The organism is Chryseobacterium luteum, assembly GCF_000737785.1.
GTDB lineage: Bacteria > Bacteroidota > Bacteroidia > Flavobacteriales > Weeksellaceae > Chryseobacterium > Chryseobacterium luteum.
The window spans coordinates 1-50,368 of sequence record NZ_JPRO01000021.1 but is presented as its reverse complement, the minus strand read 5'-3'; the positions used below and the strand labels follow the sequence as shown (position 1 = coordinate 50,368).

Annotated in this window: 45 protein-coding genes; 23 read left to right on the top strand and 22 right to left on the bottom strand. The window is 38.2% G+C overall.

The annotated features are described in order from the left end of the window. The 3 genes from IX38_RS23260 to IX38_RS18255 all read left to right on the top strand — a co-directional run. Window positions 1–186 (top strand): hypothetical protein (locus IX38_RS23260; RefSeq protein ID WP_228377995.1); only part of this gene is annotated, 186 nt, incomplete at its 5' end. A 167-nt stretch (window positions 187–353) separates the two neighbouring features. Beyond that, the gene (locus tag IX38_RS18260) at window positions 354–653 is read left to right on the top strand and encodes a hypothetical protein (RefSeq protein ID WP_034707356.1); all 300 of its coding nucleotides are present in this window, start codon (window positions 354–356) and stop codon (window positions 651–653) included. A 120-nt stretch (window positions 654–773) separates the two neighbouring features. After that, window positions 774–1,583: an enoyl-ACP reductase FabI gene (locus IX38_RS18255; RefSeq protein WP_034707350.1), complete on the top strand. Its 810-nt coding sequence runs from the start codon at window positions 774–776 to the stop codon at window positions 1,581–1,583. Window positions 1,584–1,664: 81 nt separating this feature from the next. On the opposite strand, the gene IX38_RS18250 is transcribed toward IX38_RS18255, so the two are convergent. The 6 genes from IX38_RS18250 to IX38_RS18225 all read right to left on the bottom strand — a co-directional run bounded on the left by IX38_RS18250 (window position 1,665) and on the right by IX38_RS18225 (window position 12,175). Beyond that, window positions 1,665–3,104, bottom strand: a complete 1,440-nt coding sequence (locus IX38_RS18250) for a glycoside hydrolase family 30 protein (RefSeq protein ID WP_034707348.1) — start codon at window positions 3,102–3,104, stop codon at window positions 1,665–1,667. A gap of 43 nt (window positions 3,105–3,147) precedes the next feature. Continuing rightward, on the bottom strand, window positions 3,148–3,957 hold the full coding sequence (locus IX38_RS18245; RefSeq protein WP_034707347.1) for a glycoside hydrolase family 16 protein: 810 nt from the start codon (window positions 3,955–3,957) through the stop codon (window positions 3,148–3,150). Between the two features lie 87 nt (window positions 3,958–4,044). Continuing rightward, complete coding sequence (locus tag IX38_RS18240; RefSeq protein WP_034707346.1) at window positions 4,045–6,267, bottom strand: glycoside hydrolase family 3 N-terminal domain-containing protein; 2,223 nt, start codon at window positions 6,265–6,267, stop codon at window positions 4,045–4,047. A 9-nt stretch (window positions 6,268–6,276) separates the two neighbouring features. Further along, window positions 6,277–7,695 (bottom strand): glycoside hydrolase family 30 protein, encoded by a 1,419-nt coding sequence (locus tag IX38_RS18235; protein ID WP_034707345.1) that lies wholly within the window; start codon window positions 7,693–7,695, stop codon window positions 6,277–6,279. 2 nt (window positions 7,696–7,697) lie between these two features. Continuing rightward, window positions 7,698–9,242, bottom strand: a complete 1,545-nt coding sequence (locus tag IX38_RS18230; protein WP_034707343.1) for a RagB/SusD family nutrient uptake outer membrane protein — start codon at window positions 9,240–9,242, stop codon at window positions 7,698–7,700. A gap of 11 nt (window positions 9,243–9,253) precedes the next feature. Then, window positions 9,254–12,175 carry a SusC/RagA family TonB-linked outer membrane protein gene (locus IX38_RS18225; RefSeq protein ID WP_034707342.1) on the bottom strand — a complete coding sequence of 974 codons (2,922 nt, stop codon included), beginning with the start codon at window positions 12,173–12,175 and terminating at the stop codon, window positions 9,254–9,256. A gap of 177 nt (window positions 12,176–12,352) precedes the next feature. Between IX38_RS18225 and IX38_RS18220 the strand changes: the two genes are divergently transcribed. The 4 genes from IX38_RS18220 (at window position 12,353) to IX38_RS18205 (ending at window position 17,769) form a co-directional block, all read left to right on the top strand. Further along, window positions 12,353–13,540 carry an MFS transporter gene (locus IX38_RS18220; RefSeq protein ID WP_034707341.1) on the top strand — a complete coding sequence of 396 codons (1,188 nt, stop codon included), beginning with the start codon at window positions 12,353–12,355 and terminating at the stop codon, window positions 13,538–13,540. A 24-nt stretch (window positions 13,541–13,564) separates the two neighbouring features. Next, window positions 13,565–14,356, top strand: coding sequence for an NUDIX hydrolase (locus IX38_RS18215; RefSeq protein ID WP_051884868.1), 792 nt, complete (start codon window positions 13,565–13,567; stop codon window positions 14,354–14,356). A 126-nt stretch (window positions 14,357–14,482) separates the two neighbouring features. After that, complete coding sequence (locus IX38_RS18210; protein WP_034707339.1) at window positions 14,483–15,661, top strand: acyl-CoA dehydrogenase family protein; 1,179 nt, start codon at window positions 14,483–14,485, stop codon at window positions 15,659–15,661. Window positions 15,662–15,822: 161 nt separating this feature from the next. Continuing rightward, complete coding sequence (locus IX38_RS18205; protein WP_034707338.1) at window positions 15,823–17,769, top strand: T9SS type A sorting domain-containing protein; 1,947 nt, start codon at window positions 15,823–15,825, stop codon at window positions 17,767–17,769. 200 nt (window positions 17,770–17,969) lie between these two features. On the opposite strand, the gene IX38_RS18200 is transcribed toward IX38_RS18205, so the two are convergent. From IX38_RS18200 to rsmG, 4 genes are all read right to left on the bottom strand, one after another. Next, window positions 17,970–20,663 carry a PD-(D/E)XK nuclease family protein gene (locus IX38_RS18200; RefSeq protein ID WP_034707336.1) on the bottom strand — a complete coding sequence of 898 codons (2,694 nt, stop codon included), beginning with the start codon at window positions 20,661–20,663 and terminating at the stop codon, window positions 17,970–17,972. Continuing rightward, on the bottom strand, window positions 20,660–21,196 hold the full coding sequence (locus IX38_RS18195; RefSeq protein WP_034707335.1) for a DUF922 domain-containing protein: 537 nt from the start codon (window positions 21,194–21,196) through the stop codon (window positions 20,660–20,662). Before IX38_RS18195 ends, IX38_RS18200 begins: the two co-directional genes overlap by 4 nt. A 2-nt stretch (window positions 21,197–21,198) precedes the next feature. After that, on the bottom strand, window positions 21,199–21,603 hold the full coding sequence (locus IX38_RS18190; protein WP_034707332.1) for a hypothetical protein: 405 nt from the start codon (window positions 21,601–21,603) through the stop codon (window positions 21,199–21,201). Between the two features lie 62 nt (window positions 21,604–21,665). Continuing rightward, entirely contained in the window at window positions 21,666–22,301 is a 636-nt protein-coding gene (rsmG, locus tag IX38_RS18185) for a 16S rRNA (guanine(527)-N(7))-methyltransferase RsmG (RefSeq protein WP_034707331.1), read from the bottom strand. A 256-nt stretch (window positions 22,302–22,557) separates the two neighbouring features. On the opposite strand from rsmG, the gene IX38_RS18180 reads away from it, so the two are divergent. The 4 genes from IX38_RS18180 to IX38_RS18165 all read left to right on the top strand — a co-directional run bounded on the left by IX38_RS18180 (window position 22,558) and on the right by IX38_RS18165 (window position 25,259). Beyond that, window positions 22,558–23,754 (top strand): pyridoxal phosphate-dependent aminotransferase, encoded by a 1,197-nt coding sequence (locus IX38_RS18180; protein WP_034707354.1) that lies wholly within the window; start codon window positions 22,558–22,560, stop codon window positions 23,752–23,754. A gap of 167 nt (window positions 23,755–23,921) precedes the next feature. Then, entirely contained in the window at window positions 23,922–24,554 is a 633-nt protein-coding gene (locus tag IX38_RS18175) for a peroxiredoxin (protein WP_034707329.1), read from the top strand. A gap of 148 nt (window positions 24,555–24,702) precedes the next feature. Further along, window positions 24,703–25,011: a thioredoxin family protein gene (locus tag IX38_RS18170; RefSeq protein WP_034707328.1), complete on the top strand. Its 309-nt coding sequence runs from the start codon at window positions 24,703–24,705 to the stop codon at window positions 25,009–25,011. Beyond that, window positions 25,011–25,259 carry a DUF6952 family protein gene (locus IX38_RS18165; RefSeq protein ID WP_034707327.1) on the top strand — a complete coding sequence of 83 codons (249 nt, stop codon included), beginning with the start codon at window positions 25,011–25,013 and terminating at the stop codon, window positions 25,257–25,259. Before IX38_RS18170 ends, IX38_RS18165 begins: the two co-directional genes overlap by 1 nt. Before the next feature lie 831 nt (window positions 25,260–26,090). On the opposite strand, the gene IX38_RS18160 is transcribed toward IX38_RS18165, so the two are convergent. The 3 genes from IX38_RS18160 to IX38_RS18150 are packed head-to-tail and all read right to left on the bottom strand — an operon-like array spanning window position 26,091 to window position 28,337. After that, window positions 26,091–26,780 carry a Bax inhibitor-1/YccA family protein gene (locus IX38_RS18160; protein ID WP_034707325.1) on the bottom strand — a complete coding sequence of 230 codons (690 nt, stop codon included), beginning with the start codon at window positions 26,778–26,780 and terminating at the stop codon, window positions 26,091–26,093. 33 nt (window positions 26,781–26,813) lie between these two features. Next, window positions 26,814–27,257: a hypothetical protein gene (locus tag IX38_RS18155; RefSeq protein WP_034707324.1), complete on the bottom strand. Its 444-nt coding sequence runs from the start codon at window positions 27,255–27,257 to the stop codon at window positions 26,814–26,816. A gap of 45 nt (window positions 27,258–27,302) precedes the next feature. Further along, the gene (locus tag IX38_RS18150) at window positions 27,303–28,337 is read right to left on the bottom strand and encodes an acyl-CoA reductase (RefSeq protein WP_034707323.1); all 1,035 of its coding nucleotides are present in this window, start codon (window positions 28,335–28,337) and stop codon (window positions 27,303–27,305) included. Window positions 28,338–28,396: 59 nt separating this feature from the next. Here IX38_RS18150 and IX38_RS18145 point away from each other — a divergent pair, with 59 nt between their 5' ends. The 8 genes from IX38_RS18145 (at window position 28,397) to IX38_RS18110 (ending at window position 37,468) form a co-directional block, all read left to right on the top strand. Next, on the top strand, window positions 28,397–28,747 hold the full coding sequence (locus tag IX38_RS18145; RefSeq protein ID WP_034707321.1) for a 4Fe-4S binding protein: 351 nt from the start codon (window positions 28,397–28,399) through the stop codon (window positions 28,745–28,747). A 118-nt stretch (window positions 28,748–28,865) separates the two neighbouring features. Further along, window positions 28,866–29,930 (top strand): 3-phosphoserine/phosphohydroxythreonine transaminase, encoded by a 1,065-nt coding sequence (gene serC / locus IX38_RS18140; RefSeq protein WP_034707320.1) that lies wholly within the window; start codon window positions 28,866–28,868, stop codon window positions 29,928–29,930. A 119-nt stretch (window positions 29,931–30,049) separates the two neighbouring features. Then, the gene (locus IX38_RS18135; RefSeq protein WP_034707318.1) at window positions 30,050–31,015 is read left to right on the top strand and encodes a D-2-hydroxyacid dehydrogenase; all 966 of its coding nucleotides are present in this window, start codon (window positions 30,050–30,052) and stop codon (window positions 31,013–31,015) included. A 3-nt stretch (window positions 31,016–31,018) separates the two neighbouring features. Continuing rightward, a complete protein-coding gene (locus IX38_RS18130; RefSeq protein ID WP_034707317.1) occupies window positions 31,019–32,263 on the top strand; it encodes a DUF1015 domain-containing protein in 1,245 nt (414 codons plus the stop codon). A 55-nt stretch (window positions 32,264–32,318) separates the two neighbouring features. Continuing rightward, complete coding sequence (locus tag IX38_RS18125) at window positions 32,319–33,722, top strand: M28 family peptidase (RefSeq protein ID WP_034707316.1); 1,404 nt, start codon at window positions 32,319–32,321, stop codon at window positions 33,720–33,722. Between the two features lies 1 nt (window position 33,723). Beyond that, on the top strand, window positions 33,724–35,082 hold the full coding sequence (locus IX38_RS18120) for a M28 family peptidase (RefSeq protein ID WP_034707315.1): 1,359 nt from the start codon (window positions 33,724–33,726) through the stop codon (window positions 35,080–35,082). 2 nt (window positions 35,083–35,084) lie between these two features. Then, on the top strand, window positions 35,085–36,443 hold the full coding sequence (locus IX38_RS18115; RefSeq protein WP_051884866.1) for a M20/M25/M40 family metallo-hydrolase: 1,359 nt from the start codon (window positions 35,085–35,087) through the stop codon (window positions 36,441–36,443). A 761-nt stretch (window positions 36,444–37,204) separates the two neighbouring features. Next, on the top strand, window positions 37,205–37,468 hold the full coding sequence (locus tag IX38_RS18110) for a hypothetical protein (protein WP_131368712.1): 264 nt from the start codon (window positions 37,205–37,207) through the stop codon (window positions 37,466–37,468). Between the two features lie 185 nt (window positions 37,469–37,653). Here the strand turns inward: IX38_RS18110 and IX38_RS18105 are convergent, their stop codons facing one another. The 5 genes from IX38_RS18105 to IX38_RS18085 form a co-directional block, all read right to left on the bottom strand. Then, window positions 37,654–38,835 (bottom strand): retropepsin-like aspartic protease, encoded by a 1,182-nt coding sequence (locus IX38_RS18105; protein WP_034707312.1) that lies wholly within the window; start codon window positions 38,833–38,835, stop codon window positions 37,654–37,656. 161 nt (window positions 38,836–38,996) lie between these two features. After that, on the bottom strand, window positions 38,997–40,064 hold the full coding sequence (locus IX38_RS18100; RefSeq protein ID WP_117585915.1) for a peptidylprolyl isomerase: 1,068 nt from the start codon (window positions 40,062–40,064) through the stop codon (window positions 38,997–38,999). A 54-nt stretch (window positions 40,065–40,118) separates the two neighbouring features. Further along, window positions 40,119–40,631 carry an FKBP-type peptidyl-prolyl cis-trans isomerase gene (locus IX38_RS18095; protein ID WP_034707309.1) on the bottom strand — a complete coding sequence of 171 codons (513 nt, stop codon included), beginning with the start codon at window positions 40,629–40,631 and terminating at the stop codon, window positions 40,119–40,121. 426 nt (window positions 40,632–41,057) lie between these two features. Next, on the bottom strand, window positions 41,058–42,338 hold the full coding sequence (locus tag IX38_RS18090; protein ID WP_034707308.1) for a spondin domain-containing protein: 1,281 nt from the start codon (window positions 42,336–42,338) through the stop codon (window positions 41,058–41,060). 104 nt (window positions 42,339–42,442) lie between these two features. Beyond that, window positions 42,443–43,516: a branched-chain amino acid aminotransferase gene (locus IX38_RS18085; RefSeq protein ID WP_034707307.1), complete on the bottom strand. Its 1,074-nt coding sequence runs from the start codon at window positions 43,514–43,516 to the stop codon at window positions 42,443–42,445. 85 nt (window positions 43,517–43,601) lie between these two features. Between IX38_RS18085 and mnmD the strand changes: the two genes are divergently transcribed. Together mnmD and IX38_RS18075 are read left to right on the top strand one after the other, a co-directional pair. Beyond that, on the top strand, window positions 43,602–44,300 hold the full coding sequence (gene mnmD, locus IX38_RS18080) for a tRNA (5-methylaminomethyl-2-thiouridine)(34)-methyltransferase MnmD (RefSeq protein WP_034707306.1): 699 nt from the start codon (window positions 43,602–43,604) through the stop codon (window positions 44,298–44,300). A 97-nt stretch (window positions 44,301–44,397) separates the two neighbouring features. Further along, window positions 44,398–44,814 carry an NUDIX domain-containing protein gene (locus IX38_RS18075; RefSeq protein ID WP_034707304.1) on the top strand — a complete coding sequence of 139 codons (417 nt, stop codon included), beginning with the start codon at window positions 44,398–44,400 and terminating at the stop codon, window positions 44,812–44,814. Between the two features lie 22 nt (window positions 44,815–44,836). On the opposite strand, the gene IX38_RS18070 is transcribed toward IX38_RS18075, so the two are convergent. Beyond that, a complete protein-coding gene (locus IX38_RS18070; RefSeq protein ID WP_034707303.1) occupies window positions 44,837–45,541 on the bottom strand; it encodes a DUF4294 domain-containing protein in 705 nt (234 codons plus the stop codon). A 51-nt stretch (window positions 45,542–45,592) separates the two neighbouring features. Between IX38_RS18070 and chrP the strand changes: the two genes are divergently transcribed. Beyond that, window positions 45,593–46,666, top strand: a complete 1,074-nt coding sequence (gene chrP / locus IX38_RS18065; protein WP_034707301.1) for a chryseobasin maturation metalloprotease ChrP — start codon at window positions 45,593–45,595, stop codon at window positions 46,664–46,666. A gap of 124 nt (window positions 46,667–46,790) precedes the next feature. Next, window positions 46,791–47,441 carry a ribulose-phosphate 3-epimerase gene (gene rpe / locus IX38_RS18060; RefSeq protein WP_034707300.1) on the top strand — a complete coding sequence of 217 codons (651 nt, stop codon included), beginning with the start codon at window positions 46,791–46,793 and terminating at the stop codon, window positions 47,439–47,441. Between the two features lie 259 nt (window positions 47,442–47,700). Here rpe and chrH read toward each other — a convergent pair whose 3' ends face one another. From chrH to IX38_RS18045, 3 genes are all read right to left on the bottom strand, one after another. Continuing rightward, on the bottom strand, window positions 47,701–48,795 hold the full coding sequence (gene chrH, locus IX38_RS18055; RefSeq protein ID WP_051884865.1) for an MNIO family chryseobactin maturase: 1,095 nt from the start codon (window positions 48,793–48,795) through the stop codon (window positions 47,701–47,703). Window positions 48,796–48,797: 2 nt separating this feature from the next. Beyond that, a complete protein-coding gene (chrA, locus tag IX38_RS18050) occupies window positions 48,798–49,010 on the bottom strand; it encodes an MNIO class RiPP chryseobasin precursor ChrA (protein WP_034707298.1) in 213 nt (70 codons plus the stop codon). A 329-nt stretch (window positions 49,011–49,339) separates the two neighbouring features. After that, on the bottom strand, window positions 49,340–49,756 hold the full coding sequence (locus tag IX38_RS18045; protein ID WP_034707297.1) for a nucleoside-diphosphate kinase: 417 nt from the start codon (window positions 49,754–49,756) through the stop codon (window positions 49,340–49,342). Between the last annotated feature and the right edge of the window lie 612 nt (window positions 49,757–50,368).

The window sequence follows — 50,368 nt, the reverse complement described above, 5'->3', positions numbered from 1 at the left end:
GTTGCTGTAACATATAAATTATATTGGCCTGACAGTGAATCAGCAATTCTTGATCCCAGCCAGCCAAAGCCTATAATCCCTATTTTCTTCATAATTCCTGATATCTGGTTTAAACTTTCTTTTTCCGCTTTATTAATAGAAAGCTATAATTGTCAAGCAAAATTAACCATTTATTTCTGTACTTAAATGGAACGATCGTTTTCGTACAAAACACAACATTTTATGAAATACTCCAAGATCATACTGATTTAGAAAAGTATAACAAAAGATTAAGAAAATTTTAACATTAGTCCCGGATTTTAGGAATGGTTATTGTTTATTTACTGGTACACAACAATAAAATATTATATATTATGGACAATTCAGAATACAACAAAGCCGAAAATGCAGTAAATAACACAGAAAATTCTTTAAAGAATACAGCAGACAATGCAAAATGGAAAATTGAAGATCTGGCAGACAGAGCAAAAGATTACATCAATGAAAAAAGAAACAATGATGAGGAAGCGAAGCAGGAAGACTGGTTTGAAAAAGTGAAGAATAATGCAGCAGATACATGGGATGATATTAAAGATAAGGCAAACGAAGCCTGGGAAAAAACTAAAGATGCAGCAGAAGATGTAAAAGCGGAATGGAATAAGAAAACCAATTAAAATTTCAGTCATATAAATATTTTCAAGAAAATGGAGTCTTAAATCAATAAGGCTCCATTTTTATGATGTCGCAAACGCAAATTATTGCTACATTTGTATTTAAATAAACATTAAAAAATTATGTCATACGGTTTACTTAAAGGCAAAAAGGGAATTATTTTTGGAGCCCTTAATGAGCAATCAATCGCATGGAAAGTTGCAGAAAGATGTCATGAAGAAGGTGCTGAATTTATCTTGTCAAACGCCCCTATTGCTTTGAGAATGGGAGAGCTTAATGGTTTAGCGGAAAAAACAGGTTCTGAGGTGATTGCTGCAGATGCTACCTCTATTGAAGATCTTGAAAAACTTTTCGATGCCGCTGTTGCAAAATTTGGAAAAATCGACTTTATTCTTCATTCCATCGGAATGTCTATCAACGTTAGGAAGGGAAAACATTATACAGAAATGAATTACGACTGGTTAGAAAAAGGCTGGGATATTTCGGCGGTTTCTTTCCATAAAGTAATGCGTGTTGCCTGGGAAAAAGACTGCATGAATGAATGGGGAAGCATTTTGGCTCTTACGTATATTGCAGCACAGAGAACATTCCCGGATTACAATGATATGTCTGATAATAAAGCTTACCTTGAAAGTATTGCAAGAACTTTTGGAAACTATTGGGGAGAAAGAAAAGTACGTGTCAACACAGTTTCCCAGTCTCCAACAATGACCACTGCAGGTAGCGGTGTGAAAGGTTTCGGAGGATTCCTTGGATACGCGGAAGATATGTCTCCACTTGGGAATGCTACAGCCTTAGAGTGTGCAGACTATTGCGTAACTCTTTTCTCTGACCTTACTAAAAAAGTGACAATGCAGAATCTTTTCCATGACGGTGGTTTCAGCAGTTCCGGAGTAACTCAGAAAGTAATCAGAAAATACGATGTTGAATAATAAACAGCATTTAAAATATACTGTAAAATGAACCGGCGGCCTCTTCGAGGCCGCCGGTTCTATTAAAATAATAATATGAAGTTACAAAATAACCGTCTGTATAGAATGGGCCGGCGCAGATAATTTCGCAGCCATTCCTTCGATCCACAGGTTGGTTTCAATATCGTTTTCAGAATCATTCATGATCACAGTAACCAGCTGGCCGTTTTCATTCATGAAAGTGGTAGATGTAAGGGCGGCTCTGTTTGAAGAACTTCCGATTCTTCGGGCATTAGGCCTGATAAATTTTGAAACATGGCCTACATAATAATATTCATAAGTATAATGTACCTCTCCTGTTTTGGTATCGGCAATGATTGGGGCAAAACAGAAGTTTCCGACGTGGTTCGGACCTCCGGTTTCATCCAGCAGTACATTCCAGTCTGTCCATAAAGCGGTTCCTTTATTGAAATCATTAAGCATGTTTTTTCCGTACAGCTCTCCTAAGCTCACATCATAAATTCCGGACATATTGAACTGCTCTTTACAGCCTTCGGTAAAAGCCAGGAACTTATCCGGGAAAGCTCTTTGGGTTTCAGATAAATTATCGAAGAGCTGGGTTTTATTGTTCCAGGTTTCATACCAGTGATATCCTATTCCACTGGCATATTTTGAGGTTTCAGGATCGTTTAAAGTTGTTGTTGCTCTTTGGTAGATCAAATCCCGGTTGTGATCCCAGATCATTACTTTTTTGTCTTTGTAACCGTTTTTCCAAAGTGTGGGACCCAGATTATTTTTAAGGAACTCACCTTCTTCTTCAGCGGAATAAATACAGGATTCCCAGCTCTGTGTGGCCATTGGCTCATTCTGAACGGTCAGTCCCCAGATATTGATTCCTCTTTTTTCGTATTCTTTGATGAATTTAATATAGTAATCTGCCCAGGTCTGGTAATACTGGTTTTCCAGTCTTCCCCCTTTATAGAGACTTTTATTAGATTTCATCCAGGCCGGCGGGCTCCACGGAGAGAAGTAAAATGTGAAATCTTTCCCTATCGCTTTCTGGGCCTCTTTGATCATCGGGATCTTATACTTTTCGTCATGGGCAATATTGAAAGTCTTTAAAGCTGTATCATTATCCTCCACATAAGTATAAGAATCGCTGGAGAAATCACAGGAGTTCATATTGGTACGGACTACGGTATATCCCAATCCGTTTTTCCCAAAGTAAGCTTCTATAATTTCTTTCTGCTTGTTCTTCGGCATTTTATAAAAAGTTTCTGCAGACGCATCGGTGATGGCACCGCCAATTCCGATCAGCTTCTGATATTTAAAATCCGGATCTACAAAGATACAGGCATCTGTTTCTTTCGGCTGCCCGAATTTTTCAAACTTCACCGTTCCTTTATCCGCCATTTTTTCATTGGTCCTGGAATTCGTAAGAATGACTTTTGCTGTTTTCCCTGCATTCTTTTTCCAATAATTCTGTGCATTAGCATTCAGAAACACTCCTACTGTCAAACAGCTTACAATTAGTTTTTTCATAATCTTTTTCTTTCTGTTTTTGGACGTAACTGCCCTCTCTTCATTATTTATTTTGATAAACCCTTATATAGTCTATATAATATTTTTGCGGAAATATACGGTCATCTATTCCTTCCTTTCCGCCCCAGAAACCGCCTACCGCCAGATTTAAAATGATAAAATAAGGCTGGTCGAAAGGCCATGCTTCATAGGTTTTTTCTTTATTTTCATAGTTGAAAAACTTCTGCCCGTCGATATAGACTTCTATTTTCTCCGGTGTCCAGTCCGCTTTATACACATGGAATTTTTCACTTACATCTTTTACAATCAGGGTATCCGTTTTCTGTGTTCCCTGAATATGATTGTATTTCTTAGTGTGAACCGAAGCATGAACGTAACCCGGATTAAAACCTACATGCTCCATCATATCAAGCTCGCCGTCATCCGGCCATTCTTTCATATTTTCACTCATCATCCAGATGGCCGGCCACGTTCCCCTGCCTTTGGGAAGCTTTGCCCTCACTTCCACTGTTCCGTATTGGAAGGAGAACTTCCCTCTGGTTAAAAGCCTTGCAGAGGTATACTTATTTTTCTCCCAATTTTCTTTTCTGGCTTCAATAATAAGATTTCCATCTTGCATTCTGGCATTTTCAAGTCTGTTTTTTGTATAAAACTGGGCTTCGTTATTGCCGTAGCCGTCTCCTCCTACATCGTAATTCCATTTTAATGAATCGGGAAGGCCTTTTCCGTTAAATTCATCGTTCCAGATCAGTTTTCTGCCGGAGCCTGATTTGTTTGAATAACAGCTTGTCACAGAAAGAATTACTATTCCTGCTGTGCAGATTTGAATGATATTTCGGAATCTGATCTTCATGAATGTAGCTGTGATATTAGGTTTTGGCTGAAGCCGTTTTCTTTTTTATTATGTTAAAACAGGCTAAAGCCCGCCATTATTCAATATTTATTTGATCCAATTGATTCTTTTCGTCTGAACATCCTGGGAATTGGTTCCGACCATCATATCGAATTCACCGCTTTCCCAATCATAATTCAGGTCATCATCGAAAAATTTCAGGTCTTCCGGGGTTAAATTGAAATCTATTTTTCTGCTTTCTCCTTTTTTGATAAAAACTTTCCGGAACCCTTTCAACTCTTTCACAGGTCTTACTACTTTTCCAAAAAGATCTCTGATATACAGCTGCACCACTTCTTCTCCGTCATATTTCCCGGTATTGGAAACTGTTACACTGATATTTAAAGTCTGGTTGCCTTTAAGATTGGCTGAACTTAAGGACATGTCAGAGTATTTAAAATCCGTATAGCTTAAACCGTATCCAAATGGAAATTTCGGATCATTATCCAGATCAATATAAGCTGAAACGTAATTCCGGTCTGTATTGTTTTTTGCAGGTCTGCCTGTGTTGTAATGGTTATAATAAATCGGGATCTGGCCTTCGGTTCTCGGGAAGCTCATGGGAAGTTTTCCTCCCGGGTTTACTGCTCCGAACAGAACATCGGCAATGGAATTTCCGGCTTCGGTTCCCAGCCACCAATTGTATGTTATGGCAGGAATATTGTCTGCTGCCCAGTTGAAAATCAAAGGTCTTCCTGCATTGATCATTAAAACAACAGGTTTTCCTGTTTTAGCTATTTCTTTCAATAAATCTTCCTGTACGCCGGAAAAACCGATATTGCTTCTGCTTTTAGCTTCACCGCTCATATCATGACCTTCTCCTAATGTCATGATCACTACATCAGCTTTTTTCGCCGTTTCCACCGCTTCTGCAAACATGGATTTGTCCTGATCATCTACGTTACAGCCTTTTGCGTATAATAAAGTTGAATTTTTATCGAGTTGATTTTTAATTCCGTCAAATTGGGAAATGATTCTTTGGTTATCGTCTTTAAATGCAATGGACCAGAATCCGTGGTTGGCTACTGTTTCTTTTCCGAAAGGTCCGATCAGTGCAACGGTTTTCACACTTTTTGAAAGCGGAAGGATATTTCCTTTATTTTTCAGAAGAACAATACTTTTTGAACCGAATTCTCTTCCGAATTTCCTGTTTTCAGGATTATCTGTCTGTTCCTTCTGTCTTTTTTCATTGCTGAACCTGTAAGGATCATCAAAAAGTCCCATCTCGAATTTCTTAGTTAAAATCCTTCCCGCTGCATCATCCACTAATCTGACATCTATTTTTCCTTCTTTAACCAGTTTTGGAAGTTCAGCCATGTAAACACGGCTTTCCATATCCATATCACTTCCGCCCAGGATCGCTTTTTCAGCAGCTTCATTGGCATCTTTGCTGTAACCGTGAGGAATCATTTCCCCGATGCTTCCCCAGTCTGAAACCACAAAACCTTTGTAATTCCACTTTCCTTTTAAAAGCGCTCTCTGGATATATTGATTGGCTGTAGCAGGAATTCCGTTGATATCGTTAAATGAATTCATGAATGTAGCTACTCCTGCTTCGGCTGCCGCTTTAAACGGAGACAGATAGGTTTCATTCAGCTGTCTTAAACTCATATCGACAGAATTGTAATCTCTTCCGCCGACTGCCGCTCCGTAAGCTGCAAAATGTTTGGCACAGGCCATCACAGCATCAAGACTTCCTAAACCTTTGCCCTGAAATCCTTTGATTCTTGCCAGACCAATCTGGGTTCCCAAGTAAGTATCTTCACCGGAACCTTCCATTACTCTTCCCCATCTGGGATCTCTGGCGATATCCACCATAGGCGCAAAGGTCCAGTGAATACCATAAGCTGAAGCTTCGGTCGCTGCAATTCTTTCTGATTTTTCTATCATTGCCAGATCCCAGCTTGCTGCCTGACCTAAATTGACAGGAAAGGTCGTCCGGTAGCCATGGATAACATCCTGTCCGAACAGTAAAGGAATTTTCAACCTTGACTGCTGGGCCAGTTTCTGGAAGGCCCTGGTCTCATCAGCCCCCGCTACATTGAGCATAGAGCCTACTTTTCCTTTTTTTATTTCTTCTAAAACAGCCGCAGAATTAGACTGTTGAGGTCCTGTAGCGTATTCAAATCCGCTGTACTGGACCATCTGCCCTACTTTTTCTTCGAGTGTCATCTTAGACAACAGCTCAGCCACTTTCTGATCAACCGTTTTCTGCCCGTGAACATTAATTCCCAATGCTGCAATTGTAAGTAAGAAATAAACTTTTTTCATGATATTAAATTAAAAAACATAAGTCGCTGCCGAATTTCCTGAAAGGGTCACGAGAGCGGTCTTTCCGTTATATTTGATATTAAAACTTTCGTCTGCAGTGTTTCCGTTCTGGATAATAAGCACTGTTTTTCCGGCAGGGGTTTTAAATGCTGCCGTAGAAAGTGTTTCTGTCTGTATGGAAGCGATACGCTGTGAACCTGCAGGGACAAATTTAGAAGCGTGCGCGATGATATAATAGGAAACATTTCTGGTGAAGTTTTCACTGTCGGAAACTGTTATTGCCCCTTTACATTCTGTACATCCGCCATCTGTATGAGGTTTGTATTGCGGATCATTCGCTACATTCCATTCTAAAGCAATTCTGCTCCAGTTTCTCATGGAACCGATGATTACATTTTTAACATGCCAGTTCAGGTCTTCATTAAAAGTGCCCTTCGATCCCGTCCACTGCTCGGTAAAATACAAATTTTTATCCGGAAATGCGTTGTGTACCGTGCTTAAAGCTGAAATATCTCCTTCGTACAAATGGAAAGCCGAACCATCAATATACTGATAGGCTTCGGGATCTTTCAGAATATCAAGGGCATATTCCGGTTTGTTGCAGTTATGATCGTAAACTACAATTTTTGTTTTGATGTTACTGGCTTTAAAGGCGGGACCTAAATAATCTTTGATAAAGTCTCTCTGCTGCTCGGACGGCATGTATAGACTTGGGTTGTTTCCGGGATGGAGAGGTTCATTCTGAGGCGTAATGGCATCAATGGTAATGCCTTCCTTCTTCATTCCCTGGATATATTTCACAAAATAGTCTGCATAGACTTTATAAAATTCAGGTTTTAAGCTTCCTCCTTTGGATTTTCCGTTGTCTTTCATCCAAACCGGAGGGGACCAAGGTGCAGCAATGATTCTGATGTCGGGGTTGATGGCTAAAATCTCTTTCAGCATCGCAATGAGGTCTTTATCCTTTGCCAGGCTGAATTTTGAAAGTGTAGGATCTGTCTGCCCTTCCGGAAGATCATCATAAGAAAAAACTTCACCATCGAGGTCGGAAGCTCCAATGCTTAACCGTAAATAGCTTATGGAAATTGAATTCTTATCTTTTCCAAAAAGCTCATTCAGAAGCGCCTCCCGTTTGGAAGGTGAAAGCCTGTTGATCACCTCAACGCTTCCTCCTGTCAGGGTGTATCCAAAGCCGTCAATATATTGAAATTTTTGGGTATCATCAATTTCAATATTCTGCCAGTTATTGGCATTTGTTGTAAACCTTATCGGAGTTTGCTGCTGTAATTTTACACTTTCATTTCCTTTCGTGAGCCATGACTGGACTTGATTACTATTTACGGATGCACATGATACAGGAAAAAGTACCACGCCGCAAAGCAGCGCAGTACCTTTGAAAAAGAAACTATATAAATTGTGAAACTTCATGTTTAATAAAAAGGATTTTGCTTTAAAGCTGTGTTGATCAATTCATTAAAAGGAATTGGAAGAATTTCGTTCTTGCCTGCCTTAAATCCTCTTGTTCCCAACTTGGCCGGTGCATCTCCCCATCTTACCAGGTCAAACCATCTGTGCCCTTCTCCTGCCAATTCTCGTCTTCTTTCATCTTTGATCGCTTGGATAGAAACCGGCACTGGAGTAAGTCCCACTCTAGCTCTCACCGCATCCAATAATGCCTGAGCTCTTCCTCCTGCACCGCCCAATGCTTCAGCTTCCATTAAATAGGTATCTGCTAATCTAATGGCGATATAATTCTGACGGAAATTAAGTTCTGTATTTCCCGGCTGAGTAGATTCATCCACTTTTCTTGGTAAATACTTATTCAGGAAATACCCTGTATCTCTAAACCCGGGAGAATAGCTAATTTTATTTTGTTGCTTTAAGCTTTTAGCATTAAAAATCGTTGCATCAAGACGTGGATCACCCTGCATAAAGTTAAACAGATCATCTGTAACAGGATTAAACCCCCAACCGGAATGAATACTTGGCGCATCATTATTAGGAATGTTGTTATTGGTTCCGTAAGAAATGATTCCAACCATCTGATTGACTGCATTTCCTTCATCTTTACCAGATCCCCAGTTATCCCAGATTCCGTTTCCTTTATTGGTATGCATTGCTTCCAGGATGGATTCTGTCGTAAATTTATTATCTATCACCCAAAGACTGGAAAAATTGGAAACCAGCTTATATCCATACTGGCTTGTTTGACCAGGTGTACCATTGACCTGTTCAAACTGAGCTGCTGCCTCTGTGTTTTTCTTATCATATAAATAAATTTTCCCTAAGATCGCTCTCGCTGAACCTTGTGTAATTCTACCCACTTCATTCATATTAGTGGTAGAAATAGTCATTGGAAGATCTCCAATTGCTGACAAAATATCATTTTCTATCTGTGCGTAGACTTTTGCCGGGTCTTCCTGAGGAATATTGTAGTAATCGTCTGTTGCTAAAACAGGTTTTGTTATTAAAGGAATATTTTTAAACATTCTCAGTAATTCAAAATAATATAATGACCTCAACACTTTTGCTTCTGCTATAAATCTTTTTCTTGTCTGATCATTCATATTGGCATTGGGAATTCTATCCAATAAAAGATTTGCATTTGCAATTCCCTGATAATAATCTCTCCAATAACTGGCCGGCATAATCACCGGATTCAATGTATAATTTGAAAACCCCTGGATACCTGCGCCATCCGAAGAATTTCCACCACCGGAATAGAAATCATCAGAAGCGCCATTAAAGAATGTGACCATATTTTCAAATCCGCCAGAATATTTTCTCATCATATCGTACGTTGCAACAAGGCCCGCGAAAGACTGCTCTTCGTTTTTAAAATAATTATTTGAATCGAAGGTTCCTGTATTTTTAACATCTTCCAAATTACTATCGTTACAAGAAACAGCTCCAAAGCTAATTCCCGTAAGCATTAAAATGGAAATACTTTTATATATCAAATTTTTGTTTTTCATTTTTTTATAGATTAAAATTGAACATTAGCACCAAAAAGGAAGGTTCTTGCCTGTGGATAGAAAGCCCTGTCTATACCAAAAGTATCGGCTCCTGCAATTTCAGGATCATAACCGGTGTACTTTGTGAAAGTAACCAGATTCTCTCCCGTAACATAAAATCTTATTTTGGAAACTCCGATTGTTTTTGCTATATCTTTAGAAAGTGTATAGCCTACCTGAACTAATTTGATACGCAGATAATCTCCTTTTTGCAAATAATAATCAGACATTGCTGTATAGTTTTGGTTAGGATCATCTTTGGTTACTCTTGCTACTGTATTAGAAGTGCCCTCACCTGTCCATCGGTCTAAAATTGAGGTCTGATAATTTGATTCCGGGATATCAAGCCTTCTCAAACCCTGGAAAATTTTATTTCCGGCCTGTCCCTGTGTAAATACCATTAAATCAAAATTCTTATAATTCATGTTTAGCGTAAAACCAAATGTATATTTTGGTACAGAATTACCTAAATTAACATAATCCTTGATATCAATGACTCCATCACCATTTACATCTTCTCTTTTGAAATCTCCCGGTTTTGCCTTATCCTGGAGTAGCTGTCCGCTTGAATTTCTATAAGCGTCAATTTCTGCTTGATTTTGGAACACACCAATATTTCTGTATCCGTAAAAAGAACCATAAGATTCTCCAACCTGTAATCTGGACACATTACCCAATGTTTGGAAACCAGCGAAAGTAACATACTCTCTGTTTCCTTCCAATCTTAAAATTTCATTTTTTACATAGGCAAAATTACCGTTTGCAGACATCCCAAAATCACCCCAGCTCTTCTTATAGCCTACAGTCACTTCAATCCCTTTGTTATTCATATCCCCAATATTTCTAAAAGGGTTTTTGCTCAGTCCCAAATAACCGGGAAGCTCAACTCTTCTTAAAATATCGGTACTCTTTTTTCTGTAAAGATCGACACTTAAATCAAAATTTCTGAAAAGTTTAAGGTCTGCCGCAATGTTAAATTGCGATGTTCTTTCCCACTTAAGATCACGATTCTCCAATGTACTCGGTGCATATCCTACATGAATAATATTATCTCCGAACGTATAATTACTACCCGGAACAAGGAAATTGGCAAATGCAAAATCATCAATTGCATCATTTCCCAATACACCATATCCACCTCTCAACTTAAAGCTGGTAACAACCTTGTTCTCCGGCCAGAAACTTTCATTGGAAACATTCCAACCTAAAGACATTGCCGGAAAATTACCCCAGTGGTTATTGCTTCCGAATTTTGATGATCCATCTCTACGGATGGTACCTGTGAAAAGATATCTGTTATTATAATCGTAAACTACTCTTGCAAAATAAGACGCTTTATGGGTTTGTTTTCCATCCCATGCATTTGAAGTTTTGTTAGATTCTCCAACATCAAAATTAAATGAAGCTTCTTGCCAATCATTCGTCGGAAGATTCTTGAATGTCGCATTCTGCCCGTAACTAATGTTATATTCATAATAACCCTGACCTAGTAAAACACTTAGATTGTGTTCTCCAAATTTATTTTGATAAGTAAGGGTGTTCTCCGTATTCCATTCGAATTTTTTTTGAAGTTCTCTGAATAAACTATTAGATAGATTGTTGTTTGCGGTACTTAGAAATGCTGATGGAGTAAACGCCTGATTTCCCCAATAAGACAGTTTACCATTTACGGTAGATTTAAAATTAAGATTTTTATTTATTTTAAGCTCACCAAAAACATTGGCAACAATATCATCAGACCATTTGTATCTACCTCTTTGAGTTTCCTGAAATGCTAATGGATTAGACATCTCTTTACTTACATAGGGTGAAATTCCATAAGGATTTCCATTGGCATCTCTTACAATATTGGGATTATTCGTATAAACAGGCTGGCTAAGATCTGTAGCTAAAACAGGGGTAACAGGATCGAGATTAATGGCAGAACTTAAAGGTCCTCCAAATTCATTGTTATCATTAATTCCCTGAGACTTTGTATGAGTATAAGCAAAAGTCTGTCCTATGGTTAAAAAGTCAAAAACTTTATGTGTTGAATTAAATCTGGCATTAATTCTCTTATAATTTGAAATGTCCCTCAATACAATGCCCTGCTGGTCATAATATCCAAATGAAGTATAGAACGTAGATTTATCGTTTCCTCCACTGATACTAAATTCATGAGACTGACGCTGTGCCGAATTGAAAATTTGTTTCTGCCAATCCGTTCCTGTTCCCAGTGAGTTTGGATTAGCAAACATGGGAGGATTAGGAGGATTGGCATTATTATACATATTATCATTGGCAATCACTTCATTCATAATATTCCCATATTGTGTTGCATTCAGAAGATCAAGCTTCTTTGCCGCATTTCCCACTCCAAAGAAACCATTATAAGAAAGGTTCATTCTTCCTTTTGCTCCTTTTTTAGTTGTAATCAAAACAACTCCCTTTGCAGCTGAAACACCGTAAATAGCAGCAGAAGCACCATCTTTCAGAATTTCCATTCCTTCAATGTCAGATTGGTTCAGCCATCCGATGTTGTCCACTACAATTCCGTCTACCACCCACAATGGATCATTACTTCCGGCACCAAAACTTGTAATTCCACGTACACGCACTGTCGCGGCAGTTCCAGGTTGCCCTGAGTTTGATACTACACTTATACCGGCCGCACGCCCCTGCATAATTTGCTCAGGTCTCCCCGCAGTAGGAGAATTTTCAATGTCAGAAGCTTTTATGCTTGAGATCGCTCCCGTTACATTACTTTTTTTCTGACTGCCATAACCAATCATTATGACCTCCTCTATTTTATTCTCTTTCGGAACAGTGTCCTTTACGCTGGTCTGTGCGTTGAAATTAGCTGTAAAATACAGCACTGCAACCAGTCCCAGACTTCTTGATATTCTTAGATTCATATACAGTTATTTTTTTAATTCTCAAATTGAGACAATAAAAATATATTTTTTTTTAAATAATTAACATTGTATTCACAATTATTTTAATTTTTCGTTTATTTTTGGGAGTTCAAAGCACTAAATTAACTTCATAATTCATAAAATTTCCTTAAAAAACTAATCTAAAAAGTCCCCAAAATGACAGCCAACCTTCCCCGGATCTCTCTTCCGTTAAAACTGACCTTCCTTATTTTTTCAATGGTTTTAAACTGTATGGGCATAGTAATTCTTCAGCTCTCGGAAGCAAAGATCACTTACGAAAAGCTAGGCTTTTTAGAATCATTCAAGGATATCCCGATTGCCTTTATTTCACTTTTTGCCGTAAATTTCATAAGTAAGACCGGTACGAAAAAGGCATTGATATCGGCCTTAGTCATCGTCGGAATCTGTTCATGTTTTCTTCCGTTTATAGAAGATTTCTGGTTTTATAAAGTCTGGTTTGCTATTATCGGGACTTGTTTCGCAATCGGGAAGATCTGTGTTTTCGGAATTATAAGGAATAATATTTCGGATGAGAAGTCTCTTGCCAGGATGATGAATAATGTAGAGGCTTCGTTTATGATTGGTATTTTTGTTGTCAACACAGGTTTCGGATGGCTTATTTCAAGCCGCTATTCTGAGTTCTGGAAATTCGGATTCCTGTCGATTTCAATACTTTGTGCAGTAACGATCTTTCTATTTTCAAAATTAAATATTTCTGAAGCAAAAAAAGCTGACAGTAAAAGCCTTATTTCGGAACTCTCAGTGTTCGCCACTCCTGCAACCCTTGCATTTCTTGCTGTAGCTTTCTTTATTGTTTTTGTAGAGCAGGGATTCAATTCATGGCTGCCTTCTTTTTATAAAAACCATCTGAATGTCAACTCATTCTTTGCATTGCAGGCCACTTCTTTCCTGGCTCTTTTTTCTTATGCCGGGAGAACGGTGACCGCCAATATTATCCATAGGTATTCACTATCCGGATATTATATTTTGTGTATTTCTTTAATCATCGCTGTGCTTCTGGTGATTTTGGGAATCCAGTATTTTGATTCTGTGAATTCCGGCATTATTCTGTTTTTATTTCCTGTGATCGGGCTTTTTCTGTCACCACTCTATCCTGTCATCAATTCAAAAATGATTGCAAAGGTTGACAAAGAAAAAATTAATCTGTTTACCTCTCTGATTGTCATTTTTTCATCACTCGGAAGCTCTGTCAGTTCCATCATCATGGCTGCCCTTTTCGGAAAACAGTTACTAAACTATTATCCGCTCTATATATTACTGGCTGTTTCTGTACTTTTTACAGTGAGTTTGATATATTTTAAGCTTGCAGCAAAGAAATTATAGAAAAATAATTTTATTTTTACTGCCATGAAAATCAAAGACACTAAAAACAAAGAAACCCTTCAGGAACTTATTGATACAAAAGATTTTGTAGCACATGTATCTGTTGACTGCACGATATTTGGTTTTCACAATAATATTTTGAAGGTTTTGCTTTTAAAATATCATGATCTGAATCTGTGGTCGCTGCCAGGCGGTTTTGTTTTTAATGATGAGGACCTTCGCGAGGCTGCTGCAAGGGTATTGTATGAAAGAACTCATCTTCAGGATCTTTTCCTGAAACAGTTCCACACTTTTGGAAGAATCGACCGTACGGAGAATAATGTACACCAGATCCTTCTCAATAATAAAGGAATTGAAGTTCCGAAGGACCACTGGATCTTTCAGAGATTCATTACGGTAGGTTACTGCAGCCTTATTGATTTTTCCATTGCCAATACTTTCCCGGATGCATTCAACGAAAGCTGTGAATGGTTTGAGGTTAATAAATTGCCTAAAATGGCTTTCGATCATGACAGGGTTATAGAAACAGGCCTTGAATATCTCCGCATGAATATCAATACCGAAGTAGCAGCCAGCAATCTTCTTCCTGAAAAATTTACCATGAAAGATCTCCAGTCGCTGTACGAAACAATTTTGGGACTGAAATTCAGGAGAAATAATTTCCAGCGCAAGATATTAAGCTTAAATATCCTGGACAGGCTGGAAAAACTGTATGACGGATCTGCAAATAAAGCTCCGTATCTGTATAAGTTCAAAAGCAAGGTGCACAATGCGGCTAACCAATATCCTATCTCTAATGATGAGGAGGAATCTTAAAGGCTCTATTTACTCGTAAATTCTGCAGGCTATCTTTATCTTACTGAAAATCAAAGGCAACAAAGATTCGTAAAAAAATTTTTCAAACCACACGAAAAGTCTTACTTTTAGGCAAATCAAAAAATCATGTCATATTATCCTCTTACAAGCATTCCAGACTACTACGGAATAGATGCTTTACTTACTGAAGAACACAAACTGATCCGTCAATCGGTAAGAGATTGGGTGGAGAGTTTTGTAATGCCGCAGATTGACCAGGCCGCGCAAAATCATACTGATATTCCGGGCTTAATGAAAGAATTGGGGAAAATTGGAGCTTTAGGTCCATATATTCCCGTTGAATATGGCGGTTCAGGATTAGATCAGATTTCTTATGGCCTTATTATGCAGGAACTGGAAAGAGGAGATTCTGCGGTACGTTCTGCTGCTTCGGTACAAAGCTCGCTGGTGATGTTCCCTATCAATGAATTCGGTTCCGAGGAGCAGAAGAAAAAATACCTTCCCCATCTTGCTTCGGGAGAAATGATCGGTTCTTTCGGACTGACTGAGCCTAATCACGGTTCTGATCCAAGTTCCATGGAAACCTACTTTAAAGATATGGGCGATCACTATCTTCTGAACGGTGCCAAAATGTGGATCACAAATTCTCCGCTGTGCGACATCGCAGTGGTTTGGGGGAAAAATGAAGAAGGAAAAATACAGGGACTGATCGTTGAAAGAGGAATGGAAGGCTTTACCACACCTGAAACTCACAATAAATGGAGCTTAAGAGCATCGAAAACCGGAGAACTGGTATTTAATGATGTAAAAGTTCATAAAGAAAACCTGCTTCCGGGAGTAACCGGGTTAAAAGGACCTTTATCTTGTTTAAATTCAGCAAGATATGGAATTTCATGGGGCGTAATCGGTGCAGCCATTGACTGCTACTGTACAGCTGTTCAGTATTCCAAAGAAAGAAAACAGTTTGGGAAGCCTATCGGTTCTTTCCAGCTTCAGCAGAAAAAATTAGCTGAATTCTTAACGGAGATTACAAAAGCACAGTTATTATGTCTTCAGTTAGGAAACCTTAAAAATGATCACAAAGCAAGTCCTGCACAGATCTCAATGGCGAAACGTAACAACGTGAAAATGGCTATTGACATTGCAAGAGAATCCAGACAGATCCTTGGCGGTATGGGAATCATGGGTGAATTCCCGATGATGAGACACGCAGCCAACCTTGAATCTGTGATTACATATGAAGGTACGCACGATGTTCATTTACTGATCACCGGGTTAGATATTACAGGAATCAACGCTTTTTAAATCAAGCTAACATATACTGAAGAGGAGTCCGGCCGAATGGCCGGACTCCTCCTTTTACTCACTTTGCAGGGAACTTGTATTCAGCGAATAATTATTGATGTATTACTATTATCGACATTTTATTAAAAACAATTAATTTAATAAAATCAAAAAATATTGATATGAGAAAATTATCCACCCTTTTATTAAGTTTCACCGCTCCGTTCTTTTTTGCCCAACAGGCAGGAGATGTTGTCAGCTTTGAACAAAAATTAGACCTGACCCCGCAAGGTGTAACCAATTTCATAGCCGGCAGTCTTGGGGAACAAGATGCACCGGATTTTATCAGTTATCTCAATGGGTTCAATGTTGGACTTAAAGGATACAAAATCACTTATTACACCAAAAATGAAAAGAATGTCTTGGTCAAAGCCACAGGACTTCTGATGTACCCAAACGTTAATTTTAAACTTTCAACGGTTGTATCTGATCATGGAACGACCGACAGCAGAGCTAATGTCCCTTCCAATTTTAAAGGAGCTTTGACGGCCGGATTTGTAGTGGAACTTTCCTATGTGCTCAATGGATACATTCTGATGGCACCGGATTACGTAGGAATGGGAAGCGGAGACGGAGTTCATCCTTATGTAGATGCTGTTACAGAAGCCGGCGCAACGATAGATTTTGTAACGGCAGCCAATAAGGTTCTTGGACAATTAGGTGTAAAGCGCTACGATGAATACTTTCTTGCGGGCTACTCCCAAGGCGCCCACGCTGCCATGTCCACTTTAAAAAGCCTGAATGCCTCCAACCCTGCCAATCTGAAATTCAAATACGCTTACATGGGAGACGGTCCCTATGATTTTTCAGGGGTTACATTGAACAAAGGGGTTCTGGAAAAGGATTTTTACCCGTTTACTTCTTTCGTGGCGAATGTTCTGCATACCTGCAATAATACGGGCTATAAAACTTACAATACCAGCATTTCGGAGGTTATTTCATCGGAATATCTCGATAAATACAATTACCATGTAGTTCAGGACAATGGAGGTCTCCTTTGGGGGCCCGTGATCTGGAGAAACCTTTTCACTCAGAATTTCGTGAATGACGTTACCAATAACCCAAACAATAATCTCAGACGATGCATGAAACCTAAAGATGTGTATGACTGGTACAACAAAACACCTATGACTTTAGGACACTCCACAGTAGATCTGGCTATCCCGCCGGAAAACACCTCCAAAACCATTGATGTGCAACGTGGATATTATGCCTGGTGGGATCTGAATAAATATAAGCTGGAAGCATTCTATTGGGGACCTTTGGGCCATGTGGGTGGAATTGTTCCCTTCACTCTGGCATCCAATGCGAAATTCAATACCCTAAGGAGCGGAGGCCTTTTGAACCAGTGGGCGATACTGACTTCAAAACAACAGGAAAACAGCCAGCCCGAAGTTCATTCGCTCTATTCTTCTCAATTAAAACCGGATCCTGGCAATATGGAAGTAGTTGGAATTACAGATTTCAATCAGGAGAAAGCAGTAAGTAAATCAGGGACGGAAATCAGTTTGTCTTCATTAAAAGACGGGGTTTATCTTTTAAAAGTACAGGAAAATAATGATCAGAAACTAATTCCGTACGTTAAGAACACACCCGTAGAAGTTCCTGAAAATGAGATCATACAGTCTGAAAACAATGGAATTTTAAAACTAAAGCTTTCTCAGGAAGAACTTATCTCTGTTAATATCTTTGATGATAAGAAAAATCTCTTAAAAACAGTTTCCCGGAAGGAATACACAGAAGATGGAGGAATCAATATAAAAGACATTGACAATCAGAACAATACCTTTGAAATTGTTACTCAATTTTATAATCTGCAGTTCAGAAAAACACTGTCAGATAGTTCATTAGCCAGTAAAGCCGAAATATTTACCCAAAATCACCAGATCAGTGCAAGAGCAGATAACGGCATTAAAAACATCAGTATTTACAGCATTTCTGGAGCATTGATTCTTCAACAGGAAATCAACAGACCTGAATTCAAATCAAATAATTTAGAATCAGGAGTTTATGTAGTTCAAATGATTACTTCAGACGGAAAAACAGTGAACAGGAAAGTAAAATTATAAGAGTCAGTTTAAATTAATCACGCAGATTACGCAAATTCTTATAACCTAAATAAACCTGCGTAATCTCCCTAATCCGCAGGAATATTTTTCCCCAGTAATTATTTATGGATAATATCAAAAAAATTTAAACAGGCTCTAATAAAAATTCACTAACATATCTTCATTTCAAATTGAGTGCACTTCAGCAACGGAGTGCATTTTTAGCTGGAATAAGGCTTGATATTTTCAATAAAACTGAGATCCGGATTCAATATTTCCAGGATAAGGTTCTTTACAGACTGCATGGCATCATCAATATTTCCTTTGTCAAACTGCAGGGAAACCACCCCTTTTTTCGCTTCTGCAAAGCTCCAGATGCCCGTCTCTATAGGAAGGCCCCAGAATTCGGGAAGGTTTTGTACCACATAATGATAAATGCATAGCTGAAGTGCCTGTTTCCTTTCGCTGTTATGGAAATATTCAGCGACGTTACCTTCATCTATTTTTACCGTGAGGTTTTTGATTTTTGCCGTTTTATAATCAATAATTCTCAAAGTTCCGTCCAGGCGGTCTATCCTGTCGATAAATCCGAAGAAAGAAATTTTGTCGCTGCCATCTAGATAGAAATCCACATTTTCAAATCTTTTTTCGATGTCTAAAATCTCCAGGGTATGGCCACTCCTTACCAGTTCAAGGTCATGGTTAAGAACATTTTCAATCACCTTTTTAGCAATAGCCCGGTGAATAAAATTCATCCCCTTTTCATAGAATTCAGGCTGGTGTTTCAGCTTTTCTATGGCTACATTTATATATTGATCTATTCCTTTAATTGAATTATGTAAATCTCTTTCCTTTAAAACTTTACCTTTAAGTAATTCATATACTTCTTGAAGTGAATAATGAACCAGGTTTCCGTAATTTTTAACGGATAATTCTTCTTCTATTTCATCCGTTTCCGAGGTCTTCAAAATCTTGGAAAGATAAAAATCTATCGGATTATAAAGATAGCTGGTAAGGTGGGAAGCAGATACTTTTTCTTTCCATTTCTGAAGCCTTTCCATGACGATCTCCGTCTTCGGAATTTCTATCGGCTGAGAAACAATGGGCTCGGAAGAATTTTCAATAATGAGATGCTCTATCTTATGGGAACTCTCCATTTCTATCTGTGTGATGAATCTGCTTTTCTCCCCGGTATTCACCCCGGAACTGAGCGCATTGTACAGAAGATGGACATTCATGGAATCCTGGATCAGCCTGTAAAAGTGATAGGCATAAATACTGTCATTTTCCAGAAACGTATGCATGTCAAAATACCGTCTGATATCAAACGGAATATAGGTATTCTGGGAATTCCCCAAAGGAAGTTTCCCTTCATTCACAGAAAGCATAATGACATTTTCAAAATTCAAAAGACGGGTTTCCAGAAGCCCCATGATCTGAAGTCCGCGGAGCGGCTCGCCCTGAAAATCTATACTCTCGGAATTAACATGCTGGTTGATCAGGATTTCCAGCGTTTCCATTTTGATCTCGAAATCATATGGACTAAGCTGGTTTTTAATAATTCTGAATGCATTTTCAAAGTGGGAAACGTTTTCATACTGAATATCATCTATTTCCAGCCACTTGATCTGTTTGCAGAAAGCAATAAGCATATCCAGATAAACACCTGTGTGATCTGCTTTTTTAAGAAGCCCGTAATAGGAAAGCCCGTTCAGAAGTTCGTCTAAAAGCTTTTTTGATATGTAAACGATATTCCTCTCCTCTACTTTTGTTCTGAAATTACTGATAATTAGCTCATCTTCAGCAGATTTCGGAAGCTCTTCAAGGATCGGGAAAATATCTCTGTAGTAATAGGAAGATTTATTTTTCTCCAGCTGTTTCTGAAGATAGAAAAGCTGTTTAACGGCATTGGAAAACGAAAGGTTCTTCAGCGGGAAACCCATAGTAATATTCAGATTTTCAACACCGTACATCACATCCAGGCTTGCCGGGAGAAGATTTTCATCCAATAATACCACTGCCGTATTGGAATAGGTCTTATTTTCAATTTCCTTAAATATTTCGGGCAGAACTTTCGTCTGCGTCACATTTCCGGAAACTTCATACACCCTGATGTTTTTAGGCTGGTTAAAATCATCTTCTATCCACTGAAAAGCCCTGTTGTCATCAAATTCTTTCCATGTTTTGTGGTTCCTGAGGAATTTTCCGGCTTCCTGTCTTTCATCATCAAAATAATAATGGTCCGCCTGAAAGAAACATTGTGCTTTATTCCTCCTCAGCAGGCTTCTGACCAGCTTTTCTTCCACCGGTGTAAAGGCATTGAAGCCACAGAATACAAAATGTTCGGAAGTATTTTCAGCAAAATCAGCGATCCTGGCTTTAGCGGTTTCATGGATCATTCCGGAAGTTGCCCAATTTTTTTCCTGTAGCTTTTTCTTTAAAATAGGAAGAAAAACATTCATATTCTGCCAGAAATTAAGGAATTTCTTACGTGGAACATCATCATCTTCCCCAAGGTCCTGGGCCCATTCTTTGATCCTTTCTTCATCAAACATGTACTGTAAAACAGCTTCATCACTTTCCGAGAACTTCAGGATATCGTCCCAGTCCTTCTGAAGAGTCGGAAACCACTTTAAAAAGTCTACAAAATCATCTTTCGGGATAAGACCAAGGCTGCGGTAGACATCAAAGGCAAAAAGCCATAGGGAAATCCCCTGAACAGGCTGTTTGTCTGCAATCCTGTCGATCAGCTCTTCTATGGTAAAAAAATTGGGAAGAAATCCTGAGTAATGGTTTTCTTCTAAGATCTGCCTGATGAATACGATGGGACGTTTTCCGGGCAGAACGATATTGAACTCCGAAAGGTCCGGATTTTGGGCCAGCAGTTCGTGGATGATCTTATTGAGGAATTTCAAGAGGCTTTGTAGCTTTTTAAGTTGTCCAGTTCTTCAGTAATAATAGCATTGTATTCTGCCTGCTTTTCTTTATTCATCCCATGTTCTGTGATTCTGTCATAGGACATCTGAAATTTTTTGTAATCGTTTGATATTTTGTTGTAAACTGCTTTAAAGTTTTTATTGTAATCACCGGAAGTTTTGATCTTTTCTTCTATTTCTTTTCTGAATTTTCTGACAAATAACTCTGCAATGTCAAAATGCTTCTGCTCATGAAGCAGGATATAATCGCTTATCTTCTTAACATCTTTCCAGGATCTGTCTTCATTAAAAATAGCCTTGATCTCAATTTTAACCGGAGATTTCGGGTTGGTAGATTTCACTACGGAGTATTCCCATCCGCAATGGGTATAGGCTGCCACATCGGGACTGTTTTTTCTGTTCACGGGACTTTTAAAGTTGTCCCAGACCAGCTTACGATCTTCCTGCCAGATTATTTTCTGCCCGAAAAGAGCATTGGCAAGGAGAAAAAAGCAAAGTGAAATCCATTTCATTTTTATTCAACTACAATTGTTTTGGTGATCCAGCTGTTGTCACCATTCCAGAATTTAAATGTATAGGTTCCTGTCTGGCGCGGGCTGAATTTGATCTGGTTGATTCCTACGTGGATTCCCTGCGTACAAGGACCTTCTGTGGTATATTTATAAGCAGTAACAGATCTTTCCAGGCTGCTGTCATGAATGTAATCATATCCGTAAAACCCTTCACACTGGGACGAATATGTTGAATACGTCCTGATGCTCTGTATTGAATGCACAGCCATAGTATCCTGCATGATCTTCACACTGTCGATCCTGATTTTTCCTATAGACTGTATGGTCTGGTAATCATCATCTTCACAGGAGACCAAAACCAGTCCTAAAAACAATGCAGAAAATCCAATATTTAAAAGTTTTTTCATAACCTTAAATTTACTGATTATTAATAAAAATTCAGCAAAAATTACGACTTAATTTCAATAAATCAAGAGTTAAAATTGCCTTTTGATACGTAAATCACTTTTTTAGTATCAAAAAATTCTTCATCAAAATAGTTTTTAAGATTGAAGATTTCACATTTAATTCCGGCTAATTCTTCTGCAAGATCGCCGCCTTTTAAATATAAAACTCCGTTGTGTTTGGGATTAAGCTGTTCTTTTTCAAATTTTCCTTTCAGCCATCTCAGGAATTCCGGCATCTGAGTTACAGCGCGGCTTACCACAAAATGGAACTTTTCTTTTACTTTTTCTGCTCTTCCGTGAATAGCCGTTAGATTCGTCAGCCCTATTCCTTCTGCCACTGCTTTTACTACAGTGATCTTCTTTCCGATAGAATCAACTAGAGTAAATTGTGTTTCCGGAAACAAAATCGCCAGGGGAATCCCCGGGAAACCTCCTCCTGTTCCAATGTCCAGCACCTTTGTACCGGGTGCAAATTCCATTATTTTTGCAATTCCTAAAGAATGCAGAACATGCTTCTCATACAGCGATTCCATGTCTTTTCTTGAGATCACATTGATTTTTTCATTCCATTCATTATACAGTTCCTCCAGCTGGGAAAACTGCTCGATCTGCTTCTCTGTAAGATCAGGAAAGTATTTTAATAGTAACGATGCTGCCATATGAATTATTATAATCTACAAAAATAAGTTTTTATTGGCTTTATTCAAACTTTAAGATCCGGATATAAAAAAGACAGGCATTTTTGCCGCTGTATTTTTTTCAATCCGATGAGCCTCTACTCTTTGAAAACAACTTTCAAATATGTCCAAACCCGGTAATAAAATTAAACCTGACAAAAATCTTTTTTACTACCCTACTTTTATTTCCCGGCAAAACGTTTTTATTATATATTTGTTAAAATTCAAAAAGACCCACATGGATAAACTTTCAGATAGAGTAAAAAGATTAGGTTACTCACAGACTTTCGTCATGTCCAACAAAGCAAGAGAAATGAAGGCCGCCGGCATTGATGTGATCAGTCTTACTCTTGGTGAACCGGATTTTGACGTTCCGGACAATATCAAACAGGCTGCTTTTGATGCCATTAACCAGAATTACAGCCACTACTCTCCTGTTCCAGGGTTTGCTGAACTTCGTGAAGCAGTTGCCTTTAAATTAAAAAGAGACAATAATCTTGACTATAAGCCAACCCAAATCTGTGTATCCAATGGTGCTAAACAGGCTATTTTAAACGTACTGGCCTCCGTGGTTAATGATGGTGATGAAGTGTTGCTTCCGGTACCTTATTGGGTAAGCTATGATGAAATGGTGAAAATGATGGGAGGAACTTCGGTTATGCTTCCGACTTCTTATGTTACAGATTTTAAGATAACGGCTGAACAGCTTGAAGAATCCATTACAGACAAAACAAAAGTTATCCTTTTCAGTTCTCCGTGCAATCCTTCCGGCGGATATTATACGTATGACGAATTAAAATCGATGGCGAAAGTTATTGCCAAATACCCTCATGTGACGGTTATTTCGGATGAGATCTATGAGTATATTAATTATGAAACAAAAACAACATCTATAGCTCAATTCCCTGAAGTATATGAGCAGACTGCCGTCATCAACGGGATGTCCAAGGCATTTGCCATGACAGGATGGAGAATCGGGTATTCTGCCTGTCCGGAATGGCTGGCAAAAGCCTGTGAAAAGATCCAGGGACAAATGACCAGCGGAGCAAATACAATGGCGCAGAGAGCTTCTATTACCGCTTTAAAAACGAATCCTTCCGAATATAAATACATGATCGATGCTTTCCAGAAAAGAAGAGACCTTGTGTATGATCTGATGAAAGAGATTCCGGGATTTAAAGTACTGCTTCCAAAGGCTGCATTTTATTTCTTTCCCGATATTTCATATTATATAGGAAAAACGCTGAACGGTATGGAGATCAAAGATTCTGATGACTTCGCTCTGTTTTTATTGGAAAAAGCCCATGTAGGATGTGTAGGCGGAGTTTCTTTCGGAAGTCCTGAATGTATCAGGTTTTCTTATGCAGCTTCTGAAGAAGATCTCAGGGAAGCTATGAAGCGTATCAAAGATGCTTTATCTCCATTTAATTCATAATCAGAGTACAAAAATTGGTATAAAGTAAACAAAAAGTTCTGATTTCAGGGCTTTTTTTCTTTAAATCCATTAAAAACAATTATAGATTTTATTTATCAATATTCATTTGTTCGATAGATGAAATATTTATATATTTGCACCAGAAAATTTAATAAAAACAGAAAATTATGTCTTTAGTAGGAAAAAAATTCCCAAATGTAACCATCGATGCTATGTCTGAAATGGGTGATGATCTTAGAATCAACATCCTTGAAGAAGCTACTTCCAACCAGCAAAAGGTAATCTTATTCTGGTATCCGAAAGATTTCACTTTTGTATGTCCTACCGAGCTTCACGCTTTCCAGGATGCTTTAGGTGAATTCGAAAAAAGAAACACTAAAGTAATCGGTGCTTCTTGTGATACCAACGAAGTACATTTCGCATGGCTGAACACAGCAAAAGATAACGGAGGTATCGAAGGAGTAACTTACCCGCTTTTAGCTGATACTCACAGGCAGCTGGCAAACATTTTAGGAATCGTAGATCAGGATTTCGAATACAATGACGATGGAGAGGAAACTTTCACAGGTTCCAACGTAACTTACAGAGTAACTTATCTAATCGACGAAACCGGAAAAATTTTCCACGAGTCTGTTAACGATATGCCTCTTGGAAGAAACGTGAAAGAATATTTAAGACTGATCGACGCTTACACACACGTTCAGAAACACGGAGAAGTATGTCCTGCCAACTGGGAAGAAGGAAAAGATGCCATGAAAGCAGACCGAACTTCTACAGCAGAATACTTAGCTAAGAACTAATTAAAATAATATAACAATGTAGCAATTACGGTAATGTAACAATACAGCAGTGTAACAATGTACCAATATTTGAAATTCAATATTTGAAATTGTTAAACTAATTACCGCATTGCTACATTGTTAAATTTTATTTCTTAAAATTTAACTTATGTACACAGAATTAACAGAAGATACGTTACAGAATATCGTGAACGACAATGAAAAAGTAGTGGTTCAGTATGGCGCAACATGGTGCGGAAACTGCAGAATCATGAAGCCGAAATTCAAAAAATTAGCATCAGAAAACGAAGAAATTCCATTTTTATACGTAGATGCTGAAAAACTTCCTGAAAGCAGAAAATTAGCAACGGTTGACAACCTTCCCACTTTTGCAGTTTTTAAAAACGGTGAATTGGTGAATCAGGTACAGAGCAATCAGGCTGAGAGTTTAATTAATCTTTTTAAAGAAATACAGTAATGAAGTTACCCGTAATCAGACAGTTTTATCAGAATCATACCCCTGAGAATCTTGAAAAAACACTAGAGGTTCTGGAAAGCTTTTGTGAGTTCAGAGGAACCAGCGAAGAAGATTTAAACGTAGCAGGAGAACTGATCACCAATATCTGCGGAGCCTTAGAGGTGCACGCCAGCGTTCAGAACGGAATGAGCGAAAAAGACGCTTTAAATTCTTTTGCACAGAAGGTCTTAGGATCTATTGATAAGTAATTTTTTATTGAATCATTTACGGATTTAACAACTAAAAAATTATACAATAAAGTACTACTGAGACTTTTCTTTATACTATATTTTCTACATTCTTTAATTTCAATTTAAAACATATGCTTTAAAGCTTCTGTAATTTTATTGCTGATGCTGTTGCCATTGTGTTTACAATTAAAGAATTTCCATTAAAATCCCGGTGAATACTATCATCAGGATTTTTTGGGCTCAATACTTTAGAATAAATTCAAATACTATTTTTTATATGATAATGGGATATTCTTGTCTCTTATTTTGTTATGACACGAATGCACGAATCTTTTTATGTTAAAAAAAAACACATCCATAGCCGCAATTATTCGTGTATTCGTGGCATAGAAAATAATACTGAATAATAATATCAGTAGGATCCTTTGGGCTCAATACTTTAGAAATTCAATACTATTTTTTATCTGTGCAGTGGGATATTGCTGTCTCTTATGTGTAGAATGCCACGAATGCACGAATCTTTTTATGTTAAAAAAAAACACATCCATAGCCGCAATTATTTGTGTATTCGTGGCATACAATTAAAAATAATAGTGAATAATAATATCAGTAGGATTCTTTGGGCTCAATACTTTAGAAATTCAAATACTATTTTTACATGGCAGTGGAATACCCTTGTATCTTGTGTGTAATGCCACGAATGCACGAATTTCTTTATGCTAAAAACATATGTATGGCCGCAACTATTCGTGTATTCGTGGCAACATTAAAAATCCCGGCGAAGTATCACCAGGATTATTATTCATAAGAAATTGAATCTGAATTTATATTTTCTCACTTTCCATTTAACTAGCTTCTTCTGCTCATCAAAATTCTAAGAATATACCAGAACAAAAGCATAATCGAAGCAAAAAGCTGTAAAGAAGCACCTACATACTGCCCTGTTGTATAGACATTTTTAAGCTTGCTTGTTTCATAAAGAATACTTGCAGAAGCTAAAAGCACCATTCCTACAGAGAACCAAAGCCCCAGGTTGAACCCGAAAATGGCTCCGGCTACAATAAGACCTATCGAAAGAAAACCTCCGATAATAATGATGTTTCTTAAAAATGAAAAATCTCTTTTAGAAGTAAATGCCACCATTGAAAGCCCCGCAAACATAGCAATCGTAAGCATCGCAGCTTGGAAAATAATATTTCCTCCACCCTGCATTCCTGCTGCGATGTAAATCATAGGCATAAAGATCACAGCCTCCAGAACGATGTAAAATCCTAAACCGAAATACTGCGTCATTCTGCTCTGTGAAAGTGACCATTTAGAAGCTAACATAGAAGCCAGCCAGAAAACACCGATGATCAGCAACCAAGTGTATTTCTGTCCGAACATCATTGCAATAATCTCCTTCGGGACCGTTTTCAGTAAAATAGTTTCAACCCCTATAAAAGCAAGGATCGATAAAGCGACATGCAAATACGTTTTTCTGTAAAAAGATGCTTTTTCCAAATCTGAGGAATGAGCAACTAAAACATCTGTCATCATAGTTAGTATTTTTTATTTGTTTTGAATATAAAATTATTTCTCCTTTTTCGCCGGCATTACCCCAATGATTTTACCATTCTCTTCAAATACAGCCATAATCACTTCTTTTGAAGAAGAATCTCCCGCATATTTGTAGTTAATGCTTGGCAAGCTGGAACCATCCATTAATTTATGGTATCCGGTTTTTAAAATTTCCAGCTTCTTATTCATATCAAAGCCTTCTTTTACTTTTTTAAGTACATCATCTGTCACGATTTCTTTTACCTTATCGGAAAGAAGTGCATCAACAGCCGGACGATCTGAAGATTTAAGCGCTTCAACAAATTTAAGAAAGTTGTCATTATACAGATTGATCTTCTCCTTACTCAGTTGTGCAGGCACCTCTTTCTGAACTTTTTCAACCTTCACTCCGGTCACTTTTTGCGCAAACATCAGCTGTGCTCCCAAAAGTGTAAGTCCTAAAAATATTTTTTTCATAGTTTTATTTGATATTTGGTAAATAAGTGAGTTAAGATACGAAAATCAGACCAATTCTAAAAATTTCATCGTATCCACATTATCAGCATAAGTATCCAGGGAAGGATGCTGTGCCTCTCCAAAAGAAACGGAATCCAATCCAAGCTCTTCTTTAGCCACAATACACTGGATATTTTCTTCATTTTCAGCGATAAAACTTTCAACTTCATCCAAAGAGGAATATCTGCTGAAATTGATCACAGAAAGCGGACTGAAAAGCTTCTCATCTTCTTTCATCATTACGAAATTGTTGTCCCAGAATTTATCCTGGTTCAGCAGATAAACTGCTCTGTTATAATCATAATTGTTAGCATATTTGTTATGATTGATGATATCCTGGAATCCTACAAAACTTTCAAACATTCTGTCGATCACGAAATCCTCCGGAATAAAAACTCTTGTCACATTTCTGCATCCAAGCCCGAAATACCTGAAAATATCTTCGGCCAGAAGCTGAAGTTCTTCGGGAGTTTCATTTCCTTTCAAAACTGCTACAGAAGTTCTGTTTTTTCTGATGATGCTCAGATGGTTTTTGAAATAATATTCAAGATATCGGGCTGTATTATTACTTCCTGTTGCAATCACAGCATCAAAGTTCTCCAGTCTTTCAACAAATTCAAACTGAACAGCTCCACCGGAAAACTCATTCCATTTTTTCAGCAGGAACGGTACCATTCGTTTATCCTTTGAAGACAGCTTGATCAAAGGAATATGACCGCTTAAAACTACTGATATCACATCATGAAGTCCGACCAGAGGAATATTTCCGGCCAGGATCAGTCCTACTCTTTTTGAAGTTCTGGAAACAGAATAACTTTTAAGCCAGTTATTTAAATTTTCTCCGGTAAGCAGCTCCGTCCACTGTTTCAGAGCAAATTTCTGATTATCAATGGTAAACCACGGATTTTCTATTTCAGACCTTTTGAGTAATAATTCAAACTCAGTATCATTATCGTTATAATCACTCTGATCCTTTGCTAAAAACTCTTTTATATACTCGCTTAACTTAATAAGTCCTAAAACTTGATTTTCAATATTCATAATTACTTTTAAATTGGGGAATATTTTGTAATTTTGTGCAAATTTAAAAAAAATTAGCGATGGCTATTAAAATAACTGATGAATGTATTAATTGCGGAGCCTGTGAACCGGAATGCCCAAATAATGCAATATATGAAGGAGCCGTAGACTGGAAAGCTTCTGAAGGTACCGCTCTGGCAGGTACTGTGACTTTACCGTCAGGACTTACAGTAGATGCAGATTCGCCGCAGGAACCCGTAAGTGATGATGTTTATTTCATTGTAACAGATAAATGTACGGAATGCAAAGGATTCCATGAAGAACCTCAGTGTGCGGCTGTATGCCCGGTAGACTGTTGTGTTCCTGATGAAGATCACGTAGAATCTGAAGAAACACTGCTTAACAAAAAAGCGTTCTTACACGGTGAATAATAAAGGCTCCGTCTCACCATTATGAGGCGGTTTTTTTAACTTTAATTGTCAACAAATCTATAAATATCATTAATAAAACCGCAAGTCCAACCATCTTGCACAACCAAAAAATAAAAATATGAGCAAAAAGCACAATTTCAGCGCAGGGCCATGCATCTTACCTCAGGAGGTATTTGAAAAATCAGCAGAAGCTATTTTAGATTTTAATGGCATTGGGTTGTCTCTTCTTGAAATCTCGCACAGAAGCAAAGATTTCGTTGCGGTAATGGACGAAGCGCGGGCCATTGTGAAAAGACTGATGAACCTTGGCGATGATTATGAAGTACTTTATTTGGGCGGCGGTGCAAGCCTTCAGTTTGCGATGGTTCCTTACAACCTGATGAAAGTGGGCGGTAAGGCTGCTTACATGGATACAGGAACATGGGCGGCAGGAGCTGTTAAAGAAGCAAAAAAATTAGGAACTGTGGATGTGGTAGGCTCTTCCAAAGAAGAAAACTATTCTTTCATTCCTAAAAATTATATGGTTGGTCCAGAGTACGATTATTTCCATTGTACTTCAAACAATACGATCTACGGAACTCAGATGAAATCTTTCCCGGATGTAGATACGCTGATGGTTTGTGATATGAGTTCTGATATTTTTTCAAGACAGCTGGATTTTTCCAAATTTGATCTGATCTATGCAGGAGCTCAGAAAAATATGGGGCCCGCAGGAGTTACTTTGGTGGTAATCAAAAAAGAAATTCTTGGAAAAACAGGGAGAGAGAATATGCTTTCTATCCTGGACTATTCTCAGCATATTTCAAAAGAATCCATGTACAACACACCTCCGGTTTTCCCGGTATATGCTTCCCTTCTTACATTACAATATCTTGAAAAGAACGGCGGAATTGCAGCGGCAGAAGCAAGAAATGAAGCCAAGGCCAAACTTTTATATGATGAGATCGACAGCAATCCACTGTTTGAAACCTTCTGTGTAAAAGAAGATCGTTCTCTGATGAATGTTTCTTTCAGAATTACGGATGAAAGCAAAAAAGAAGCATTCGACACGGCCTGGAAAGCCGCAGGAATCAGCGGACTGAACGGACACCGAAGCCTTGGAGGCTACAGGGCAAGCTTATACAACGCTTTACCGATCGAAAGTGTACAGGTGCTGGTGGATGTTATGAAATCGATTAAATAATTTAAGCAAAAATTCAAAGATAGAAAGGTTTAGGGCAGTTAATTAAAATTTATTAATTTGCGACCCGATTTAAAATTTTTAAATACCTGAATTTTTCAATCTTTAAATCTAAATAACGCATGAAAGTTTTAGCAAACGATGGAATCTCAAAAACAGGAGAGCTGGCCCTTACAGAAGCAGGATTTGAAGTTCTGCCCAACAGAGTGGCCCAGAATCACGTTATCAGTTTTATTAATGAAAATAACGTAGATATTCTTTTGGTGAGAAGCGCAACGAAAGTAAGACAGGACGTGATTGATGCCTGCCCAGGTCTGAAGATCATCGGACGTGGAGGAATAGGAATGGACAATATTGATGTAGAATATGCTAAAAGCAAAGGCATAAAAGTGATCAATACCCCGACAGCTTCTTCAAAATCAGTTGCTGAGCTTGTTTTTGGGCACTTTTTCGCACTCGCAAGATTCCTTCATGAATCGAACCGGCTGATGCCGCTGGAGGGAGAAACCCATTTCGAAGCCATGAAAAAGTCATTCAGCAAAGCATATGAACTTTCAGGAAAAACACTTGGAGTGATTGGCTTCGGAAGTATCGGGCAGGAAGTCGTGAAAATAGGAATAGCATTAGGAATGAAAATCAAGGTACTGACAAAAAATCCAAAGACAAGAGTTCTTACCCTGGACTTTTTCGACGGACAGAGTCTGAATTTTGAGATCACTTCTACCAACGATATGGATGCATTTCTTAAAGACACAGACTTCATCAGCATCAATACTCCAAAAACGAATGAATATATTATAGACACGCCTCAGTTTGAAAAAATGAAAGACGGAGTCTACATAGTGAATACTGCGAGAGGAGGCGTAATCAATGAAGTAGCTCTTATTGATTTCATCGAATCTGAAAAAGTAGCGGGAGCCGCACTGGACGTATTTGAAAACGAACCTACTCCGGAACTTCCTTTACTGATGAATCCTGCGCTATCCCTTTCTCCTCATGTGGGCGGAAATACTGTAGATGCACAGGAGAAAATCGGTGCAGAACTTGCAGAACAGATTATTAAGCTACAAAAAGAAACCATAAGATAAAATATGCCTGTTTTTAAACCTTTCCGTGGAATAAGACCTCATAAAGATTTTGAGAGCACTTTTCCTACCCATCCGCTGGACAATTTCACTCAAGAGGAAATTGCAGAGAAAGCTCAAGTGGAAAATACTTACATCAACATGATTAAACCTTATGTTGTAAGTAAATCTAAAGATATTGACCGGAATTTAAGGAAGATCCGTTCAACATTTGAAGAGCTTCTGGACGAAAAAAAACTGGTTCAGGACAGTTCATCCTACTATCTTTATGAGCAGATCTACCCCAATAAACAGATTTTCAGAGGTTTGCTCGGATTAGCGAGTATTGAAGATTTCTGGAACGGAAAGATCAAAAGGCATGAAAGTACCATTCCTCAGAAAAAAGAAAAGCTGGCTCATTATCTGGAAAAGGTAAATCTTCAGGCTGAACCGGTGCTTCTTACCTATCCTTCCAATTCTAAAATAGAGCTTCTGATGAATCATGAAGAGAAGAATGTTCCTATCTTCAACCATATCGATTCTATCGGGATCAGGCATAAAATATGGAGAATAGACAACCGTCTGAAGCTTCAGCAGTTCAAAGAAGTGATCGACCAGATTGACTCTTTTTACATTGCAGACGGCCACCACAGAATAGGATCTACTGCATTGAACGCGAAGTATCATAAAGAGAAGAATAAAAAACATAACGGTACTGAAGCGTATAACTTTGTATACAGCTTTATCGTATCCAACCAATCGATAAAAATTCACGATTACAACAGGATATTAACGGACCTTAACGGGCTTTCCAGCGAGGAATTTATAAAAGAACTGGATCAATATTTCCTGATCCACGAAAAGGGCGAGACATCTTATTTCCCTTCACAGAAATTTCACATTTCAATGTATCTGGATGGCAGGTTCTACTCGCTTCACGTAAAGCATGACCTGCGTTCAACCGAAATGTCCCTGGATAATCTTGATCATCATCTTTTAGACAAATATATTTTCAAAAATATACTGAAAATAGAAAACTCTGACAGCTCTGAAAAGATTTCCTATGTGAAAGGCACTTCAAACCTTGAGGGAATCAACGTTTTAAAGGAAAAAATAGACGGCGGTGAAGGAAAAGTAGGTTTCGGAATCTATCCGGTGAGTTTCAACGATATGATAAAAATTTCCGACCTTAAGCTCAGCATGCCTCCAAAATGTACATTTATAGAACCGAAATTGGTTACAGCACTGTTAATGTACGACATGAAACCTTAATAAATTCCTAATTTTTCCCTACTTTTAGCATCGGAAAAGAAAGGTCAATAAAAAAATGAAAAAAATCTTCATTATACTTCCACTCTTTTTGAGTGGATTTTTATTTTCTCAGAAAAAGCCACAGAAAAAGCCTGCAAAAAAGGCAACCGTGGCCAAATTCAACTACCAAGATGAATTCAGGAGAATCTCCGACGAAGTGATGACCAACGGTACAGCCTATGAAAATCTGGGTGAGCTTACCAAAGGTATCGGCCCGCGTTTCAGTGCAACTTCCGGCTATATAAAAGCCGTGGAATGGGCAGAAAAAAAACTCAAATCTATTGGTATTGAAATGATCTGGAGAATGGAAGCTAAAGCTCCGGTCTGGATAAGGGGAAGAGAATCTTTACAAATAAAAACGGCGAATGGAGATTGGAAAAATATCAGAATGCTGTCTTTCGGGAATTCTGAGGGAACAGGCGGGAAAGATCTTACAGGCGAAATTGTTTTAATCAAATCAACTTCTGAGCTTAATGCGATGTCGGTCGGACAATTGAAAGATAAAATCGTTTTCGTAAATCTTCCGATGGATCCGAAGATTATTAATACAAATGATTCTTATTTAATGACCGCAAAATCTAAATTAATTTCCGCTTCCGTGATTGCTAAAACAGGAGCAAAAGCTTTAATTATAAGATCTTTAACAACAGCTATGGACGATACACCACACGCAAAAATGGTGTATTACGAACCCGATGACAAAATAAGAATTCCTGCCCTGTCCATTGGAGTAAGATCCGCTGATGAATTGGAAAAATTATTAAAAAATCAAAAAGTTACCGCCAGACTAAATATGACTGCGCAATCAAAAGGCGACACTACCAATCCGAATATTATTGCTGAAATTCAGGGTAAAAAAGATTCTAAAGTGATTGTTTTAGGAGCTCAATTAGACTCATGGGATTTCGGTGAAGGTGCTATTGATGACGGAACCGGTGTTGCACAATGCATTGAAGTTTTAAGAACATTCAAAGCTCTTGGTATCGAAAATAATCATACCATAAGAGTTGTTTTATATGCGAACAGCGAAAACGGAGGACAAGGACGTGAAATGTATGCAGCCTATGTGAAAAAGAAACAGGAAAAGCATGTTTTTGCTTTAGGAACAGATGCAGGAGGATATTCACCAAGAGGATTTTCCTTAGATATGCCGCCACAAAGACGAAGACAGGTCTTTGAATGGAAAAATTATTTCCTTCCCTATGGCGTCTATGATTTTGATCAAACTGAAGCCATTCAGGATATTTCTCCCTTGAAAAAATTAGATATTCCTTTAGCCGAATTGGTTGTAGATACACAAAGATACTTCGATTACCACCACTCTGAACAAGATACTTTCGACAAAGTGAACAAAAGAGAACTATTGCTAGGTGCTGCCGCGATGGCCCAGCTTATTTTTATGATCGATAAAAACTGGTAAAATGAAAAAACCCGTCACTTTTTCACTTTTAATGGTAAGCATGGCTGTTTTCGGGCAGTCTGGGGAAGATTCACTACAGTTCAGTAGAATTTCTACGGAAATACTCAATAATGGAAAAAGCTATAATGAATTAAAGGACCTTACCAAAAACATTGGAAATCGGTTAAGCGGTACCGAAGCTTATGAAAAATCCGTAAAGTGGGCGGAACAAAAACTCCGTGAAGCAGGTGCCGATAAAGTATGGCTACAGGAGGTCATGATTCCGGTCTGGGTAAGAGGAAAAGAAAGCCTACAGATTAAAACAGCAGATAGCCAATGGAGGAAACTGAAAATGCTTTCTCTCGGAAATTCTGAAGGAACAGGCGGAAAAGATATCTCCGGAGAGATTATTATGGTAAGATCTTTAGAGGAATATGACAGGCTTCCGGCAGATCAAGTAAAGGATAAGATCGTGTTCTTTAACTACCCTTTTAATCAGTCAAATGTGCAAACCTTTCTTTCATACCGGGAAGCTGGAGCATACAGAAGGTCCGCAGCCAATTTAACAGCCCGGAAAGGTGGAAAGTTTGCAGTCGTCCGATCTTTGTCTTCGGCGTTTGACGATGTTCCTCATACGGGTAACATGCGGTATGATGACAACATTTCTAAGGTACCAGCCGTGACTATCGGTAACACGACAGCAGACGAACTGGAAACATTATTGAAAACCAAAAAAATTACCGCAAAGCTCAATTCCAACTGCGGCATGAAAGGGGGGAAACTTTCCCACTCTGTCATTGGTGAAATTACCGGTAAAAAAGACCAGAGCGTAATTGTCGTAGGAGGACATCTGGATTCCTGGGATGTAGGCGAAGGTGCCCATGACGACGGTTCCGGAATTGTTCAGAGCATTGAAGTGCTGAGAACTTTTAAAAAGCTGGGAATTAAAAATAATCATACCATCCGGGCTGTATGTTTTGCCAATGAAGAAAACGGAACGAAAGGCGGCATCCAGTATGGAAAAACGGCTAAAGAGAAGAATGAGAAGCATCTCTTCGCCATAGAATCGGATGCAGGCGGTTTTTCACCAAGAGGAATTTCGCTGGAAATGGATGATAAGAGCAGAAAACAAATCCAAAGCTGGGCGAGCCTCTTCCTTCCTTATGGAGTTTATAACTTTGAAGAAAAATATTCGGGCTCAGATATTGCCCCGCTGCACGAAATGGCTGTTCCCACCGCAGAACTGGTTCCAGATCCGCAACGTTATTTTGATATTCACCACACAGAAGAAGATACTTTTGAAAAAGTCAACCGAAGAGAACTCCTTCTCGGTGCAACGGTAATGACACAACTTATTTATATGATCGATAAAAACTGGTAAACATGAAAAAGATAATCGGAACTTCATTATTATTCTTAGGAATGGCTGTTTTTGGACAGTCTAAAGAAGATTCTATACAGTTCAGCAAGATTTCCAAAGAAATACTGAACAACGGAAAAAGCTATACAGAATTAAGGGATTTAACCCAAAACATAGGTCATCGTCTCAGCGGTTCAGAAGCTTACGAAAAGGCCGTAAAATGGGCAGAACAGAAGCTTCGCGATGCAGGAGCAGATAAAGTATGGCTACAGGAAGTGATGGTTCCGGTCTGGACCCGGGGAAAAGAATCTCTTCAGATTAAAACAGCAGACGGACAATGGAAAAATCTTAAAATGCTTTCGCTCGGAAATTCTGAAGGTACAGGCGGAAAAGATGTTTCCGGTGAGATCATTATCGTAAAATCCATGGAGGAATATGAAAAGCTTCCCGCAGATCAAGTAAAGGATAAGATTGTGTTCTTTAACTATCCTTTCAGTCAGTCTTTTGTAGAAACATTTAAAGGCTATAGTGATGCAGCGAAATACAGAACAACCGCTGCTTCGTTAACCGCTAAAAAAGGTGGGAAATTTGCGATTGTCAGATCCTTATCTTCAGCCTTTGACGATGTTCCGCACACAGGAGCCATGCGCTATGAAGACAAGGTTTCAAAAATTCCGGCCATAGCTATCGGTACTACAACGGCAAACGAACTTGAAGCTCTTTTAAAAAATCAAAAAATTACTGCAAAGCTGAATTCCAACTGTGGCATGAAAGGCGAAAAGCTCTCCCACTCTGTTATTGGCGAAATTACCGGTAAAAAAGACCAAAGCGTGATCGTGGTCGGAGGACACCTGGATTCATGGGATGTTGGTGAAGGTGCTCACGACGATGGTGCCGGAATTGTGCAGAGCATTGAGGTTTTGAGAACTTTCAAAAAATTGGGAATTAAAAATAATCATACCATCAGGGTAGTCTGTTTTGCTAATGAAGAAAACGGCGTAAAAGGCGGCATCCAGTATGGAAAAACGGCTAAAGAGAAGAATGAAAAACATCTTTTTGCCATAGAATCCGATGCAGGAGGCTTTGCTCCAAGAGGAATCTCCCTGGAAATGGATGATGAGAAGAGAAACCAGATCAAGAGCTGGGCAGGTTTATTTTTCCCATATGGAGTTTACAATTTTGAAGGAAAATATTCGGGAACGGACATTTATCCTCTTCACGATATGGGCGTTCCTACGGCAGAACTTGTGCCGGATTCCCAGAGGTATTTCGACATCCACCATACGGAAGAAGATACATTTGATAAGGTAAACAGACGAGAGCTTCTGTTGGGCGCCGCAGCTATGACGCAGCTTATTTATATGATTGATAAGAGCTGGTAATACTTTAATTTAATTTTTTTAATCTAAAGTAAAGGTTTATATAAAAATATCTTTGACTTTCAGGATCAAAGGTTTCGTCAACAAGTTGATTTTACGAGGCTAATGGACAAGCTTCCCGTTTGTTCTTTATATACTTCGTAGAATTGACTTGTTGATTTTTTTGTGTTTAATAGTTGTTGTTGAAAATCCTGCAGATTTTTATTAGCTTTTTGAAATTCAATACCCTTTATTTCCAAGCATGAAGATATATCATCACTGAAGTATGTGCCTGTTATTTAGATAAATTACCAAACTTAAAGTTAATTAAAAACAAAAACAAGTAAGAAAATTCACTTTGGCATGAAATTCGCAAGTTAATTCATTGAAAAAAAATTATTTAGGCACAAACGATGAGAAAGGTTACCGCGGGATATTCAGTTTCCGCTGAGCCGGATTAAGGTTGCATATATATTTGTGATCCTTTTTCTTTAGATGCCGTATACAACGGAAGAGATAATCCTCTTATCAATTCCACTTACGATGATGATTGTGTACGGTGTCATAAAGCTCATGAGTCCCTTCCGGGATTCAATACTGCTTTTTTAATTAAATTTTCTGGGCAGCTTAAAGCATACCCTGATGCAGAACAAATTAACGGCCATAAGATCATAACCTTAGCCAAGTTTAACTATGATCCGTGTGCTATTTATTTTATAACGGAATAATTCCGGACCGTTCTATTGGAGAACGGAAAACAGATGTATAACCCTTAAAAAGTGATTATGATGAGAGACTTTTTTGAAATGATTTTTAAGAGAAATGAAGATGCCGCAAAAATGAATATCTGGAGCCTGATGCTCCTGCTTAGTTTTGCTGTTTTTTCCGTGCTGGTGTATTTTGTGTATGCCTCAAAACCAGAGTTTAACAGTTTAATAGTATACCTGACCGCTTTTGCGGCCTATATCGGCTTTGGAATTGTATTTATCAGTTCCCTTGCCGGAAAAATGAATTCTTCCTATTTGAGGAAGAAATCAAGAAACGTATAACTTTAATTTTTACTTTACCAGAAAGCCGTTCAATACACTTGAACGGCTTTTTTCATTGGTCTTTTAATTTCAAATTAAAACAGTCAGCAAGAGTATGAGAAGAAGTTCACATAAATTCTTAGAAAAACAAGATATTTTTACACTTCAAAAACTTCTTCCTTACAACGCTCTCAGACTCTCTATTCTCAGGCACTCAAACTATTAATTCCTAAAAACTCTTTCTTCTCCACCCTTACCTGCATTTCCTTCCCGTCTCTCCTGATCTTAAGATCAATTGCACTCTGCCCGTTCTCTACTCTATTGAGAAAATAATGACAGGCGCTGTCTTTGTCGAGATGATCCAGATCAACGTTATTGATACTGATAATTGCATCTCCCACCTTCAATGGGTAATTTTCTTCCCGGAACACAAAGGTAACCGTAGGCTTTTCATCTATAAAACGGTATCCGAAGCCGAAAGATTCAAGTCTGGCAGGCTCATTATTGATCCGTTTCATGTAGATCATGTTTGCTGACCAGTCGAGGACGAAAACAAAATTTTTAAAGAAATCATTCCCGATAAGGTTTGCATTTCCCGTGGCGATTATCTCATTTGAAAAATTTTTGTTGCCTAATGACAGATCAGCGGTCCTGAAAATATGTCCCGGCGCAGGTTTTCCGGCCCCAAAAGCCCCAACAGAGCTCGTTCCATAGACTTCTATACTGCTTGATGCTTTTTGGATATCATATGCGTTGTCTGCGATCTTTAATCTTCCCGAAAATCCGGTATCGAAGGTAAGGGCCATTTTTTTTCCCTGCAGTTCGATTTCTATAACGGGTGTCTTTTGTATTCTCGGGCTGAAAGGAATCACAATATCATAATCTGCTGGATTAAACGCGGCAAGATCCTTTGAAGCTTCGAGTGAGTTTTCCGCATAATTGATTTTCCAGAAAAGCTTGGCCATTTGATTCGCTCCAATGATACCGTCGATCTTGAAACAGCTAAGCTCAGAAACGCTAAAATCCATCACAATAGCTCCTACATCTTTGAAAACTGCTCTATCAATGGTCATTTCCGGTAAAACCGTAAAAATCTGTTCCTGCTTATTTTTCTGTGAGTCCTTTACTTTACCCGTATGTTTTTTCTCAAGTCCCAGCTCTGTATATACTGCCGTAGAAATTACTGTTGGCGCACCTGTATCAAACAGAAAGTTATAAGGTTTCCCATTGATACTTACCTGTACAAAAGGCATATTATTGGAATATCTCAGGTTGATTTTTTCTACGGGATTCTGCAGCTGTACTTCTCCGTTTTTGAAAAATTTCTTTCCCTGGGCGGAAATGGTGGTTGTGGAAAATATGAGAAGAGTGTAGAGAATTTTTTTCATGTGGATAATTTACACGAAAGTAGGGAATTTACACTAAACAAAAAATATGTGTTTCCCCTTCTAATCTCAATTTTTCTATCAACTTATTTTATGATAGGATATGGATTTAAAGGAAAAAAGCCATCCTCACGGACGGCTTTCAAAATATCTTGAATTTTCAATTACTGTACTTTCACAAGCTCAACATCGAAGATCAACCATGCGTTTGGCGGGATAACACCTCCTGCTCCTCTTTCTCCGTAAGCCATTGCCGGCGGGATCAATAAGGTAGCGGTTTCGCCTTCTTTAAGCAACAGGATACCTTCGTCCCATCCTTTGATCACTCTTCCCATTCCGATTGGAATTTCGATTGGCTCATTTCTTTTGAATGAAGAATCGAATTCTGTCCCGTCGATTAATTTACCTGCATAGTGTACAGATACGTTGTCACCAGATTTAGGAGCTTTTGCACCTGCAACTGTTTTGGTGATCTTGTAATATAATCCGGATTCGGTTTTCTGCATTCCTGCTTTAAGGTTTTCAACCATTTTATCCTGATTAGCTTTGAATTCCTCTTCTTTTTTCTTTCTGTCTGCTTCTTCTTTAGCGATGTACGCTTTGTTGTTTTCTGCGATCTTAGCTTTTCCTTCGTTGAAAGTTTTTGCTGCATCGTAGTTTTTGTATTCATCACCTTTGCTGAAAACAGAAACTTTTTCTAAAACGATATCTGTTTTAGGTTTGTCCTGAGCTCCTTTTTCTACGTTAGCGATTGCATCAATTACATCGTTACCTTTAATCACTCTTCCGAAGATCGTGTGTCTTCCGTCCAGCCAAGGGGTAGCTACTTCAGTGATGAAGAACTGGGAACCGTTTGTGTTAGGTCCTGAATTCGCCATAGAAAGGATCCCTTTTTCTGTATGCTTAAGGTCGTTTTTCTCGTCCTCGAATTTATATCCGGGATCTCCCATTCCTGTTCCCTGAGGATCACCCCCCTGAATCATGAAATCCTTGATCACTCTGTGAAAAATAGTTCCGTCATAATAAGGAACTCCTTTCCCTTTAGCTTTGTTATCTATTTTTCCTTCTGCAAGACCGATAAAATTGGCTACAGTTACTGGTGCTTTTTTGTCTTCGAACTGCACGATCAGGTTTCCTTTAGAAGTCTGAAGATTTGCATAAAGTCCGTCATGAAGACCTTCGTAAGTTTCTTTGTCTACGTTCATTTTTTTATAGATTGGGGTACAACTCATCAGCGAGATACTTGCCGCTGCCAGAATTATATTCTTGTTAAACAATTTCATTATTTATAGAGCTTTTAATTTTATGATCAATGGTATATCGTTGTCTATATTCTTTTCGTCTCCAAAGGTTCCGTAGGCCAGTGAAGAAGGTACCAAAAGCGTTATTTCCTCTCCATCATGTATAAAACGCAAAGCATTCTCTATCGCTTTCAGTTCGTTAAAATGCCCGAATCTGGCATCTCTTCTTTCAAAAGGCTGATCATAGATCCTGGTCTCATCAAAATCATACAGAACATAAGAATAAGAGACCGGCGTATTATCCGCCCTTCTTGTCCTTTGATCAAAACCTTCAACATTTACCCAGTAATTAAGCTGTGTAGGATAATACTTCACAGACTGGCCACTGATCCAATCCTGGATCTGGCCCCGTTCTATGGTATTCAGATTTCTCATCCTTTCCTTGGAAACATCCAGATCTCTCTGGCTCAGCACTCCGCCAACGGGAGGATGTGCTGTAGGTGCTTTCCGGTTGCAGCTTAACAGGCTTACTGCTGATATGAAGAGTAATTTTTTCATAAACTTTTGCGAAAATACGCATTTCGTAGAAATATTGTCCAATAGGTTTCAAAAAATTTAGCAGATAATCATGAAGTATTTTTGGTGAATAGTGTTATAGGATGTTTAAAGATTTAAAAATTCAAAGATTCAAAGATTTTGAAAATAAAATTCTGTGCAATCTGTGAAATCGTGGGAATTATTTTCTCCCACAAATTATACAAGCTTTAGAGAAGTTTTGAACCATTAAGGATTTTAAGTTTTTAAGAATATTAAGGTGAGCTTCGCTTTAGTGGTATTGCTTAATATCATTTGATTTTCTCTTAACTGTCTTTATCAGCTTAAGCTAATCTTACTGATTTAAATGCTACCTGATGACCTATACCCTATATAAAACAAAAAATCACCCCATAAAGAGGTGACTATTATTATATTGATATTCAGATACTATTGAATAGTCACTTTAATCATCTGTGGAAGTGAGGGAAGTGTATTGAACTGATTCGGGTTGGCAAGCTGCTGTACCGGCTGGCTTTCAGCCTGCGCCGGCTCAGATACGATATGAGCACCCGGAAAAGAACTTTCGAGGGTTCCACTGTCAAAAAGCCCCATAATTGAAGAAATATCGCCTCTGGTAGAGCCGTCTACCCCATTATTTACAGCAGCAATAAACCAGTCGTTGGACTGTGCGTACATCATTGCCAGTGCAATACGGTCCCCTTTGCGGGCAGATATCGTATGGGAAACTTTACCGCCGTCGTTACCGTTTATTCTTGGTTGCAAAACAGTTGTAGCCGGGGCCTTAAGAACAAAAACTTCTTTTACTCCGGGTTTTGTTTTAAGAAAAGCGGCCAAAACATCGGCATTTCCCTGCTGGGAAAGTTCCTTTAAGCCTTGCCCACGGTCATTCTCCCCTGTTTTAAAGATCGGATTATCATTACCATTGTATACTACGACCAATACAGGTGAAAATGCAGAATTAGGCCCTGTGATACCCGTGAGGTATTGTTCGAGAGGTGTTGTCTTTCCAGTTTCAGCAAGATCTGTTAATCCATTGGCGGATAGTTTTCCCGGTGAAAAAATAGGATCTTCTCTTACAAGTGTTGTTCCTGAAATATGAGAAACAGCCCAGACTCCTGCACTGATCGGTGTTTCATTGGCTGTACCGCCGGAAGTATTGGTTAATTTCAGAGTGAACCTGGTTCCGCCTTCATGAGTGAGCTCAGCTTTAAGCAATTGTGACGCAGGAACAGCTAATGTAATTTCAGCAATATTATTTTGAGGAGATTCTGCTGAGCCAGGGTGCGTAACAGCAGGGCCAGTAGCCTGATTGACACGTGTTCCGTTATCCCAAAGCCTTATCTGTGAAGAAACATTTCCCGTTACCGGATCACCATTATCCTGATACAGTTTTATTCCGGGGTTGGCCGGGGCAAAAAATAAATCGTTACTGTTTCCATACATTGCAGCAAAGCTTATTGCCTGGCCTTTCCCTGCATAAAATGTGAAAGAGGCCGATTCTCCCGGATTAATAACGGGTGACGATCCCGCATTTTGGAAAGTCCCGAATTGCGTCAGTGCTTTGCCTTCAATTACATTTTCTACGGTTATAGTAGCTGTATCGTTTACCGCCATCTCCCCGTCATTGTCTTTGTCGCATGATGAAACAGCTAAAAGACTGATAAGAGAAAGCAGGCCAAGAGATAATCTGAACTTTACGAATTGCATAGTATTCTAAATTTTGTGAAAAATTACCAATAATTGGCGAGAAAATAAAAAAACCGGCAGAAATTTATTCGGCCGGTCCTATTATTGAATCAAATAATGTTAAATTAAACAGTTTCCAGAACATTTTTTTCAACCGCCACTCTCCATCCGAAAGGATCTTCGCTAAGGTTGTTCTGCAGATCTGTAAGATCCTTCTTAAGAATAGCTGCAAAGCTTTCCTCATCAGACAGTTTTGGAAGCTCAAGCTTTTCGCCCTGATATCCCAAAGCCTGGAATATGGTAGTTACAACAGCTGTTCCCACTCCCCAAACTTCTTTCAGGGTTCCGTTCTTCTGAGCTTCTATAACTGTTTTCACAGCTACGGGCTCTATTTTTATTTCTATTCCTCTTTTTTTGGCAAGCTGGATGAAGCTGTCTCTTGTTACTCCGTCAAGGATTTTTTCAGAGGTCGGCGGTGTATAAATCGTATCGTTAATTCTTACAAATACGTTCATTGTTCCGCTTTCTTCAAAATATTCGTGAGTTGAATCATCAGTCCAGATGATCTGCTCATACCCTTCTTCGATAGCAAGCTGTGTAGGATAGAAAGAAGCGGCATAATTCCCTGCTGCTTTAGCAGAACCTACTCCTCCGCTAGCGGCTCTTGAATAATGATCTGAAATTTTCACAGAAACCGGTTCCGAATAATAACTTTTCGCTGGCGTTGCAACGATCGCGAACATATATTTATTGGCAACTCTTGCTTTCAAAGCTTCCTCTGTAGCAAAAATCAATGGTCTGATATATAATGACATTCCTTCTCCCTGAGGGATCCAGTTTCTGTCGATATCCACTAAAGCTTTTAATCCGTCCAAAAACATTTCCTCAGTTACTTCAGGCATTGCCAGACGTTTCGCTGATTTATTGATACGTTCAAAATTCTTTTCTGGCCTGAAAAGGAAAACCTGCCCGTCTTTGTCTTTATAAGCTTTCATACCTTCAAAACAAGCTTGTCCGTAATTTACACCCATCATGGCTGGTGTAAATGGTATTGGACCATACGGCACCAATTTCACATCACCCCATTTTCCATTTTCATACTCACATATAACCATATGGTCGATAAAAGTATTTCCAAATGAAAAATTGTCCGGATCAAAGTCCGAAAGTCTGGAGTTTTCAGTTTTTTGAATTATCATTTTTAAAAATTTTTACGATGTTCTACAAATTTAACATAATTTTCTAAATATAAAAATTTTAGAGTAAATTTGACAAAAAAATAGCTTGAAAAGAGAAATTAAGACCACAAATGATGGTAGCAAAACATTGTTTATCAATGAATTAAATGAAAACTACCATTCACACCACGGAGCGCTTCAGGAAGCAGAACATGTGTTTATTAAAAACGGACTCAATCAGCTAAATGATTGCGAAATTAATATTTTAGAACTCGGTTTTGGAACAGGTTTGAATGTTTTAGTAACAATTAATGAATATTTAAAAACTGACAAAAATCATGTCATCCATTATTTTTCCCTTGAAAAATATCCCATAAATGAATCTGAAATTAATGATCTGGCCTATTTTGAGCATTTTGATAACCCGGAATTCAAAAATATTTATCAAAAAATTCATCAGGCTGAATGGGGAAAATCCACTGAAATCATTACGGGATTTAACCTGAAAAAGATAGAATGCGACTTCTTCGACCTGAAAGACATAGACTTACCGAAAATAAACCTTGTTTATTTCGACTGTTTTGGTGCAAGGGTGCAGCCTGATCTTTGGGAAAAACCACTGTTTGAAATGGTTTCCGACAAAATGTCCGTTAACGGATTATTAACAACCTATTCCTCTAAAGGAAGCGTAAGAAGAATTCTCCAGGAACTGAATTTTAAGGTAGAAAAAAAGCAGGGGCCTCCGGGAAAGAGAGAGATGATAAATGCAGTGAAGATGGAAGACGAAAGAAACGGAGACGATTAAAAGTTTAGAAAATCCGGGACTGAACCTGCAAACTTACCTTTTCATCCTTTTGCTCTTTCCACTTAATTCCTTATTTTAGCTATACAAAATATTATATATGATTGATAAGATCAACATCAGAGTATATGCGTGCGCAGTAAAGGATAAAAAAGTACTGACCCTGTTTGAAGAATATGCCGGTGAACCTTTAATGAAATTTCCGGGCGGAGGCCTTGAATTTGGGGAAGGGCTTCTGGAATGTCTTCACCGCGAATTTGATGAAGAGTTAAATGTAAAGATAGAAATCGTAGAGCATTTTTATACGCAGGAAGATTTCCTGGTTTCCCGTTTCAGAGAAAACGAACAGCTTCTTACCATATATTATATAGTCAACATTACTACTGAGGAAGATTTCCTGATCCTAGATCCGTGCATCGAGAAGACAGAGTGGATCGACATCGACAGACCGGATAATCCTTTTCCGCTTCCGGTAGATAAAATTGTTTTTGATAAATTAAAAGAAAAATTCCTGTAAACTATTTTACAGGAATTGTATATTATTTTTTGATTTTAAAATCTGCGGCTCCGGGATAAGGCTGTAAATAGCCTGAATTCCAATTGGACTGAAGCAGGGACTCTATAAACTCGTCTGTTCTGTTTTTGTGTGGATTATATTGGTCTTTCAGATCTATATCTGCCATCTTGCCTTTTACATTCCACCAGAAAGCGCTCCATCCGCCCCTCATCTCTTTAATGATCTCGTAAACGTTTTTTCCGGTTGCTCTGTTCATCAGTTTGGCAAAAACCTGGCCTTCCGTTGTGGTAAGATCTCTAAGCTGCTTTTCATATTGATCTGCAAGCATATTCTGTCTTTCTTTTATAAATTTCCTTTTGGCTTTGCTGTCCATATCTGTCATATCCGCCTGGATTCCTCTGTACTGCTCAAGTGCAGTGAGAAACAGCGGGTAAACCCTGTTCAGCTTTTTATTGAGGAAGTAATAGTAATTTTTATCCAGCTGATTATTAAAACGCGGTTTATTAACCAGAACCAGCTCATCCAGCACCACCACAGGTTCCCCGTTAATTTCATAAATCTTTACTTTTTGACGTTCGTCGTAATAGTACTTATTACCGAACTCATCAGTTTTTAAAGATTCAGCAGGATATTGATTGAGAGGTTTTGCAATGATAGAATCCTTCTGACCAAAAACACTGACTCCAAAAAAGAAGATAAAAAGGCAGACAATCTTACTAAAATTCATTATTTTTACACTTATAATAACAAAAATTACCCGCAAAAATCATTCCCTTTTATGAAATTTGAAAAGAAATCTTTGAAATTTTTAGAAAAATACCTAAACACTTCTTCACCAACAGGTTACGAGCACAGAGGCCAGGAAATCTGGATGGATTACATCAGACCTTATGTAGACAAAATAGAAGTGGATCATTATGGAACATGCTATGGGATAATCAATCCCGATGCTGAATTTAAAGTAGTGATTGAAGCTCATGCTGACGAGATCTCTTGGTACGTGAATTACATTACGGATGACGGATTGATCTACGTGATCAGAAACGGGGGCTCAGATCAGACGATCGCTCCTTCAAAAGTTGTCCATATCCATGGTGAAAAGGGAATCGTAAAAGGCGTATTCGGATGGCCCGCCATTCACACCAGATCCAACCAAAATGAACCCACCCCGAAAATTGAAAATATCTTTATCGACTGTGGAGCTATTTCCAAGACAGAGGTTGAGGAAATGGGGATCTATGTGGGATGCATGATCACCTACCCTGACGAATTCTTTGAAATGAATGACCGATATTTTGTCTGCAGAGCATTAGATAACAGGATCGGAGGCTTTATGATCGCAGAGGTGGCAAGACTTTTAAAGGAAAATAAGAAAACAATTCCTTTCGGGTTGTATATCACGAATTCCGTACAGGAAGAGGTTGGGCTTTACGGGGCAGATATGATCGCCGATACCATCAAACCAAATATCGCCATCGTTACAGACGTTACCCATGATACCACCACCCCGATGATCGAAAAGAAAAAAGAGGGTGACCAGAAATGTGGTGACGGCCCTGTAGTGTTCTTTGCACCAAGCATTCATCACACCATCAGAGAACTGATCATTGATACGGCAAAGGCTAAAAAAATTCCTTTTCAAAGAGCTGCAGCAAGCAGAGCAACCGGAACAGATACGGATGCTTTCGCTCATTCCAACGGCGGAGTACCGAGTGCATTAATTTCCTTACCTTTGCGCTACATGCATACCACAGTAGAAATGGTGTCTAAAGAAGATGTAGGCAATGTGATCCGGCTGATCTACGAAACACTTCTGAAGATTAAACCGGAAATGAAACTGAAGTATCATTAAGAGAATCAAGATGCAAGACACAAGATTCAAGACGCTGAAAAATAGGAGACAAAAGGTAATTAATACCAGCTGATCCTATCTTGGCTCCTGGTTCTTGACTCTAAATATCTAATATAAAGTAAAAATGAAAACGAAGCTTATTGCTCCATCCCTTTTAGCCGCAGACTTCGGGAATCTGCAAAGAGACATTGAAATGCTGAACAACTCCCAGGCAGACTGGCTCCACATCGATGTGATGGACGGGAGATTTGTACCCAACATTTCATTCGGCTTTCCTGTGATGAAAACTGTACAGCAGCATGCTAAAAAATTTGTAGATGTACACCTGATGATTCTAGAACCTGAAAAATATGTGGATGAATTTATTGATCACGGTGCAGACCTTATTTCCGTGCATTATGAAGCATGTACCCATCTTCACAGAACAATTCACCACATTCAGAGCAGAGGGGCAAAGGCTGGTGTCGTTCTGAATCCTTCCACTCCGGTACTGATGCTTGAAGATATTATCGCTGATGTGGATCTTGTTCTTTTAATGAGTGTAAATCCAGGATTCGGAGGACAGAAATTTATTAAAAATACATACAAAAAGATTGCAGAGACTAAAGATCTTATCCTGAGCAACAACTCCACAGCACTTATCGAAATTGACGGCGGGGTTAATCTTGATAATGCTTCAAAGCTTTTCGAAGCGGGGGCAGATGTTCTTGTGGCCGGAAATGCAGTTTTCTCAGCAGAGAACCCGGAAAGAACGATCGAGCTTTTAAAAATCTAAACAATTTTTCAAGTTAAATACAAAAAGGCAGCCGTTAACGGCTGCCTTTCTTCTTGCAGAATTTGAGCTTATGTGGTTATTAGTTTTTTTTTGTAGTCATACTTAAGATTCCTTATGTATTTTCTGATGTAAATTTACAGTTAAATTATATATGGCGTATCCGTATAAATACTGAATATTTCATTAAGTATTTATACGCAATCAGCAAAAAGATCAAACCGGCTGCTCTCCGTTTGATTGGTGGTATCCAACAAAAAAATCAGTAGGGATTCCATTTTTTGATAATTTGCTGCGCGGCTGTAATCATTTCTTCATCCCATTTTCCAGGTTTAAAATAATGAAACGGCTTATTTTTAACAGATTGAATACTATCTCCTTCAAACAGCATTTTGGTCAGCTTCGTCTGTTCATTATGCAACAGCAGATCTTCAACAGGTTCTGAATATTGTCCGTTCTTTTTATTCCAGACCTTTTTATTTCCGGTGAAAGGATCTGAAATCTCAATAATTTCTTTTACACGATTGAAATCATCAAAAAAAGCCTGTTTTTTTGCTTCTGAATTTAATGTATGGCCCAGCCTTTCAATAATGACATATTCAAGATTATGGCATCGGGATAAAACTTCCGGAAGTATATTTAATATTTCATCAGGAATACTGTCATCATGAGTATCTCTCCTTACCGTTTTTTCCCCGTAAGCGCTCTCCTGCCAGCTTCCACCCGAAAGATGAATTTCTTTAACTTTTTCAAGTGGATACAGCCTGATGATTTCCTGCATATTGATTTCAAAATTACAGGACTGGCAATAGATGTTATGAAGATCCAGGATAAGGAAACCGTCGATATCTTCTATGAGCTTATCCAGAAATTCGCCCTGCTCTTTTACATCATTTATGGAAAATGAAAAGGCCAGATTTTCTACTCCTACAGGAATTTCTACAGCATCCTGAAGTCTTCTGAGCCTGTTTTTCCCTATCTGAAGTGTTTTAGAATGAAGCGGAACGGGTAAAGGAACACCCTGATGAAAATTTTCGGTATTCATAAATCCGAAATGCTCGGTAATATGATTGTATTTTCTGTGTCTGAATTCTTCTTTTAATTTTTCAATCCAGCCTTCCTGTCTCTCAGTCCATCTTGCATCAAAAAGTGAATAGTAAACACCGTGCCCCAGAAGCCTGCCGTTTTCTGCATAAAAATCGAGAAGTCCGGAAAGCCATTCCGGTTCCTGTGTATCATAAAATGTATCGAAAGACCATTCCAATACATCTACTGAATTATTTTGCAGAAGAGGAAGTATGGCGGAAACAAAATCTGCTTCCGGCATCATGGATAATCCCAGGAGTGGTTTACTCATAACTACCCCATTCCACAAGCCGGGCAGTTACCGCTACCTCTGAGAATAGTATCTTTCTTAGGAACAAACTTTGTTTCTGCGGTTTTTACAGATTTCGGAGATTCTGTCTTCTTAATTTTGCTTACCGGCTTCTTTACTTTTTTTACAGGCTTTGTAGTCTGTCCGGATACGCTTACAGCCAATAAACTGGCCATTACCAATGCTGGAATTTTCATAATGTATTTTTCAATGGAACTTACAATAAGTATTCCATTTATGATGATGCTAAAAATACAACAATTTATTGAAGGATCTTTTTCAAATATAAAGTTTACTCATCTATTTAATATTCAATATGCAATTTAAAGACATTATCTGAAAAAATTAAAGTTGTGGAGTTAAACCAAAAATATCTCATTTCAGGAGAACTGTTTGTTTATTGGAAGATAAACCTGTGGAAAGGTTGGCATGAATATAAACAGTTTAGAATCAGATACATCGAGCTATTTTGGCACAAAAAAACCAGAGAAAGTTCTCTGGTTTTAATATTTTTTGGGGAAATTTATTAGAAAATCTCTCTTCCTGAAAAATGGAACTGAGCCTCGATAAGAGCGTTCTCGTCAGAATCTGAACCGTGAACTGCATTTTCACCGATACTTCTTGCAAACATTTTTCTGATCGTACCTTCTGCTGCATCCGCAGGATTTGTAGAACCGATCAATGTTCTGAAGTCTTCTACAGCATTGTCTTTTTCTAAAACAGCAGCAACGATAGGACCTGAACTCATGAATTCTACCAACTCACCATAAAATGGTCTTTCAGCGTGTACTTCATAGAATTTTTTTGCATCAGCAACCGTAAGCTGAGTTAATTTTAATGCTTTGATCTTAAAACCTCCTTCTGCGATCTTTCCTAATATAGCACCGATATGTCCGTCTGCTACTGCATCAGGCTTAATCATAGTGAATGTAATGTTAGACATAAATGTATATTTTTTTAATGCCGCAAAATTACAAAAAATATCTCTGATTTTTATTTTAATTTTTTTTTAACATAAAAATAACTTTTATTAAGAAATGGAGAAAAAGTTTTGGCACAGTAATTGTTAATTCTATTACGATTCTCATGTTTAATTTGAGTTTTCATGGTTATTAGTTTTTACCCAGCTTCGGCTGGGTTTTTTATTTGCAAAAAATCAAACATTTTATTAAGGATTTGACAATTTTTAAAACTCTTTAAAATCATATTAATACGTTATTGCTTCTACTTCAATCAATGAAATAAATTAATTTTTTGATATTTTTTATCCATGAATTAAAATTTCCAAAAATGCTGACAAATGAGAAAAATAATTAGGACAAAAAGTGGAGTTATTGTAAAAACAGAAGTATTTTTTCTTTAGAGTAGAATATTGTTCAAAAAATATTTGGAGGTTGATCTCAAAAAAAACCTACAATTTTATATGAAGTAAGATTTCAGTTTATATTATTTAGTTTAATATTAAATCTGTTTAAACTTATATTTTATAAGTTGGTTAATTGCAAAGGCGCAAATTATATTATAAAAGACCTTTTAAGGCGCAAAGATTTTATCT

Excerpts from the sequence above, each read along its gene's own strand:
- IX38_RS18260 (WP_034707356.1), top strand. The coding sequence starts at position 354 with ATGGACAATTCAGAATACAACAAAGCCGAAAATGCAGTAAATAACACA.
- IX38_RS18255 (WP_034707350.1), top strand. The coding sequence starts at position 774 with ATGTCATACGGTTTACTTAAAGGCAAAAAGGGAATTATTTTTGGAGCC.
- IX38_RS18250 (WP_034707348.1), bottom strand. The coding sequence starts at position 3,104 with ATGAAAAAACTAATTGTAAGCTGTTTGACAGTAGGAGTGTTTCTGAAT.
- IX38_RS18245 (WP_034707347.1), bottom strand. The coding sequence starts at position 3,957 with ATGAAGATCAGATTCCGAAATATCATTCAAATCTGCACAGCAGGAATA.
- IX38_RS18240 (WP_034707346.1), bottom strand. The coding sequence starts at position 6,267 with ATGAAAAAAGTTTATTTCTTACTTACAATTGCAGCATTGGGAATTAAT.
- IX38_RS18235 (WP_034707345.1), bottom strand. The coding sequence starts at position 7,695 with ATGAAGTTTCACAATTTATATAGTTTCTTTTTCAAAGGTACTGCGCTG.
- IX38_RS18230 (WP_034707343.1), bottom strand. The coding sequence starts at position 9,242 with ATGAAAAACAAAAATTTGATATATAAAAGTATTTCCATTTTAATGCTT.
- IX38_RS18225 (WP_034707342.1), bottom strand. The coding sequence starts at position 12,175 with ATGAATCTAAGAATATCAAGAAGTCTGGGACTGGTTGCAGTGCTGTAT.
- IX38_RS18220 (WP_034707341.1), top strand. The coding sequence starts at position 12,353 with ATGACAGCCAACCTTCCCCGGATCTCTCTTCCGTTAAAACTGACCTTC.
- IX38_RS18215 (WP_051884868.1), top strand. The coding sequence starts at position 13,565 with ATGAAAATCAAAGACACTAAAAACAAAGAAACCCTTCAGGAACTTATT.
- IX38_RS18210 (WP_034707339.1), top strand. The coding sequence starts at position 14,483 with ATGTCATATTATCCTCTTACAAGCATTCCAGACTACTACGGAATAGAT.
- IX38_RS18205 (WP_034707338.1), top strand. The coding sequence starts at position 15,823 with ATGAGAAAATTATCCACCCTTTTATTAAGTTTCACCGCTCCGTTCTTT.
- IX38_RS18195 (WP_034707335.1), bottom strand. The coding sequence starts at position 21,196 with ATGAAATGGATTTCACTTTGCTTTTTTCTCCTTGCCAATGCTCTTTTC.
- IX38_RS18190 (WP_034707332.1), bottom strand. The coding sequence starts at position 21,603 with ATGAAAAAACTTTTAAATATTGGATTTTCTGCATTGTTTTTAGGACTG.
- rsmG (WP_034707331.1), bottom strand. The coding sequence starts at position 22,301 with ATGGCAGCATCGTTACTATTAAAATACTTTCCTGATCTTACAGAGAAG.
- IX38_RS18180 (WP_034707354.1), top strand. The coding sequence starts at position 22,558 with ATGGATAAACTTTCAGATAGAGTAAAAAGATTAGGTTACTCACAGACT.
- IX38_RS18175 (WP_034707329.1), top strand. The coding sequence starts at position 23,922 with ATGTCTTTAGTAGGAAAAAAATTCCCAAATGTAACCATCGATGCTATG.
- IX38_RS18170 (WP_034707328.1), top strand. The coding sequence starts at position 24,703 with ATGTACACAGAATTAACAGAAGATACGTTACAGAATATCGTGAACGAC.
- IX38_RS18165 (WP_034707327.1), top strand. The coding sequence starts at position 25,011 with ATGAAGTTACCCGTAATCAGACAGTTTTATCAGAATCATACCCCTGAG.
- IX38_RS18160 (WP_034707325.1), bottom strand. The coding sequence starts at position 26,780 with ATGATGACAGATGTTTTAGTTGCTCATTCCTCAGATTTGGAAAAAGCA.
- IX38_RS18155 (WP_034707324.1), bottom strand. The coding sequence starts at position 27,257 with ATGAAAAAAATATTTTTAGGACTTACACTTTTGGGAGCACAGCTGATG.
- IX38_RS18150 (WP_034707323.1), bottom strand. The coding sequence starts at position 28,337 with ATGAATATTGAAAATCAAGTTTTAGGACTTATTAAGTTAAGCGAGTAT.
- IX38_RS18145 (WP_034707321.1), top strand. The coding sequence starts at position 28,397 with ATGGCTATTAAAATAACTGATGAATGTATTAATTGCGGAGCCTGTGAA.
- serC (WP_034707320.1), top strand. The coding sequence starts at position 28,866 with ATGAGCAAAAAGCACAATTTCAGCGCAGGGCCATGCATCTTACCTCAG.
- IX38_RS18135 (WP_034707318.1), top strand. The coding sequence starts at position 30,050 with ATGAAAGTTTTAGCAAACGATGGAATCTCAAAAACAGGAGAGCTGGCC.
- IX38_RS18130 (WP_034707317.1), top strand. The coding sequence starts at position 31,019 with ATGCCTGTTTTTAAACCTTTCCGTGGAATAAGACCTCATAAAGATTTT.
- IX38_RS18125 (WP_034707316.1), top strand. The coding sequence starts at position 32,319 with ATGAAAAAAATCTTCATTATACTTCCACTCTTTTTGAGTGGATTTTTA.
- IX38_RS18120 (WP_034707315.1), top strand. The coding sequence starts at position 33,724 with ATGAAAAAACCCGTCACTTTTTCACTTTTAATGGTAAGCATGGCTGTT.
- IX38_RS18115 (WP_051884866.1), top strand. The coding sequence starts at position 35,085 with ATGAAAAAGATAATCGGAACTTCATTATTATTCTTAGGAATGGCTGTT.
- IX38_RS18110 (WP_131368712.1), top strand. The coding sequence starts at position 37,205 with ATGATGAGAGACTTTTTTGAAATGATTTTTAAGAGAAATGAAGATGCC.
- IX38_RS18105 (WP_034707312.1), bottom strand. The coding sequence starts at position 38,835 with ATGAAAAAAATTCTCTACACTCTTCTCATATTTTCCACAACCACCATT.
- IX38_RS18100 (WP_117585915.1), bottom strand. The coding sequence starts at position 40,064 with ATGAGTTGTACCCCAATCTATAAAAAAATGAACGTAGACAAAGAAACT.
- IX38_RS18095 (WP_034707309.1), bottom strand. The coding sequence starts at position 40,631 with ATGAAAAAATTACTCTTCATATCAGCAGTAAGCCTGTTAAGCTGCAAC.
- IX38_RS18090 (WP_034707308.1), bottom strand. The coding sequence starts at position 42,338 with ATGCAATTCGTAAAGTTCAGATTATCTCTTGGCCTGCTTTCTCTTATC.
- IX38_RS18085 (WP_034707307.1), bottom strand. The coding sequence starts at position 43,516 with ATGATAATTCAAAAAACTGAAAACTCCAGACTTTCGGACTTTGATCCG.
- IX38_RS18075 (WP_034707304.1), top strand. The coding sequence starts at position 44,398 with ATGATTGATAAGATCAACATCAGAGTATATGCGTGCGCAGTAAAGGAT.
- IX38_RS18070 (WP_034707303.1), bottom strand. The coding sequence starts at position 45,541 with ATGAATTTTAGTAAGATTGTCTGCCTTTTTATCTTCTTTTTTGGAGTC.
- chrP (WP_034707301.1), top strand. The coding sequence starts at position 45,593 with ATGAAATTTGAAAAGAAATCTTTGAAATTTTTAGAAAAATACCTAAAC.
- rpe (WP_034707300.1), top strand. The coding sequence starts at position 46,791 with ATGAAAACGAAGCTTATTGCTCCATCCCTTTTAGCCGCAGACTTCGGG.
- chrH (WP_051884865.1), bottom strand. The coding sequence starts at position 48,795 with ATGAGTAAACCACTCCTGGGATTATCCATGATGCCGGAAGCAGATTTT.
- chrA (WP_034707298.1), bottom strand. The coding sequence starts at position 49,010 with ATGAAAATTCCAGCATTGGTAATGGCCAGTTTATTGGCTGTAAGCGTA.
- IX38_RS18045 (WP_034707297.1), bottom strand. The coding sequence starts at position 49,756 with ATGTCTAACATTACATTCACTATGATTAAGCCTGATGCAGTAGCAGAC.